The 57,671-nt window shown below is 36.4% G+C and carries 50 protein-coding genes and 2 other annotated features (1 of these 52 running past the window's edge); of the genes, 7 read left to right on the plus strand and 43 right to left on the minus strand.

From position 1 onward, the window contains the following. The 4 genes from pheT to AMD00_RS08495 form a co-directional block, all read right to left on the minus strand. Positions 1-739, minus strand: partial view of a phenylalanine--tRNA ligase subunit beta gene (pheT, locus tag AMD00_RS08480; protein WP_053416580.1) — the beginning only. It extends 1,667 nt beyond the left edge of the window; 739 of the gene's 2,406 nt are visible here — the first part of the coding sequence; it begins with the start codon at positions 737-739; its stop codon lies beyond the left edge, outside the window. A gap of 12 nt (positions 740-751) precedes the next feature. Continuing rightward, on the minus strand, positions 752-1,789 hold the full coding sequence (gene pheS / locus AMD00_RS08485; protein ID WP_038188362.1) for a phenylalanine--tRNA ligase subunit alpha: 1,038 nt from the start codon (positions 1,787-1,789) through the stop codon (positions 752-754). Between the two features lie 118 nt (positions 1,790-1,907). Continuing rightward, positions 1,908-2,138 (minus strand) — a binding site (T-box leader). Positions 2,139-2,201: 63 nt separating this feature from the next. Beyond that, the gene (locus AMD00_RS08490) at positions 2,202-2,972 is read right to left on the minus strand and encodes a TrmH family RNA methyltransferase (RefSeq protein ID WP_053416581.1); all 771 of its coding nucleotides are present in this window, start codon (positions 2,970-2,972) and stop codon (positions 2,202-2,204) included. Positions 2,973-2,995: 23 nt separating this feature from the next. Continuing rightward, positions 2,996-3,973, minus strand: a complete 978-nt coding sequence (locus tag AMD00_RS08495; protein WP_053416582.1) for a zinc-binding dehydrogenase — start codon at positions 3,971-3,973, stop codon at positions 2,996-2,998. Positions 3,974-4,109: 136 nt separating this feature from the next. On the opposite strand from AMD00_RS08495, the gene sspI reads away from it, so the two are divergent. Then, positions 4,110-4,316 (plus strand): small acid-soluble spore protein SspI, encoded by a 207-nt coding sequence (gene sspI / locus AMD00_RS08500; RefSeq protein ID WP_053416583.1) that lies wholly within the window; start codon positions 4,110-4,112, stop codon positions 4,314-4,316. A gap of 237 nt (positions 4,317-4,553) precedes the next feature. Here the strand turns inward: sspI and AMD00_RS08505 are convergent, their stop codons facing one another. Further along, positions 4,554-5,696, minus strand: coding sequence for a C40 family peptidase (locus tag AMD00_RS08505; RefSeq protein WP_169786335.1), 1,143 nt, complete (start codon positions 5,694-5,696; stop codon positions 4,554-4,556). 305 nt (positions 5,697-6,001) lie between these two features. Here AMD00_RS08505 and AMD00_RS08510 point away from each other — a divergent pair, with 305 nt between their 5' ends. Continuing rightward, the gene (locus AMD00_RS08510; RefSeq protein WP_053416585.1) at positions 6,002-7,387 is read left to right on the plus strand and encodes an FAD-binding oxidoreductase; all 1,386 of its coding nucleotides are present in this window, start codon (positions 6,002-6,004) and stop codon (positions 7,385-7,387) included. Between the two features lie 229 nt (positions 7,388-7,616). Continuing rightward, entirely contained in the window at positions 7,617-8,591 is a 975-nt protein-coding gene (locus AMD00_RS08515) for a bile acid:sodium symporter family protein (RefSeq protein ID WP_053416586.1), read from the plus strand. Between the two features lie 131 nt (positions 8,592-8,722). Here AMD00_RS08515 and AMD00_RS08520 read toward each other — a convergent pair whose 3' ends face one another. The 7 genes from AMD00_RS08520 to AMD00_RS08550 all read right to left on the minus strand — a co-directional run bounded on the left by AMD00_RS08520 (position 8,723) and on the right by AMD00_RS08550 (position 17,064). Continuing rightward, positions 8,723-11,029 carry a glycoside hydrolase gene (locus AMD00_RS08520; protein WP_053416587.1) on the minus strand — a complete coding sequence of 769 codons (2,307 nt, stop codon included), beginning with the start codon at positions 11,027-11,029 and terminating at the stop codon, positions 8,723-8,725. 37 nt (positions 11,030-11,066) lie between these two features. Next, positions 11,067-12,350, minus strand: a complete 1,284-nt coding sequence (locus tag AMD00_RS08525; protein ID WP_211258623.1) for a sensor histidine kinase — start codon at positions 12,348-12,350, stop codon at positions 11,067-11,069. Positions 12,351-12,429: 79 nt separating this feature from the next. Beyond that, complete coding sequence (locus AMD00_RS08530) at positions 12,430-13,077, minus strand: response regulator transcription factor (RefSeq protein WP_053416589.1); 648 nt, start codon at positions 13,075-13,077, stop codon at positions 12,430-12,432. A gap of 102 nt (positions 13,078-13,179) precedes the next feature. Beyond that, entirely contained in the window at positions 13,180-14,016 is an 837-nt protein-coding gene (locus tag AMD00_RS08535) for a metallophosphoesterase (RefSeq protein WP_053416590.1), read from the minus strand. Positions 14,017-14,314: 298 nt separating this feature from the next. Next, positions 14,315-15,280 carry an ornithine carbamoyltransferase gene (argF, locus tag AMD00_RS08540; RefSeq protein WP_053416591.1) on the minus strand — a complete coding sequence of 322 codons (966 nt, stop codon included), beginning with the start codon at positions 15,278-15,280 and terminating at the stop codon, positions 14,315-14,317. 138 nt (positions 15,281-15,418) lie between these two features. Further along, positions 15,419-16,507: a M42 family metallopeptidase gene (locus AMD00_RS08545; protein ID WP_038187710.1), complete on the minus strand. Its 1,089-nt coding sequence runs from the start codon at positions 16,505-16,507 to the stop codon at positions 15,419-15,421. Positions 16,508-16,578: 71 nt separating this feature from the next. Next, positions 16,579-17,064 (minus strand): dUTP diphosphatase, encoded by a 486-nt coding sequence (locus AMD00_RS08550; protein ID WP_053416592.1) that lies wholly within the window; start codon positions 17,062-17,064, stop codon positions 16,579-16,581. An 84-nt stretch (positions 17,065-17,148) separates the two neighbouring features. Between AMD00_RS08550 and AMD00_RS08555 the strand changes: the two genes are divergently transcribed. Continuing rightward, positions 17,149-17,526: a hypothetical protein gene (locus AMD00_RS08555; RefSeq protein WP_053416593.1), complete on the plus strand. Its 378-nt coding sequence runs from the start codon at positions 17,149-17,151 to the stop codon at positions 17,524-17,526. Between the two features lie 473 nt (positions 17,527-17,999). Here AMD00_RS08555 and AMD00_RS08560 read toward each other — a convergent pair whose 3' ends face one another. The 4 genes from AMD00_RS08560 to hmpA all read right to left on the minus strand — a co-directional run bounded on the left by AMD00_RS08560 (position 18,000) and on the right by hmpA (position 23,007). Continuing rightward, positions 18,000-18,260, minus strand: coding sequence for a DUF1294 domain-containing protein (locus tag AMD00_RS08560; protein WP_157059201.1), 261 nt, complete (start codon positions 18,258-18,260; stop codon positions 18,000-18,002). Between the two features lie 109 nt (positions 18,261-18,369). After that, the gene (locus AMD00_RS08565; protein WP_053416594.1) at positions 18,370-19,830 is read right to left on the minus strand and encodes a DUF5776 domain-containing protein; all 1,461 of its coding nucleotides are present in this window, start codon (positions 19,828-19,830) and stop codon (positions 18,370-18,372) included. 244 nt (positions 19,831-20,074) lie between these two features. Continuing rightward, on the minus strand, positions 20,075-21,526 hold the full coding sequence (locus AMD00_RS08570; RefSeq protein ID WP_245639486.1) for a DUF5776 domain-containing protein: 1,452 nt from the start codon (positions 21,524-21,526) through the stop codon (positions 20,075-20,077). A 296-nt stretch (positions 21,527-21,822) separates the two neighbouring features. After that, a complete protein-coding gene (gene hmpA / locus AMD00_RS08575; RefSeq protein ID WP_053416596.1) occupies positions 21,823-23,007 on the minus strand; it encodes an NO-inducible flavohemoprotein in 1,185 nt (394 codons plus the stop codon). Between the two features lie 168 nt (positions 23,008-23,175). Here hmpA and AMD00_RS08580 point away from each other — a divergent pair, with 168 nt between their 5' ends. Beyond that, the gene (locus AMD00_RS08580) at positions 23,176-23,619 is read left to right on the plus strand and encodes an RrF2 family transcriptional regulator (protein ID WP_053416597.1); all 444 of its coding nucleotides are present in this window, start codon (positions 23,176-23,178) and stop codon (positions 23,617-23,619) included. 163 nt (positions 23,620-23,782) lie between these two features. Here AMD00_RS08580 and rplT read toward each other — a convergent pair whose 3' ends face one another. The 18 genes from rplT to citZ form a co-directional block, all read right to left on the minus strand. After that, positions 23,783-24,142 carry a 50S ribosomal protein L20 gene (gene rplT / locus AMD00_RS08585; RefSeq protein ID WP_038187728.1) on the minus strand — a complete coding sequence of 120 codons (360 nt, stop codon included), beginning with the start codon at positions 24,140-24,142 and terminating at the stop codon, positions 23,783-23,785. 54 nt (positions 24,143-24,196) lie between these two features. After that, complete coding sequence (gene rpmI / locus AMD00_RS08590) at positions 24,197-24,397, minus strand: 50S ribosomal protein L35 (protein WP_038187730.1); 201 nt, start codon at positions 24,395-24,397, stop codon at positions 24,197-24,199. A gap of 37 nt (positions 24,398-24,434) precedes the next feature. Then, complete coding sequence (gene infC / locus AMD00_RS08595; protein ID WP_053416598.1) at positions 24,435-24,941, minus strand: translation initiation factor IF-3; 507 nt, start codon at positions 24,939-24,941, stop codon at positions 24,435-24,437. Between the two features lie 367 nt (positions 24,942-25,308). Then, a complete protein-coding gene (locus AMD00_RS08600; protein ID WP_053416599.1) occupies positions 25,309-26,499 on the minus strand; it encodes an iron-containing alcohol dehydrogenase in 1,191 nt (396 codons plus the stop codon). 240 nt (positions 26,500-26,739) lie between these two features. Continuing rightward, positions 26,740-28,674, minus strand: coding sequence for a threonine--tRNA ligase (gene thrS / locus AMD00_RS08605; protein WP_053416600.1), 1,935 nt, complete (start codon positions 28,672-28,674; stop codon positions 26,740-26,742). 350 nt (positions 28,675-29,024) lie between these two features. Beyond that, positions 29,025-29,267, minus strand: a binding site (T-box leader). A gap of 75 nt (positions 29,268-29,342) precedes the next feature. After that, positions 29,343-30,287, minus strand: a complete 945-nt coding sequence (dnaI, locus tag AMD00_RS08610; RefSeq protein WP_053416601.1) for a primosomal protein DnaI — start codon at positions 30,285-30,287, stop codon at positions 29,343-29,345. Further along, positions 30,274-31,701, minus strand: a complete 1,428-nt coding sequence (locus AMD00_RS08615; RefSeq protein ID WP_157059202.1) for a replication initiation and membrane attachment family protein — start codon at positions 31,699-31,701, stop codon at positions 30,274-30,276. The genes dnaI and AMD00_RS08615 overlap by 14 nt, the downstream gene beginning before the upstream one ends. Before the next feature lie 23 nt (positions 31,702-31,724). Beyond that, positions 31,725-32,192: a transcriptional regulator NrdR gene (gene nrdR / locus AMD00_RS08620; protein WP_053416602.1), complete on the minus strand. Its 468-nt coding sequence runs from the start codon at positions 32,190-32,192 to the stop codon at positions 31,725-31,727. 243 nt (positions 32,193-32,435) lie between these two features. Continuing rightward, positions 32,436-33,458, minus strand: a complete 1,023-nt coding sequence (locus AMD00_RS08625; protein ID WP_053416603.1) for a glyceraldehyde-3-phosphate dehydrogenase — start codon at positions 33,456-33,458, stop codon at positions 32,436-32,438. Positions 33,459-33,591: 133 nt separating this feature from the next. Then, positions 33,592-34,188 (minus strand): dephospho-CoA kinase, encoded by a 597-nt coding sequence (gene coaE / locus AMD00_RS08630; protein WP_053416604.1) that lies wholly within the window; start codon positions 34,186-34,188, stop codon positions 33,592-33,594. A 13-nt stretch (positions 34,189-34,201) separates the two neighbouring features. After that, a complete protein-coding gene (mutM, locus tag AMD00_RS08635; RefSeq protein ID WP_053416605.1) occupies positions 34,202-35,074 on the minus strand; it encodes a bifunctional DNA-formamidopyrimidine glycosylase/DNA-(apurinic or apyrimidinic site) lyase in 873 nt (290 codons plus the stop codon). A gap of 12 nt (positions 35,075-35,086) precedes the next feature. Further along, the gene (gene polA, locus AMD00_RS08640) at positions 35,087-37,714 is read right to left on the minus strand and encodes a DNA polymerase I (RefSeq protein ID WP_053416606.1); all 2,628 of its coding nucleotides are present in this window, start codon (positions 37,712-37,714) and stop codon (positions 35,087-35,089) included. Between the two features lie 324 nt (positions 37,715-38,038). After that, on the minus strand, positions 38,039-39,583 hold the full coding sequence (gene pnpS, locus AMD00_RS08645; protein WP_053416820.1) for a two-component system histidine kinase PnpS: 1,545 nt from the start codon (positions 39,581-39,583) through the stop codon (positions 38,039-38,041). Next, on the minus strand, positions 39,583-40,296 hold the full coding sequence (locus tag AMD00_RS08650) for a response regulator transcription factor (protein ID WP_053416607.1): 714 nt from the start codon (positions 40,294-40,296) through the stop codon (positions 39,583-39,585). The genes pnpS and AMD00_RS08650 overlap by 1 nt, the downstream gene beginning before the upstream one ends. Before the next feature lie 49 nt (positions 40,297-40,345). Continuing rightward, positions 40,346-40,822 (minus strand): MaoC/PaaZ C-terminal domain-containing protein, encoded by a 477-nt coding sequence (locus AMD00_RS08655; protein WP_053416608.1) that lies wholly within the window; start codon positions 40,820-40,822, stop codon positions 40,346-40,348. 150 nt (positions 40,823-40,972) lie between these two features. Further along, positions 40,973-41,911: a malate dehydrogenase gene (mdh, locus tag AMD00_RS08660; RefSeq protein WP_053416609.1), complete on the minus strand. Its 939-nt coding sequence runs from the start codon at positions 41,909-41,911 to the stop codon at positions 40,973-40,975. An 81-nt stretch (positions 41,912-41,992) separates the two neighbouring features. Then, positions 41,993-43,258, minus strand: coding sequence for an NADP-dependent isocitrate dehydrogenase (gene icd, locus AMD00_RS08665; RefSeq protein WP_053416610.1), 1,266 nt, complete (start codon positions 43,256-43,258; stop codon positions 41,993-41,995). Positions 43,259-43,339: 81 nt separating this feature from the next. Then, complete coding sequence (gene citZ / locus AMD00_RS08670) at positions 43,340-44,455, minus strand: citrate synthase (RefSeq protein ID WP_038187768.1); 1,116 nt, start codon at positions 44,453-44,455, stop codon at positions 43,340-43,342. A 279-nt stretch (positions 44,456-44,734) separates the two neighbouring features. Here citZ and AMD00_RS08675 point away from each other — a divergent pair, with 279 nt between their 5' ends. Further along, entirely contained in the window at positions 44,735-45,679 is a 945-nt protein-coding gene (locus AMD00_RS08675) for an AI-2E family transporter (protein WP_211258624.1), read from the plus strand. On the opposite strand, the gene AMD00_RS08680 is transcribed toward AMD00_RS08675, so the two are convergent. The 8 genes from AMD00_RS08680 to AMD00_RS08715 form a co-directional block, all read right to left on the minus strand. Further along, positions 45,660-46,049 carry an FxsA family protein gene (locus AMD00_RS08680; protein ID WP_053416612.1) on the minus strand — a complete coding sequence of 130 codons (390 nt, stop codon included), beginning with the start codon at positions 46,047-46,049 and terminating at the stop codon, positions 45,660-45,662. The genes AMD00_RS08675 and AMD00_RS08680 overlap by 20 nt on opposite strands. A 59-nt stretch (positions 46,050-46,108) precedes the next feature. Beyond that, positions 46,109-47,869 carry a pyruvate kinase gene (pyk, locus tag AMD00_RS08685; protein ID WP_053416613.1) on the minus strand — a complete coding sequence of 587 codons (1,761 nt, stop codon included), beginning with the start codon at positions 47,867-47,869 and terminating at the stop codon, positions 46,109-46,111. Positions 47,870-47,891: 22 nt separating this feature from the next. Continuing rightward, on the minus strand, positions 47,892-48,848 hold the full coding sequence (gene pfkA, locus AMD00_RS08690; protein ID WP_053416614.1) for a 6-phosphofructokinase: 957 nt from the start codon (positions 48,846-48,848) through the stop codon (positions 47,892-47,894). 204 nt (positions 48,849-49,052) lie between these two features. Continuing rightward, positions 49,053-50,006 (minus strand): acetyl-CoA carboxylase carboxyl transferase subunit alpha, encoded by a 954-nt coding sequence (gene accA / locus AMD00_RS08695; protein ID WP_053416615.1) that lies wholly within the window; start codon positions 50,004-50,006, stop codon positions 49,053-49,055. A gap of 2 nt (positions 50,007-50,008) precedes the next feature. Beyond that, complete coding sequence (gene accD / locus AMD00_RS08700) at positions 50,009-50,872, minus strand: acetyl-CoA carboxylase, carboxyltransferase subunit beta (protein WP_053416616.1); 864 nt, start codon at positions 50,870-50,872, stop codon at positions 50,009-50,011. After that, positions 50,869-51,522: a FadR/GntR family transcriptional regulator gene (locus AMD00_RS08705; RefSeq protein WP_053416617.1), complete on the minus strand. Its 654-nt coding sequence runs from the start codon at positions 51,520-51,522 to the stop codon at positions 50,869-50,871. Before AMD00_RS08705 ends, accD begins: the two co-directional genes overlap by 4 nt. 135 nt (positions 51,523-51,657) lie before the next feature. Next, positions 51,658-54,750 carry a DNA polymerase III subunit alpha gene (gene dnaE / locus AMD00_RS08710; RefSeq protein ID WP_157059203.1) on the minus strand — a complete coding sequence of 1,031 codons (3,093 nt, stop codon included), beginning with the start codon at positions 54,748-54,750 and terminating at the stop codon, positions 51,658-51,660. A 22-nt stretch (positions 54,751-54,772) separates the two neighbouring features. Beyond that, on the minus strand, positions 54,773-55,714 hold the full coding sequence (locus AMD00_RS08715) for a DHH family phosphoesterase (RefSeq protein ID WP_053416618.1): 942 nt from the start codon (positions 55,712-55,714) through the stop codon (positions 54,773-54,775). A gap of 203 nt (positions 55,715-55,917) precedes the next feature. Between AMD00_RS08715 and AMD00_RS08720 the strand changes: the two genes are divergently transcribed. Continuing rightward, positions 55,918-56,235, plus strand: coding sequence for a YtpI family protein (locus AMD00_RS08720; RefSeq protein ID WP_053416619.1), 318 nt, complete (start codon positions 55,918-55,920; stop codon positions 56,233-56,235). 43 nt (positions 56,236-56,278) lie between these two features. Here the strand turns inward: AMD00_RS08720 and AMD00_RS08725 are convergent, their stop codons facing one another. Beyond that, positions 56,279-57,589, minus strand: a complete 1,311-nt coding sequence (locus AMD00_RS08725; RefSeq protein WP_053416620.1) for a DRTGG domain-containing protein — start codon at positions 57,587-57,589, stop codon at positions 56,279-56,281. Between the last annotated feature and the right edge of the window lie 82 nt (positions 57,590-57,671).

Raw genomic sequence — 57,671 nt, forward strand, 5'->3', positions numbered from 1 at the left:
CCATTAAACGCTGTTGCAACCATAATGGAGATTCAGCGACTTTAACGTTTTTCACAACTTTTGCTACGTACATAGGGTTTTCAACTGGTGCATCTACACGAAGTTTTAAATAATCAGAAGCTTTTTCAGTTGATTCTGTATAATCTAGTTCCGGTAACTTAACATCCTCAGAAAGGATTGCTCCTACTTCATATGCAACACCTAACATACTCATAGCATCTGAACGATTTGGCGTTAAACCAAGTTCAAGCACTGTGTCATACAGGCCAAGCACTTCAAGTGGATCTGCCCCTACTGGTGTTTCTGCAGGTAATACGAAAATACCCTCACTATAAGCTTTTGGTACTAATTTACCTTCGATACCAAGCTCTTGTAATGAACAAATCATACCGTTCGATACTTCACCACGAAGTTTGGCTTTTTTGATTTTTCCACCTGGTAAATGTGCGCCTGGTCGAGCAACGATCACTTTTTGGCCAACTGCTACGTTCGGAGCACCACATACGATTTGTGATAATTCTTCTTCACCAAAATCTACTTGGCAAATATTTAATTTATCCGCTTCTGGGTGTTTTACTTTTTCTTTCACTTCGCCAACCATTAGCTTTTTCATACCTTCAGCTAGGTTTGCAACGCCGTCCACTTCAATCCCAGAACGTGTAATTTTTTCTGCTAAAACTGCTGGCTCTAGGCCTTGTAAATCAACATATTGTTCTAACCATTTTAACGATACTAGCATGTTTACCCCTCCTTACTCTTCTGTGCGGTGGAATTGTGATAAGAATCGGATGTCATTTGTATAGAAATGACGGATATCGTCCACCCCATATTTCAACATTGCAATACGTTCTTGCCCCATACCAAATGCGAAGCCTGAAACTTTTTTAGGATCGTATCCAGCCATCTCAAGAACGTTTGGATGTACCATACCGGCACCTAAAATTTCAATCCAACCTGTTTGTTTACATAAACTACAGCCAGATCCACCACATTTGAAACAAGAGATATCCATTTCTACTGAAGGCTCAGTGAATGGGAAGAAACTTGGGCGTAAACGAATTTCACGTTCTTGGCCAAACATTTTTTTCGCAAAAAGATCCAAAGTACCTTTTAAATCGCTCATTGTAATGTTCTCGCTAATTACAAGTCCTTCAATTTGATTGAACTGATGCGAATGTGTAGCATCATCATTGTCACGACGGAATACTTTACCCGGACAGATAATTTTCACAGAAGCACCTTGTTTTTCTTCCATAGTACGAGCTTGTACTGGAGAAGTCTGTGTACGAAGTAAAATCTCTTCAGAAATATAGAATGTATCTTGCATGTCACGAGCAGGGTGACCTTTTGGTAGGTTTAATGCTTCGAAGTTATAATAGTCTTTTTCAACTTCTGGTCCTTCCGCAATTTCATATCCCATGCTGATGAATAAGTCTTCGATTTCTTCAACAACCTTTGTTAGCGGATGTTTACTACCAACTTTTATAGGACGTCCTGGTAAAGTCACGTCAATTGACTCTTTTTCAAGTTGTTCCTGAACTGCTTTTTCCTCTAGTAATTGAGCACGTGCTTCAAGCACCTCAGTCACTTCTTGACGTACAACGTTTACTAAAGCACCCATTTTAGGACGTTCCTCTGCAGGAAGTTTACCCATCCCTTTTAATAAATCCGTGATCGGACCTTTTTTACCTAAATAAGCAACACGCACATCATTCAACTCTTTAGAGTTCGATGCCGCTGCAATTTTCGCTAATGCTTCTTCCTTTAGCTGATTTAATTGTTCTTCCATTGCCATTTAAATTCCTCCTTCCAATATCGAATAGTAAAAACAGATTGTTTTTACTAAACACGCAAACCTTCTTTTCATGTAGTCTGTAAAAAATCTGCACAAAAAAACTCGCCCCCTAAAAAGGGACGAGGACATAGTTCGCGGTACCACCCTAGTTATTGTACTTAAGTACAATCACTTCATTGACATAACGGCTCTAAACCGGCCTACCTTTACAGCAATTGCTGGTCCCGGTGGCTGCTAACGGAGTGAACTTCCATGTAACACAACTTTATGCACGCTTGCAGTCTTTGGCGAGCACTCCCTAAAAAGTGTAGAAACATATACTTTTTCCGATCGAAGCATTTAAATTATTTTTAATTATTGTATGCAATAATAAACATTATACGCAACTAAATTGTTTTCTTCAAGGTTACTTTGCTGAAACTGCGAAGTTATATAACAAAATACCAGAAGCTACTGCTACATTTAAAGATTCAGCTTGCCCTAAAATCGGAATGATAACATTGGCATCTGTTTTTGCAAGTAAGTCTGGGTGAATACCATTGCCTTCATTGCCCATAATAAGTGCAAATTTATCGCCTTTTTTTACTTCCGAATAGACTACTGCATTATCAAGAGCTGTCCCGATAACTGGAATTAATCTGTCTTGTAACTTATCAATCCAGTCTCCAAGTTCCCCTTTTACAACAGGAATATGGAAATGCGAGCCTTGGGCAGAGCGTACTGTTTTTGGATTGAAAGCATCAGCTGAGCCTTTACCAAGAATAACCGCATCAATACCAGCTGCATCTGCCGTGCGAATCATTGTACCCACATTGCCCGGATCTTGAACTGCATCAATTAATAATAATTTTGTCCAGCCAGCTTGTTCTTCCTCTGTTACCTCACGTTGTTTACATTGTGCGAAGATCCCTTGAGGGTGCTCCGTTTCAGACAATTCTTTTGCAATTGCTTGTGTTACTTCTACAACAAAAATGTCATCCATATTCCATGTATGTGGAATGTCCACACCTTCACGGACGATAACTGTTAGTACCTCACCATTGTTTTTAATTGCTTCTTCAACTAAATGGAAACCTTCAACGATAAATTCGCCAGAGCGTTCACGTTCTTTTCTAGTTGTCACTAGCTTTTTCCAATACTTCACTAGTGAATTTTGTGGTGATTCTATTCTTTTCATAAAATGTATACCGCCTTTAGTTTTTAAATCGTTATAGTTATTTTGCCAAACTGATGATTTTCTTTTAAATATTCAAGCGCTTGTTCCGCTTCATCTAATGAGAAAGTTCGGTCCATCACTGGATGCGTGTTAAATTCCGCTAAATGCTCAAGGCATGCACGGAATTCCTCGCGACTTCCCATTGTAGTCCCATACAATGTATATTGTCCATAGAAAAATTTTCGTAAGTCAAAATCGACAACTTCTTCTGTTGTTGCACCGAACAATACTATTTTACCACCCTTTTTTAAAACATCCAAAGAGCGATTAAAAGTAGCACGTCCAACACTTTCAATAACAACATCGATTTGTTCCTCTTTTAATAATTCTACCCAGTCAGCATGCGTATCAATCGCAACATCAGCACCGATTTCAAGCGCTGCATTTCGTTTCTCTTCACTACGAGATGAGACTATGACTCTAGCTCCAACATTTTTAGCCATTTGGATTAAAAATGTTGCAACACCGCTACCTGCTCCTGGGATAAATATTGTTTGGCCCGCTTCTATTTGCCCTTTTGTAAATAAGGCACGATAACCTGTTAAAGGCGAAATACCAATTACAGAAGCCTCTTCAAATGAAAGATGTGCTGGCTTCCGCTCAAGTTGTTCGACTGAAATAGCAATTTTCTCCGCGAATGTTCCGTTGTCAGGGAAGCTTAAAATATCAAAATCAGCAGGAGGGACATCAGAATTTTCATACCAACGCAATGAAGGGTTAATAATGACTTCATCTCCTACTTGCCAATCTGTCACACCCTCACCTATTGCCTCTATAACACCGGCTGCATCAGAACCTAATATAAGCGACTCACTATCATTTCCTAGACGTCCAGGCGTATACAAATCTCGACGATTTAACCCTGCAGCTTTAATCGCAACGACTGCTTCTAAAGTGCCAGCTTCTGGTTTAGGTAATTCAGTTACTTTAAAAGATCCTTTTTCAAAAACAAATGCTCTCATGATAAAACAACCCCTTAGTATGTAATATTTTTTCTCAAAATTCCCAATAGTAAATAATATCAACCATTCTAATTTTAACAAATGAATGTATAACTATCGAGCCTAACGGCAAAAATGAAAATAGGAGGGATGAAGTATGAATTTTCAAATACGACAAGCCGTTAAAGCTAATGTTCAAGGTCAAAGCGCCGACGAACTGGAGAATGTTGTTGAAGATGCAATTAAACGCGGTGAGGAGCATTTACTCCCTGGACTTGGCGTCTTTCTAGAGGCATGGTGGAACCATGCAGATCAACAAAAACGACAAAACTTTATGCAAGATTTAGCCAAAGCTATGGCCTAATAAAAAAACTGTCCAAACGATTTTAACTTCGCTTGGGCAGTTTTTCATTTTAATGACAATGCTATTCCTACTTAGTTAATACTAATCTTTACCCTTAACTTTTCCTAGTAAATGAAATCCCAACAATCCTAACCTTATCTATAAATAAAAAAGCTGAACTAATAAAATCACTTAGTTCAGCTTGTTACACATTATTTGTATGTTTAAGAATAGAATAATTGTCTATTTCATTTTTAATTATCTTACGCGTGCTGCACTCGAAAAACTAGATGGATTGTAAGATGCGATTTTCACTACATCACCAGTTTGTGGCGCATGTAACCATTGGCCATTTCCGATATACATACCAACGTGGTACGCAGGGCTACCGAAGAACACTAAGTCACCAGGTTGGACATCATTTGGTGAAATACGAGTACCTGCATTTTGTTGTTGACTAGACGTTCTCGGAAGACTAATGCCTTCAGAACGGTAAACATATTGCATTAAACCTGAACAATCAAATCCTGATGGTGAAGTACCACCCCATACATACGGTACGCCAAGGAAATTCTTCGCATAACCAATTAGACCAGATGCATCTCCGCCTGAAGGTTTTTGATTTGTTAAATTTAGAACATCATTTTTGTTTGATGTTTTTGTGATATTTACTACTGGTGATAAACTCACTGATTTTTCATCGTCATTCGATGCTGTTTTTACTGCTTCTCTTACTGCTTTCTCTGCACGTTTTTGAGCAGCCTTTGCAGCTTTTTTAGCAGCTTTTTCTTCTTTTATTGTTTTTTTAGTTGCTTTTAGTTTAGATACAATTTTCTTTTTATCTTTTTTGATTTGCTTCATTTCTTTAGCTATATCTTTTTTATCTTTTTTCAATTCTTTATTAATTTTATCAAGAGATGTTTTTGAAGTGATTAGCTTATCTTCTTTTTCATTTAGCTCTGTCATTAATGATTGATCACTATTTAAAATTTGAGTTACTGCTGTTGTACGGTCGATGAAATCCGACATACCATCAGATGATAGTAAGACATCTGCATATAACATAAATGCACTCTTGCTTTCACCTTGGATATCTCTTAATCGTTCTTCATATAATGTTTTACGGAATTCATATTCTGTTTGCGTTTGTTTAATGTCTTTTTTTGTTTGAGTAATCTTCTCGTTTGAGTTTTTAATTTTCTTGTTTAGTCGATCAACCTTGTCCATCGCTTCAATAATGCTGTTATCAATCTTTTGAATTTTTTGTTCAAGCTTTAAGGCTTTTTGTTCGGCTTTTGTTGGAGCCGAGTCATTTGAAGGACTAGCATAAGAAGGTGATACTTGTAATAGAGCAGCCACTAAAACGGTTATTGCTAACATATTTTTGAATATCTTCTTCATTAATTATCATCTACTTTTCTATGTAATATTATGGTTTTTTTGCTATGTTTTTTAACTTGACTATTTTCCAGTCTATACTTCTGTAATATAAAAAACAATATTTCGACATGTACTGTAACATAATTGTAATCTTCAGTTTATGAAATTCAGCTATTTCAAACTACTATTCAATTAGAATAGCCCTATCCATTTTTTGTCTTGCGTAATATCGTGACCATATTATAATAAATTCTATTACATTATTAATTATCCGAAAATAATCACATTTCGGATTGTTCAAAAATTATAAAGTGAGGCGAATTGAAATGACAGTAGCAGTTGATAGCATTGTAGAAGCTTTAAAACAATTCCTAGATGGAGATCAAGTTTCTGTTAACGAGACAGTGAGAGAGCTTCACGGTCAAGACGAATCATATCATGTGGCTTCCCTTCCAGACATCGTTGTTTTCCCTAAAACGAAAGAACAAGTAAGTGAAATTATGAAACTCGCAAACGAGCTAGTAGTTCCTGTAGTACCTTTTGGAAGAGGTTCTAGCTTAGAAGGCCATGTTATTCCTTATGAAAACGGCATTACAATTGACTTTTCTTTAATGGATAAAATTTTAGAAGTTCGACAAGACGATTTACTCGTAAAAGTACAACCTGGTGTGACAAGAATGCAGTTAAATAAAGAACTAAAAAAACACGGCCTCTTTTTCTCTGTTGATCCTGGTGCCGACGCTACTTTAGGTGGTATGGCTGCTACAAATGCTAGTGGTACAACTGCTGTACGATATGGCGTAATGCGCGACCAAGTACGTGACTTAGAAGTTGTTTTAGCAGATGGTAAAATCATCCACACTGGTAATTTAGCTGCAAAATCATCTTCTGGTTATCATTTAAATGGTTTATTTGTCGGTTCTGAGGGTACTCTTGGTTGCTTCACGGAACTTACATTAAAGGTTTACGGGATTCCTGAATTTGAAACTGCTGCTCGCGCTGTCTTCCCTACAGTTGAAGATGCCATTGCTGCTGTTACTTCTGTTTTACAAGTCGGTATTCCGATTGCTCGAGTTGAATTAGTCGACGAAGAATCTATCCGCCAAGTAAATCATTACAGCGACACGGATTATCCTGAAAAACCAACTCTATTTATCGAATTCCATGGTAATGAAGCAGGTTTAGCTCAAGATGTAATATTTACACGTGAAATTATGGAGGATCATGGTTGTGTAGAAGTACAGTTCGAAACTGATAATACTGCTCGTACAAAACTATGGGATGCTCGTCACAACTTAGCTTATGCTTATACACATGGTCACCCTGGTAAAAAACAGATGGTAACAGATGTTTGTGTAGCCATTTCAGACTTAGCAGATGCTGTTCATTTTGCACGTGAGCAACTTAATGCAGCTAATCTTCCTGGTGGAGTATTAGGCCATGTCGGCGATGGTAATTTCCACGCTATAGTTATGATTGATATGAAAGATGCAGAGGAAGTTAAAAGAGCTGATGCTTTTAATGAGGCTATCGTACAATTTGCATTAGATCGTAACGGTACTTGTACTGGAGAACACGGGGTTGGAATCGGGAAACAAAAATACCAAGCTAAAGAGCATGGCGAATCATATAATGTCATGAAAGCTATTAAAATCTCACTTGATCCAAAGAACATTTTGAATCCAGGAAAGATTATTCGAATAGAAGAATAAGTATTAAAATGCGATACCCCGCTTCTATTAATATTAGGAGCGGGGTTTTTACTAGTTTTTCAAAATTCTCTTGTAATATACTTAATCACCTTTATAATAAAAATATTATTATAAATTTTCAGAATAATATTTATATTTAAATTATTACAGTGAGACTCTTAATTTTAATAATTATATTTATCCTATTTTGGAAATTTATCATCGAGATAAGGAAAGGGATGTTGTACAAATGAAAGCTCTTGAAACATTTAGCGCATTTATCGGAAAATACTTTGCTGTGTGGGTAATGCTTATTGCTGTAATAGCTTATTTAGCACCTACACCTTTTTTAGGATTAGGTCAATATATTACGATATTACTTGGAGTCGTTATGTTTGGGATGGGACTTACACTGAAAGCTAGTGATTTTAAATTGGTTCTTACAAAGCCATTGCCTGTGTTGATCGGCATAATCGCTCAGTTTACGATTATGCCTTTAACAGCACTTGCAATCGCGTATATTTTGCAATTACCTTCAGAATTAGCTGCGGGTCTTGTATTACTAGGTTCTGTTCCCGGTGGTACTGCTTCTAATGTTATGGTGTATTTAGCAAAAGGAAACGTGCCCCTATCTATTACAATGACTTCTGTATCTACATTACTTGCACCTATTTTGACACCATTATTATTATTGTTATTAGCTGGTCAATGGATGCCTGTAGATGCGAAATCTATGTTTATGTCTATTATCCAAGTTATTATCGTTCCAATCGCCCTTGGTATACTTGTTCGTAAGTTCTTGCCAACTGTCGTTGATAAAAGCATATCAATTGTGCCATTAATTTCCGTTTTCGCTATCATTATTATAGTATCTGCCGTAGTTTCAGGAAACCAAGATAAAATTGCTTCTGCTGGTTTGTTAGTATTCTTTGCTGTATTTTTACACAATGGAGCAGGCTTATTATTAGGTTACTATGCAGGAAAATTATGTGGCCTTTCTTTACAAGATCAACGCGCTATTTCTATTGAAGTAGGTATGCAAAACTCTGGATTAGGTGTAGCACTTGCCGCAGCACACTTTGGTCCACTTGCTGCTTTACCAAGTACATTTGGAGCTGTATGGCATAATATCTCCGGACCTATCCTTGCAACGTATTGGTCAAAACGTCCTGTAGATAATGTTGAGGTTGAGAAGGCTACTTCAACTATTACACAAAAAGCATAAAATGAGATAAGTCTTCTTGTCTGAAATCAAAATAATCCCCACCTGTTTATTTTCCAGGTGGGGATTAACTATTTTTTAGCAAGAATAGTCTTTATCTTAAAACGATTAGTTACAATAGATCTATTTTACGATTACTTCTTTGGTGTATAAATGGTTTTACTATTCCCATCAACGATTAACACTGATTTCCCAGGTATTTTCTCGCCTTGAACAGTAAATTCATCTTCAGAGAAATTTGCTACTACACTTAAATCTTTACCATATTCAGTCATTTGAACTAATCTGTCATCTGAAAGAATTTTATAATCTGTCATTTCTTCCTTTATTGCTTTTTTGCTGAAATTTGACCACACTTTTGAATGATTTATTATTGTTGTTTTGTACTTTTCCCACTCGTATTTATCAATGTGATAAAGAGGTGGTACGTTGTAAAGTATTTCATACAGCATTCTATTTTCAATTTCATCTGCAATTTTTAGAGTTCCCCATCCCCACCAATAAGTCGTGATTACAGAATCATTGTAAACTAATTTATATAACGGAATAGTGTAATTTGAATCCAAAAATAGGTTCTTATACTTATCCTTTACAGGTATTTGTTTAGAAAATAGCTCCGGAACTCCGCCTGTACTTGAATAGTATCTTCCTACATAATAATTACTTTCTTTATTTTTGCTCATATCCTCATCCATCCATGAAAATGAGGGAGTTTCTATTCCATGTGCAAAAGCAATCGTTTTGTTGGCAAAATCATTACCGCCCTCAGTTCCGACTACCATTCCCCATTCTTTTTGTAGATACTCCATTCTCTTAATTCGAGCTTGAACATCTTCTGCTTCAGTAGTAGTATGTTCTGGTGAGTAGTCATCAAAGATTTCTCCTGTACCGTCTGTATCTAAAAACCATGAGTTAAATGGTAAACCTGTATTTAAGATTGACGATACTCTTTCTTTCACACTCGGCATCGCTAATGTCGGATTCAACTTTCTACCTACACCTTGGAATCCTTCAATTTTACTTCCATCTTTTTTAGTGACGGTTGCATTTTCAAAAAGTGAAGTGTCCTTAAACTTAGCCGTATCCCACTGTTCTTTACCCGGTTCATGGATTGAATGATACGAATCGTAAGTACCGATTAAATACCCCTGATTTTCTACTTCTTTTACTAACTCTGGTTTAATAAAACCTTCTTGCCAGTCGTCTAAACCTATCCACAAATTTGCTAACCCTGAATGCTTCATATCCTTTATGACATCTACAGTATTTGCATCTGCCCACTTTTCTATTGGGTCCAATACGTTTCCAAGCTCGCTTTTTAATAATCTTTTATTAAGTTCAATCAATTCTACTGGATTTAATTTGTCTATTTTCTTATTTATTAGCTTTTGAATTTCTTTATCCTCTTTAGTAAATACTTCCGGATTATAAAATTCTTTTAGTTGCATAACAGCACTTAAGCTTTTTACTATTCTATTTTTAGTATATTTGTCTACGTAATCGTAAGCATTTAAATCATCATACGCAGCTGCAAGCTCTGTCCCATCTTCAACTTTAGTAGTTAATAATTCCTGAATCCATAATTTTAGCTTTTCAGGGAAACTACTTCTCAATCCTGGCCATTGTATATTTTCTTCAGAAATTACAGTTCTGTCCCAATAATAAACATGAGGAGCACCATATAGTTTTTCAATATTCTTATTTTCTTCAGCCTTTTCCTTTAATGATTTAAAGTTACCTTGCTCAATCAAATAATTTTTATAAGTTTTGGCAACATGTACTGGATCTTTTTTCGTTAAATATATTCTAAAACCATATTCTTTCTGTTTATTGATAGACGGAAACTCATGATTAAAAGTAAACTCTATATTTTTCTTTGTATCAAAAGCAATTTCATTATTGTAGGGATTTTTAATAATATATACTAACGAATATTCATCTTTATCAACCGCAAAAAACTGCATGGAGAAAGACTCAATCACTTTCATTTTTTCTTCATTTAGATAGTCTTTCCAAACTGAATCATCACTTGGAATGTACTTCCCTTGATATAATGGGAGTAGGTATCCATTACCTTTCACTTTCGGCCAAGAAAACGTATTTTCTTCATTTTTACTAGATTTGATGGTTACATCTACATACTTATCTTTCTTTTCGATATCAATATCAAGCCCCTGTTCTGCATAGGTCCAGCTAATGTTATCTTTATCATCTATTAAATTTGAAACTTTCATTTTCTCCAATGGTTCTGATGCCTTTTCCTTAGTTCCATTGGATTCCACCTCAAGCTTAAAGGTTTCCGGATCTACATTAAAGTTAAAATCTAAATTATCCTTTTGCGTATAGACCTCTTTGTTAGGCCTTTTTTCTTTGCCAACACATCCTGTAAGAACACTAGTAGCAAAGACTACAATTAACATGATAGATATTATTTTTTTCATGTCTCGCACCTCCTAGTCTTAGACTAACTTGGGCTTGTTACACGAATGTGACAAAAAACTCTAACTTATTATTTTTTAATTCAAATCCATAATCCACATTGTGATTATCCAAAATGGTCTTGATAATAGGTAAACCCAATCCTGTTCCTGAAAGCTCCTTACTTCTTGATTTTTCTAGTACATAGAAGGGTCTCCAAATATTTTCTAAGTCATTTTCATTCATTTCACCTATCCCGTTAGCAATCATAAGCTTCACGGCATTACTTTCTTTCATTAAAGTAATTTCAATATTCTTGTCATAGGAATATTTAATAGCATTCGTAATTAAATTATCGAGTACAATATCCATTCCTTCTTTTTCAGCTTGAATCAAATATTCTTTGCTCGTATCAATACTTAAAGATAAATTAATATCGTATTCCAGCAAGATTAGCTTATACTTTTTTGTCATTTCAATAATTCGTTTACCTATATCAAAAGTAGATTTGTTTAATGTGCCATTCTCTAGTGCTGTCCAAAACAATAGCTTCTCTATTAGAGCATTCATTTTTTCAATCTGTTCTTCAATGGTATCCCTGTAAGTACCGTCATCCAGACCATCCGATATTCCTTGTTCATACACTTTCACTAATGATAGTGGTGTTTTCAACTCATGCGATATATCTGCCATTAGTTCTTTCAAACGCTTATTTTGACTATTAATTTCTTCGTGCGCTTTTTCTAATTTCCCACTCATTATGTTTATACTTTTTGCTAGTTCTCCTACTTCATCATTTGTCACTATCTCTTCTTTCCTAAAATTTAAATTGGCTATATCTTGAGATAAATTTTTCAAAGATTCTAATGGTCTTGTGATTTTGTTTGATATCATCACTACTAAAAAGACAATTAAAATTACAGAAATGGACATCAAAACAATATTAAATCTATTTACTATGGAAATTGTATCTTCCATATGCGGCAACGGTAATCCAATAGCGATTATATAATTATCTATTTTCATAAATTTAGTCAAAACTTTATATTTACTTACTCCTTGGTCGTATATCTTATTTACGCTTTTTTCCTGTAACTTATCCAACGTCTGTTCAGTAAGCCAAAATTTGTTTAGCTTTATTTTTTTCTTATCAAACTCCATAATTATTCTTTCATTAATTTGATCCAAACTTCCACTTACTTCTGAATAAACAATAGTAATAGCGTATTTCTCTTCTATCTTTTTCAAATCATTTAAAAGGTTTTCCTTAGGCTCGTTGAGTATATCGCTGGCCGCCTTATCCAAAACCTTTCTTTGTTCAAGAATGTAATATCTGTCTACCAAAAATATATTTGCTAATATCGTGAATATATAGATGCAAATTACCACTGATGATATACCAATGGAAAATTTATTTTTAATTTTAATTTTCCTGCACCTCCAGGCAATATCCGATGCCTCTATAGGTTTTAATCAGGTCATCTCCAATTTTAGTTCTTAATCTTCTGATATGAGTATCTACAGTTCTATGATCCCCCTCATAATCCAAGCCCCAAACTAAATCAATCAACTTGTCCCTCGATAAAATCACGCCTCTATTTTTTATGAAAATAAGTAATAATTCATATTCTATCTTTGTTAATTGGATAGGTTCTTTTTGTTTATATGCTTTCTTTTCACTCTCTTTGATCAGAATATCTTTCACTTTTATTTCTTCACTCATATTCAATAGCTTTTTTACTCTTAATATTAATATTCGTGGATCAAATGGTTTCTTTATGTATTCATCTGCTCCACCATGTAAAGCGTGTAATTCGTCATCATTTTGACTTTTCGCTGTTAGTATTAGAACTTTTGTTTGACTGTTTTCTTTAATATATTTGCATGCCTCTATTCCATCAATTTTAGGCATCATCCAATCTAAAATTGCCAATTCAATCTTAGTTGTTTCAAAAATCTCCAATGCTTCCTGGCCATCTCTTGCCTCTAGAATATTGAAGCCTTCATCTTTTAAATAAGCTGAAAGTATTTTAACCATCTGCTGTTCATCATCAGCAATTAGAATATTCATCTTCTGCTCTCCTTTCCTATTTCATATATAAAGGGAAGCGCCAAATAATGCCTAATCCAGAGAACAAGGACACTATTTGACGCTTTAACTTTTAAAATTATTTCATATAATAATATTAAACACCGATATTTCTGCAGGGTTCCAAAATCGAACTGGAATCCTCGTAGTCCCAATCCCACTATTCACATATAGATACTTATTATTTTCTAGCTGATATAACCCTTTAGTGTATTTCTCTGCAAGCGGGGGCGTATATATCGGGCCAATCAATGGCACATCAACTTGTCCACCATGACTATGCCCCGCGAGTGCTACATCAATATTGCCATACCCAACTTCTTCTATAAGATCAGGCTGGTGTAGTATAAGGAGATTCTTACCTTGACTATTAATACTCGAATACGCTTTTAGAACATCAGGATTTCCAAGCATTGCTTCATCCAACCCTATAATATTTATTATTTGTCCATTTTCAAGCTCTATTGTACTACTTTCATTTGTTAGTAGCTTAAATCCAGATGCATTCATTATATCTCCATAAAACCTAACTCCACCGCCTCCACGGTCGTGGTTTCCCCATACTGCATAATTTCCATATTTACTACGTAGTTTACCCAATATTGCACTTATTTTTGACCTATCTTCAAATTGAGAAGGTACATCCATTAAATCTCCTGTAAAAGCTATAACATCAGGTTGAAGACCGTTAATTCTTTCTACAAGTTTGTCAAGCTGCTCTAGCGAATAATTCGGACCTAAATGCACATCTGAAAATTGTACTACCTTTAGCGCACTCTCTCCTCTCGACGTAAGTTCAAGTTCATATTCCTTTGTAACAAGACGTTTTGGTTCTATTTTAAATGAATATGTAACGATTCCCGCTACAATTATACTTAAAATAATTACGCATTTTATTATGATAAAAATTAACCTTTTCATTTTTACACTACCATTCTACCTTGGAATAAACAGCTTCTAGTCAAGGTCCATACAGAGTTAATATTTAAATACTTTCCAAACTTAAAAATGTTTTTCATCCCCTGCAAAGCCATTTTGGATTAGACTAAGCCAAGTCTGTTACGCGAATGTTACAAAATACTATAAATTATTAATGCAATCCCTTTACCATCCTAAAACACAAAAAAGATAGGTAGGGCAAATACTCTTTGCCTTACCTATCCTTAATTTTGATAACAAAATTGCGTTCTTAAACTATTGTATATTTCAAATTGAATAATTATCCTAAAACCGAAGCCAATACAGCTTTTTGAGCATGAAGACGATTTTCTGCTTGTTCAAAGATAAATGAATTTGGTCCATCTATAACAGATGTCGCTACTTCCTCTTCGCGGTGTGCTGGCAAGCAGTGTAAGAACATATAATCAGATTTCGCATTCGCTACTAATGCATCGTTAATTTGGTAGTCTTTAAAATCTGCTAAACGTTTTGCAGTTTCTTCTTCTTGACCCATTGAAGTCCATACATCTGTATAAATGACATCAGCATCCTGCGCTGCTTCAGCTGGATCATAAGTGAATGAGACCGTACTACCATTTGAAGCCGCAATTTCAGTTGCTTCTTTCATGACCGCTTCACTTGGTTCATATTCTTTAGGTGTTGCTACAACAACATCCATTCCTACATGTGCAGCCGCTACTACTAAAGAATGCGCTACGTTGTTTCCATCACCAATATACGCAAGCTTTAAGCCCTTCACATAACCTTTTTCTTCTGCAATTGTTTCAAGGTCTGCAAGTGCTTGGCATGGATGCGCAAGGTCTGTTAAACCGTTAATAACTGGAATAGATGCGTGTTCAGCCAGTTCTTTTACCATTTCATGTGAATTTGCGCGAATCATAATACCATTTAAATAACCGGATAATACATGCCCTGTATCATAAATAGATTCTCCGCGTCCGATTTGTAAATCGCGAGCATGCATGAACATACCTTTACCACCCAATTGATTCATACCTACTTCAAATGAAATACGCGTACGTGTAGAATGCTTTTCGAAAATCATTCCCAACGTTTTTCCTTCTAATAACGGTGGACATTTGCCCTCTTTAGTTATTGTTTTCAACTGCATGGATAAGTCCAGTAAGCCTTGTACTTCCTCACTTGTATAATCTACAAGTGAGATTAAATCTTTGCCTTTTAAGCTTTCTACTAATTTTAATTGCACTAATTCTAAAAGTTTCATATACGATCCGCTCCCTTTGGTTTTTATTGTTAATGACCATTATACATATGCATAAATATTAAATCAAATGTATTTTTATGTTTTTTCAAAAAAATTAAACTCCTTTACTCATGTGAGCAAAGGAGTTTAATTTAAATATTATTCAAAGATAATTTTATTCACTGTATCACGGTCTAGTTTCTTAATTACTTCAATGATTAATTTAACTGTGTTTTCAAAGTCATCACGATGTAAAATACCTGCATGTGAATGAATATAGCGCGTTGCAATACCGATTGATAAAGATGGTACACCATTAGCAGTAATGTGAATTGCACCTGCGTCTGTACCGCCTCCTGGAATGGCTTCATATTGGAACGGGATACCATTTTCATTTGCAGTATCCACTACAAGATCACGTATACCTTTATGTGCAATCATCGAAGCATCATAAATAATAATTTGTGGACCAGCACCAATCTTACTTGTCGATTCTTTTGATGTAATTCCTGGTGTGTCACCAGCAATACCTACATCAACTGCAAAACCGATATCAGGTTGAATTTTATGCGTCGCTACTTTAGCTCCACGTAAACCAACCTCTTCTTGGACAACACCACATCCGTAAACGATGTTTGGATGTTTTTCATCTTTTAGCCCTTTTAATACTTCAATTGCTATCGCACAGCCGATACGGTTATCCCATGCTTTAGCAAGTAAATGTTTTTCGTTTTTCATTACTGTAAATTCAAAATAAGGTACGACCATATCTCCAGGTAAGATACCCCATCCTTCCGCCTCATCTTTAGAAGTAGCACCGACGTCGATGAACATATCTGTAATTTGGAAAGGTTTGTTGCGTACTTCTGCTGGTAAAATATGCGGTGGTTTAGAACCAATTACACCAATGATCGTTTCACCTTTACGCGTAATGACTTGCACGCGTTGTGCTAGCATTACTTGTGACCACCAGCCACCTATTGTTTGGAATTTTAAGAAGCCTTTATCGTCAATTTGAGTGACCATGAAGCCAACCTCATCTAAATGGCCAGCTATCATAACTTTAGGTCCGTTTGCATCGCCCACTTTTTCAGCGATTACTCCACCTAAATTATCACTATCCATTCTGTCTGCGAAAGGTGCAATGTACTTTTTCATTACCTCGCGCGCTTCACGTTCGTTACCTGAAGCTGCACGTGCGTCAGTTAGTTCTTTCAACATTGTTAAAGTCTCATCCAATTGCTGCATTATTTCGACCTCCTAAATATTCGAATCTTTAACTATTATAATGTAATAATAGACAATTTTCAAAAAATATTTTAGTATCCGTTACGTTGACGTTCATAATTTTTTTCGTTTTTCGATACATACGCTCGCACGATATCTTCGGCTGTAAAATCTAGTGCATTTGCCAGCGCACCGTAACACATCCATGCTTCTTCATATTGCGCTCTCTCTGACTTAAGGATGAAGTTTAAAACCGCCCCTTCTGTCTGGATGAAGAGATCAGTCAAATCTCCTTCGCGATTAGCTATTGGCCACTCTTCTAAATCATCAAAACCTTTCATAATACCTAATGACAATAAAAAGTGAATAGAATCCACGAACTCTTCTAAAATTACCGAACGCTCTGATGGTCCTTTTGTGCTCCAAAATTTAAAGCATCGCGTTTCATTTGCAAGTTCACCTAATTCAACAAGTAATGCTAACCCTTTTTCACGGAATACATCTTTTATAATTTGTTGTGTTTCTTCAATAAATGCATCCAGTTGTTGCTGCATCGTAAAAAGTTTTTGTAAATTCATTATAATTCTCCTAACATTTTTGAAACTTTTCAATCTCTTTCATCGTATAGGAAAGGATAATGTTTGTACAAGGGGGAACTGTAGATGTTTGTTCTCATTCGTGTTTTATTAGTCGTGCTCATTTTATATGTCATGTATAAAGTTATTCGCTACTTTTTTAATCCAAAGCGTAAATTTGATGATGCGGTACAACGTAGAGGTTATTACTTCTATGACGATTCCAAAAATGCACGAAAGAACTTTTTTATATCTTATAAAGGCGCTATGTTTGAAGGGGAAAAATATCTAGGAACAGCTAACGACACATTAGAAGTCGTATCCATTTTCATTGATACGAAAAACGAAATGGAACTTCAAGGTTTAAAGAAGGATGATATTCTATTTTTAGAAAGTGAAATCGTTCTCCACTACCCTAACGCAACAATTAGCTGGAAAAACCCAATTGAACAATTGATGAAGTAAAAAAGTACCGTCTTTTAAGACGGTACTTTTCAGTATGTCGACAAAAGGTATCCAGAATGCTCGTATCCTGGATGTCTTTTGTTTTTTTATATATTTTGGTTATTGTAGATCCTCTTTTATGCCATTTTAGGAATTTACCAAGTCCAATTGGCGAGTTTCTATAAATTTACGGCAGCAAAAGTAAACATCGCTTGCATGAACACTTTTTTAAGACCTTTTAAGGTATTTCACAGCATCCTCAATTATTTTCCTAATTTAAAAAGATTTGTTTATATTACATGTGTAGTTGATTGAAGCGGAGGTGGCGACTCCTGCGGGAAAAGCGGGACCGTCCAAGACCCTGCAGGAGAGTAGCGACGAAGCGGCTTGGCGCCCGCCCGCGGAAAGCGTCCACTGTAGTGGAAATCAACGGTCTTATCTACAGTCGAAAAGGTTCTTTCTTTTTATGAGGGTACTTTTTCATTAATAAACAGCTATCGAAATGACAGCATAATGACAGCATAAACTATCGCGATTGCCGGTAATCCAAAGACAAAGGAAGTATGTTGCGTTTTATGACGGAAAATGCGCATCCCTATATACGAACCTATTCCTCCTCCAAAAAGCGCAACAAGCCATAACGTCCTTTCTCTAATACGCCATTCATGGTTAATAGCCTTCCGCTTATCATAACCCATTAAAATAAAGCCAATCGCAGACATTAATAGTATCCAATAAAGTATAATTGCACTCATCTTATTCTCCTTCCAGAGAGATATTTTATTATAAAAAACACACAGTCTAATTGCTGTGTGTTTTTACTGATTATTACAATTATATATACTTATACGAATACTATACTAATTATTTTGCTTTTACATAAGTTTTCTTCGCTGTAATATAATAACCATTCGTTAATTTTAATCGTGGTGTTCCATTTGTTCCATATGCAATACTACTTACTTTGACAGTAGATCCTACTGCAATTGCTTTCTCTCTATTAGCAGCAGTAAAAGAAGTACCTTTATATTGGTAAACTTTCTTAGCAATTTTCACTTGCCCAGGATTACTTGTCCAATAATCATAATAGTTAGTTGGTAATTTTAATACATAATCTTTATTTGCAGTGATATATGAGCCTGATGTTGTTTTCAATCGCGGTGTTCCGTTCTTCGTATATTCGATGTCTTTAATAGTTAAGATAGTATTTTTTTTGACACCTGAAATTTTATTACTAGTTGTAAGATTTACACTCTTATATGCATTTAACCCTTTTTTCACAACAATATTTTTCGGTACCGTTGTATAGTATTGATCAATTTTACTTGTTACTTTTAATACAAATTTTTTATTTGCCGAGATATATTGACCATTTGTTAATTTTAATCGCGGTGTTCCATTTGCAGAATTCACGATTCCTGAAACTGACACTATTGAATTCTTTTTTAATGCCGCACCTTTACTTCCAGTAGAAAAACTTGGCGAACTGTATTGGTAAACTGTTTTCTTAATAACTACTTTTTTAGGGTTAGTAGTATAATACTCATCTTCCCCCGCTGTTTCAGCATCAGCTTCTTCAGTAAAGAAATGCAGTGGTGTATTTGGGTTTAAACGATTTAAATCTACATAAGTTGAAATACCAGGTACGATTCCCTTATCTGTATATTGCCATAAGTTATAATTATAAGCTGGAGGAGTATTCGTATTGTTGTAACGGGGAATCCACACAAAATCAAATTTCGATGTATCAATATTTAAATCTTCATATAAATGGTGCGCAATGTATACACCTATCTTTTTATCTGTTTTAGTACGTAATTGCTTCACGTATGCATTGATAATTGTTCGCATACTTTCGCCAGATGTACTCGTATTTTCTTCAACATCTAATACATAAAATTTCGCATCTTTACTTGCGCGGTTGTAAAAAGAATTCGCCTCTGCTTTTGCATCTGCAGAAGATTCTGCTAGGCTATATGAGTATACGCCAAAAGGTACACCGTATTTGAGAGCACCAGCTTCATATTCCTTATGCTTAATATCTTCTAAGATTGAACCGTATTGTGTGCGAATAATAACAAGATCTAAATTCTTACTTGCCGTTGCCCAATCAATAGTCCCTTGCCATTTAGAAATGTCTGCAATAACCGGCTCTGCAGAACGTAATCTCATATTGGAATTGACCTTCACTTCAGTTTCGGTTTCCCATTTTGTTTTGCTATCTGGATTAGCAGGTCCTAGTTCATCTGCCGAAGTAATTTGCACGGCAAAAAAACTCACAGCAACTAAACATAATAGCGCTGTCATAAAACGTAGTTTTTTCATATTCATGTAGCTCCCTATGTATTTTTTTGCTATTTTAATAGTTGAAACAATCTAGTAATAGCCTACTTAAGCATAACAAAGTCTGTATAACAAATTGAACACAACTCCAAATCATTTCCTTTACAAACTTTAAGTTCCTCTTACAGTTATATATCATTACAGTTGCAAACTGTTATATTTCACAAACAAAAACAATGAAAGGAAATAGACTTTCCCTCCATTGTTTTGTTTTTCCTATCTACTGTTACTGCACATAACTTTTATTTGCAGTTATATAATAGCCATTTGATAATTTTAATCTTGGCGTACCGCCTTTTGTATAGACAATAGCGGATACATTTAATGTTTTCCCTTTTGCAATTGCTATATCTCTATTTGCAGAAGTTAAAGAAGTACTTTTATATTGATAAACTTTCTTTACTGTTTTTACTTTACTAGGTTTAACAGTAATATAATTTGAAATGTTCGCTGTCGTTTTTAATACATAATTTTTATTTGCAGTTATATATGTTCCAGACGTAGTCTTCAAACGTGGTGTTCCACCCGTTGTATATTCAATATCCGCAATACTAACAATCTTATCTTTATTTAACGTAGAAACTTGTTTAGAAGCGGTAAAGCTTGTACTACTATAACTTCTCACTGCATTCTTTATAACGACATTCTTTGGTACAGCTGTATAATAATCGTCAATATTCGAAATCAATTTTGCGACATAGCTTTTACTAGCTGTAATATACATTCCATTAGCTAATACCAATCTCGGTATTCCATTACTCGAGTAATCCATGCCTTTTACTTCAACAATTGTGTTTTTACTTAGTGAACCTGTTTTTCGTGTAGAAGTGAAATTTTTATTGTTGTATTGGTTCACTTTTTTTCTTATAGCAACTTTTTTAGGATTCTTAGTGTAGTAGTTTGACAGATCAATAGGCTTATTATTTTCACTACTATCTTTTGTAAAGAAATCTAATGGCACATTTGGATTCAATCTATTTAAATCTACATTTGTATTAATTCCAGGCACTTTTCCTTGGTCTGTATATTGCCATAAGTGATACTCATAATCCGGCGGTGTATTAGTAGTGTTGTATCTAGGAATCCATACAAAATCAAATTTTGATGTATCAATATTTAATTGATTGTATAAGTGATGAGCAATGTAAACGCCAATTTTCTTATTTGTTTTTTTACGTAATTCTGCTACATAAGCATTGATAATATCACTTACACTTTCTCCATCAGTTGTTGTTTCTTCAATATCAATTACATAAAACTTAGCATTTTTATTGGCACGGTCATAAAAAGTATTTGCTTCAACTCTCGCTGCAGCAGTAGATTTTGCTAAACTATATGAATATACACCGAATGGCACACCATATTGCAATGCACCTGCTTCATATATTTTATGATATGTATCTTCCACACCACTACCATATTGAGTACGAATAATTGCTAAATCTAGTACTTTACTAGCTGTTGCCCAATCAATTGAATTTTGCCATTTCGAAATATCCGCAATGACCGGCTCATTAGATTGCACTCTAGCATTCATCTTATAAGGTGCTTTTTCTTCTTTGTCCCATTCAGTTGTACTATCTGGATTAGCTGGCGCTAAATTGCCCTCTGCAAATGTTGTTATACTAAAAGAACAAATCACTGTCATGCAAACAAGTACAAGTAAAAATTTTTTCATTTTCAATGTTTAAATCCCCTTACCCTTTCTTCTAAAGTCATTCTACTATGTTTTCCGACTTTGAACTCTATGAGTTTAACAAATTCAAACGTTTTCTAACATCCACTATTAAGACGAATTTTATTTCTTTTACTAGTTCAATACAATTGGAATTATTATTCTAAAAAACTTTAGACCTATAAATTGCAATTATTTTTTCACTAAAGTTTAATTCATATGACTTTTTTAATACTTTATTGTTTTTTCACAATAAAACGCCATTAGAAGTTTTTACACTACTAATGGCGTTTGATGTTCTATGCTTTTAATTCTAATTGCATTGCTGGTCCGAAAAATTCAAAATGTACTTGTGATTCTGTGAAGCCTAATGCATATAAATCATTGATGACTGCTTCCATAAAGTTAACTGGACCACATACATAAACATTACTACCTTCAGCTACATTTTGTTGTATAAATTCACGATTTATAATACCATTTGGTTCATCAGAATTCAGTTTAAAATATTTAGCATTTGGCATTTTTGCTAATACAGCATCAATTTCTTGTCCAAATGCATGGTAATTTTCTGAGCGCGCACAATGGATAAATGCAGTTTTACGATTAGCATCTGTAGTTGCAAGCGTTTCAAACATACTCATTAATGGTGTAATACCAACACCACCACTTATGAATGCAACTGGTGCTGTTGAAGTCATTTCTAATTGGAAATCACCAGCTGGAGCACTTACTTGTAATGTATCTCCCTCTTTTAGCTGTTCATGTAAATAAACTGATACGACTCCATTTGGATGTCCTTCATCTTCACGTTTAACTGAAATTCGGTATGCATCTTCACCCGGTGCTTGTGATAAGCTATATTGGCGGTTGTGCAAGTATTTTTCTCCTGGGATTTCAATTTGCACAGTAATATATTGACCTGGTTTATATACGGGTAGCTTTTTACCATCAGCTGGTTTTAAGTAAAATGAAACGATTTTTTCGTTTTCCAGTACTTTTTTCGCTACCTCAAATTCTTTAAAATAGCGCCAGCCACCTTCTTGAGCTTCTGCTTCTTTATACATCGCTTCTTCTGTTTGGATAAATGCATCAGCAATTACTCCGTATGCTTCGCCCCATGCTTGGATAATTTCATCTGTTGCCGCATCACCAAGAACTTCTTTAATAGCTTTTAATAAAAACTCTCCGACAGTTGGATAATGTTCGGCTTTTATGCCTAAACTACGGTGTTTATGAGCAATTTGTTTTACAACAGGTAAAATGGCTTCTAAATTTTCAATATGCACTGCTGCTGCATAAACAGTGTTTGCTAAAGCAGTTTGTTGACGCCCTTTAGCTTGATTTGCGTGATTAAATATATTCAATAGTTCAGGATGTGCTTCAAATAGATTACGGTAAAACACCGTTGTAATGGCCTTACCATGGACTTCCAATATTGATGCTGTTGATTTTACAATTTCCATAGTCGATTTAGATAACATATAAAACACTCCTTTTCTTAACTGTCTATAATTTACGCCTATTTTCTTTTTAAAGCAATATCTAAAATACATCTTTAACATAAAAGACACATTTCAAATACATCTTTTAATTTTTTAGACACATTTCAATGCCATGTTATAATGTAAACAGAAATGGTGGTGAATCAAATGCGTTTAACTTTGTATACAGATTATTCTCTACGGGTCTTATTGTATCTTGGCGCGAGAAATATTGAAGATCTCTCTACAATTAAAGAAATTTCAGACGCTTATGGTATTTCTAAAAACCATTTGATGAAGGTTACGCATGAACTCGGAAAATTAGGTTACATTGAAACTGTTCGAGGTAGAGGTGGCGGTATTAGGTTAGCTTTAAAACCAAAAGATATTGGCATAGGAAAATTAGTCCTACAAACCGAGGAGGACTTCTACCTTGTAGACTGCTTTAATCCAGAATCGGTGGGCTGTATCATTTCACCTGTCTGCAGTTTAAAGGGTGCTCTCAACAAAGCATTACATGCATATATAGCAGTTCTTGATGAATATACATTAGCTGATTTTCTACATTCAAAAGATGAATTGGCTGCGCTATTATTTCCCGATAAAAGATAAAAAGAGATAATCTCTTAATCAAAAATGATTAAAGATTATCTCTTTTTTATTTGCATTAAACACCATCAATTGCACATGCTATACTCATGTTTAATTTCTCTAACAAAAAAACTCATGAATCATAGATTCATGAGTTTTGATAAATCACGCTAGAAAGCATGAATTATTTTGCGATTGCTTGTTTAGCAGCATCTGCTAATTGAGCGAATGCTTGTGCATCAGTTACTGCTAAATCAGCTAACATTTTACGGTTAACTTCGATTTCAGCAAGTTTTAAACCGTGCATTAAACGGCTGTATGAAAGACCGTTTACACGAGCTGCTGCATTGATACGTGTAATCCATAATTTACGGAAATCACGTTTCTTTTGACGACGGTCACGATATGCATATTGACCTGACTTCATTACTGCTTGGTTAGCTACTTTATATAGAGTATGTTTAGAACCGTAGTACCCTTTAGCTAATTTTAAAACTTTTTTACGACGCTTGCGCGTTACTGTACCGCCTTTTACGCGTGGCATAGTGATTACCTCCTGCTATTCATATATTATGAATTTGTATGTTTTCGAATCGAATTATTTCATGTAAGCAAGTAGAGACTTGATACGTTTGTAGTCTCCTGAAGAAACTAATTGACCTTTACGTAGGTGACGTTTCGCTTTAGTTGATTTGTTCGCGAATAAGTGGCTACCAAATGCGCGGTCACGTTTTAATTTACCAGTACCCGTTCTTTTAAAACGTTTCGCAGCACCACGGTGAGTTTTCATTTTTGGCATGTCGAATTCCTCCTAAACTGTTCGTGTAACTATAAAATTACTCTTTTTCGTTCTTTGGTTGTAAAACTAAGAACATGCTACGGCCTTCCATCTTCGGTTTTGATTCAATCGTAGATACTTCAGCACAAGCCACAGCAAAGCGATCTAATACACGTTGGCCAATTTCTTTGTGCGTAATTGCACGACCTTTGAATCGAATAGATGCTTTAACTTTGTCTCCTTTTTCAAGGAACTTGATCGCGTTACGTAGTTTCGTTTGGAAATCGTGTTCATCAATAGTTGGGCTCAAACGAACCTCTTTCATCACGATAACTTTTTGATTCTTACGTACTTCACGATCTTTCTTTTGTTGCTCGAATTTAAATTTACCATGGTCCATAATACGAGCGACTGGCGGTTTGGCCTGAGGAGCCACAAGGACAAGATCCAGATTGGCGCGTTCGGCAATCTCCAAAGCTTCGTTACGTGTCTTAACTCCTAGCTGATCACCGTTATGATCGATAACACGAAGTTCACGTGCGCGAATACCTTCGTTTACATACATGTCTTTGCTAATAACAATCCACCTCCAAATAGTGTCGCGAATACATGGTTTGGGCTAGTTGCCCGATGACCGGTACGAATATTTCGATGTCCACAAAAAAACGAGCGGACATAGTCGAAATGTCCGCCCGCCGATATATGTACACGCCTAAATGCGTGATCCGTTCTATCATGTAACCTGTAAACATCATCTGATGAGTCAAACAGGTGAGAAGCGGGCAGCCTCTTCTTCAACCACAAACTTTGTATTCATTAACCTTTCTAAATTTATCATGTCTATTCGCTAATGTCAATGATTTTACTCAACGTTTTTCAAAAGAAAAAGTATTTACGCTTAAATTAGCGTAAATACTTTAAATTAACTCATATTAACTATTCACTAAAACCTGTTCTTTAACTGGGAATTTGCATGCATTACGAATAATTTCTTGGACTTGGTCTAATGTTGGTTTACGTGGATTCGATGCGGCGCAAACATCTAACATTGCATTTTTTGCTAATGTTTCGATGTCTTCATCCTTCGCACCAAGTTCCGCAAAACCAGCTGGAATACCTAAGTCTTTTGATAAACGCTCAATCGCAGCAATAGCAAGATCTGCTGCATCACGTTGGCTTAAGCCTTCTACGTTTTCGCCTAAGTGTTTAGCAATTTCCGCAAAACGGTCTACTTTTGCCACTAGGTTGAAACGGCATACATGTGGCAGTAAAATCGCATTACAAACACCGTGCGGTAGATCATAGAAACCTCCGAATTGGTGTGCAATCGCGTGAACATAGCCAAGTAAGCCATTGTTAAATGCCATGCCTGCTAAAAATTGTGCATAAACCATTTGTTCACGAGCTTCCATGTCTTCACCGTTTGCTACAGCACGTGGTAAATATTCTACTACTAACTGCATCGTCTTCACTGCACATGCATCTGTAATTGGTGTAGCTGCAGTTGATACAAAGGATTCAATCGCATGTGTTAGTGCATCAAGACCAGTAGCCGCAGTTAATTGTGGAGGCATTCCAACCATTAACTCGGGATCATTAATCGATGCAAGTGCAGTAACATGCTTATCGACAATCGCCATTTTCACTTTTCTTGTAGTGTCAGTAATAATGGTGAACTTCGTCATTTCGCTTGCCGTTCCAGCAGTTGTATTAACAGCAATAAATGTTGGTAAAGGGTTACTTGATAAATTAACACCTTCATAATCCGAAATTTTACCACCATTAGTTGCTACAATACCAATGCCTTTAGCCGCATCATGTGCACTTCCGCCACCTAATGACACAATCGCATCACAGCGTTCATTTTGGTATACTTCCAATCCTTCTGCTACATTAATATCCGTTGGGTTTGGTACGACTTTAGGGAAAATTGCTACATCCACACCAGCATCACGAATAATTGTTGCTAATGTTTCGGATAAACCTAATTTGTGTAATCCTTCATCAGTTACAAGAAGTGCTTTTTTTACGTTGTAGCCCTTTAAACGACTACCTACTTCTTGAATTGTCCCAGCTCCAAATAAATTAATAGACGGCATATTAAATTCGCTTTGTACACCCATGGATAAATTCCTCCTCAGACTCAAATGGTTTGTAATTACATGCAATAACTACTTTTCTAGTATCATCTATACATCAAGTATTCTCAACTTCTAATTTTGACATATTTTGTATTTAAAAGAGGAAACAACGTAACCCAAAGCAAAGGTTTTATCAGAAAATAGCAGATGATATTTCGTAGGATTAAGAGCATACAAAAAGGTGACTGGACATTAATGTCCAGTCACCTTTTTAGATATTACTTATTCAAAAGAAACGTCAGCTTTTAAATTCGCTAAGAAATCTTCAATCGCAATGCTTTCTGAATCTTGAGAGCCATAGCGACGTACGTTTACACTACCTGCTTCTAATTCTTTATCACCTAATACAAGCATGTAAGGAATTTTCTTCATTTGTGCTTCACGGATTTTGTAGCCAAGTTTTTCTTCACGATCATCCATTTCAACACGGAATCCTGCTGCTTGAAGTTTTTCTTCTACTTGTTTTGCATAGTCAAAGTGAACTTCGTTTGATACAGGGATGATTTCTACTTGTACTGGCGCTAACCAAGTTGGGAATGCACCTTTATATTCTTCAATTAAGAAAGCAACAAAACGTTCCATTGTTGATACAACACCACGGTGGATAACAACAGGACGATGTGGTTTACCATCTTCACCAACATAGCTTAGGTCGAAGCGTTCTGGTAATAAGAAGTCAAGTTGAACAGTTGATAAAGTCTCTTCTTTACCAATTGCAGTTTTTACTTGTACATCAAGTTTTGGACCGTAAAATGCTGCTTCGCCTTCTGCTTCGAAGTAGTCTAAGCCTAGCTCATCCATTGCTTCTTTTAGCATGCCTTGTGCTTTTTCCCACATTGCATCGTCATCGAAGTATTTTTCAGTATCAGCTGGGTCACGGTAAGACAGACGGAATGAGTAATCATTTAAGTCAAAGTCTTTATAAACACCAAGTACTAATTCTACTACGCGTTTAAATTCTTCTTTAATTTGATCTGGTCGAACGAAAATATGCGCATCATTCAGAGTCATACCACGGACACGTTGAAGTCCTGATACAGCACCTGACATTTCGTAACGGTGCATTGTACCAAGTTCAGCGATACGTAATGGTAGGTTGCGGTATGAGTGCATTGACGATTTGTAAACCATCATATGGTGTGGACAGTTCATTGGGCGTAAAACAAATGTTTCGTTATCCACTTCCATTGGTGGGAACATATCATCTTGATAGTGTGCCCAGTGACCTGAAGTTTCATAAAGTTCTTTAGAACCTAAAACCGGAGTGTATACATGTTTGTAACCAAGTGATATTTCTTTGTCTACGATATAACGTTCAATTGTACGACGGATTGTTGCACCGTTTGGCAACCATAATGGTAAGCCTTGACCGACTTTTTGAGATGAAGTGAATAATTCAAGTTCTTTACCAATTTTACGGTGATCACGTTCTTTTGCTTCTTCTAACATCTGAAGATGCGCTTTTAAATCATCTTTTGTAAAGAAAGCTGTTCCGTAAATACGTTGTAGCATTTTGTTATCTGAGTTACCTCTCCAGTATGCACCAGCGATTGATAACAATTTAAATTCTTTAATTTTACCTGTAGATGGTACGTGTACACCTCGGCAAAGGTCAAAGAAATCGCCTTGTTCATAGATTGACACTTGCTCATCTGCAGGAATAGCTTCGATAAGTTCTAATTTATATTCATCATCAATTGCAGTGAAGCGTTCGATTGCTTCAGCACGTGAAATGTCTTGGCGAGTGATGACGATGTTTTCAGAAACAATTTTCTTCATTTCTTTTTCGATTTTCGGAAGATCATCTGCAGTGATTGGTTCTGGTGAGTCGATATCGTAGTAGAAACCACCTTCAATTACTGGGCCTACCCCAAGTTTTACACCTGGGAACAAACGCTTAACAGCTTGCGCTAAAAGGTGGGCTGTAGAGTGACGCATTACTTCTAATGCCTCAGCATCAGAAGGTGTTACGATTGCAATGTCACCGTCTTCTTCTAAAGGTGTTGTTAAATCTACTAATTGTCCGTTGAATTTACCAACGATTGCTTTTTTACGAAGTCCCGGGCTAATTGATTGTGCAATTTCTTCAGTTGTTGTACCTTTTGCAAATTCCTTTACTGCGCCATCTGGGAATTTTAAATTAATCATGTCTGCCATTTTGTAATCTCCTTTTAATTTTATTTATTTTAGCCTTACGAGAGGTTTAGGCCCGCACGATGCGGGTCACGCAGTCGTTGCCACAGGACGTGGCGTTTTTAGACTGTGTTCCTTGTAACGGGCCACTTCGGCATTGAGATAAATATCTAGCTTCAGCGGCCAGACTCTCGAGGTCACTTAGGCCAACAGGATGTTGGTCATGCAACCGTTGCGACATGATGTCGTGAATTTAGGTTGCCTTCCTTAACAACAAAAGCTAAAAAACGCTTTTGTTTCGAAAGTTCCAGTGCTTGTCGAGTCTGAACAGGCCACTTCAGCATTTAGATAAAAACGCAAAAAAGCCCCATCCCAAAAGGGACGAGGCTGTATTCTCGTGGTTCCACCCTTCTTCCTTCTACTGCCCGCACTTAAAAGAATGCAAGTATAGACGAAGCTCTCGATCGGCTAACGGGCCGTTACCGTCGACAATTACTAGTACATTCACTGTCGCTGCTCCAAGGGGGTAAATGATTTGCCGTACTAAGAAGCTTCCAGCCTTGGCTTCTCTCTCTAAAAGTCGTACAAAAAATTGTTGTCCTTTTCAAAGCATTTTTTATATTATGACTGAAAGTATACGCTCGATTAAGTTTAAAATCAAGTAGGAAAAAAAGTCCTTCAAAAAGATGTAACTATTTCTGATCTCTTCGGTTTTGCCCACTCATACGAATTGGCGTCGTCACAGCTTTAATGCGCTCCATAATTCGTGAAGCTTTTAACATATCACGATCACCTTTTTGGTTATAGGCTAAATGATCTTCTAATTCATCATAACCAAGATTCGATGTGATAAATGTCGGCAATTGCTCCGCCATTCGATAATGAAAGATCGTTCCTAAAATTTCGTCACGTGTCCAACTCGACAACGTTTCTGCTCCTAAATCATCTAGCATTAACACAGGTGCCTTTTTCACAAAATCGATTTTCTCTTGTAATGATTGATCTTGGATTGAACCTTTCATTTCACGTAAAAATTCAGGAACAAATACTACAACCGATTTGATTTGTAAAGTCGCCAATTCATTGGCAATAGCCCCTAATACAAAAGATTTACCGACACCAAATTCACCGTATAAATAAAAGCCTTTTTGAGGAAGTTCACCCGTTTCTTTAAATTCACGAACGAAATCTGCTGCTCTATTGGCGATATTTACACGTGAATGGTCATCAATCATTAAATCTTTGATAGTTGCTCTTAACACGTCTTTTGGCATATGCATACTCGAAATCATAGAGGCCGCTTTACGACGCTCATCATCCATGCGTTTTTGTTGGCACGGTGTATACTCGACTTCTATTGATTCGCGGATAATAGACAATTTTGGGATAAATCCCTTTAATGCATTTTGACATTTCACAACGGATGGGCATGCATCACAATCATGTTGTTGACCTGTATATTCATATAGTTTAACGAGACCACGGTCTACCATATCTTTATTTACTTCTTGATCATTGTCAGCTAGAAATTGCTGGACACCTTTATTTTCAAGAATTTCTCGCTTCATTTGCTCGTATCGTTCTTGAAAAGTTTGTGAATCCATCACTTTTCTAAGTTGATTATTAATCGGTTCCATGTGAATCCACCTGCCCTTCTTCTATTCCTAGTTTTTCTAGAATTTTACGTCTTTCTTCTTCAAAATCAGTCTCACTCTTAACTACTTCTTTTGAAGTTTCTGTTACAGTATCTTCATTCTGAGGTTTCTTTTCTTTATTTTTCTTAAACCAGTCAGGTACTTTTTCTTCTCGCCCACCGCTGTAGCGTTTTTTCGTTGCAGGTTTTTGCTCAGCCGTTTTCCATTCCATATACTGCTTATGCTCTTTACGCGCTAAGTCCATTGCTTCTTTCGTCGTTTTCACACCTTTTCGAATCCAATGTGAGGCAATCTTTTCGACATAGTTTTTAGTTAGCTTCATGTCTGTACGTAAAAGAACATACTGAAGTAAGGCATTTACAACACCAATTGGCATTTGATATTGCAGGACAAGATTTTGAGCAAGCTGAATGTCAGCAGGAATTGGTTCTTTCCCATCTGCAATATCACGCAAGACATCAATTGGAGCAGTTGTTTCTAGGTAATGAATCAATAACTCTTCCTTCGTCTGCAAAGCTTGTTCTTTTGTATTCTTTTTCTCTGCTTCATTAACTGCTGATTGGAACGCTTGTTGCATTGCAGGTGGTTCTGTTGAAACAGTCAATTTGTAATAATCAGCTGCCGATTTCTTTAATCTTGACTCCGTTAAAGTCATATGATCATCTAGAGCAAGCATAACAACTTTTTGCATATCTAACGGTGTTAAATGATATAAAAAAGCTAACTTTGCAATTGTTGCATTCGCTTCAGCAGTAAGAGCTGAAGATGGTACAAGTTGTTCTGACAATCCAGCTCTAAGTAAAGAAAAATCGAAATCCTCGTAGTTAAATGGTAGTTCTTTAGGTTTCTCTTTTTCCTTTACTGTCTGCTCATTCTCAAAGGATGGTAAATGATGCTGCACAGGACGATAAACATCTGTAAATGTTCTTGACACTTCCTGATAGCCATCATTTGATGGACCTTTCTGAACGAATCGTTGGCGCAATTGTCTATAGGCTTGTTCACCAATTTTGCTAAATAAAAACATGGATAATAAGGGATCATTAAAAAAAGCTGATGCTTCTAAAGGAGGCATCACGTCATACATAAATGAGCGTACATCCTCAGAATCTTTACGCCAAGTACGCATTAAACCAATGGCTTCTAATGCGATGCGCGACTCGAAAATCTTTGCGATCGGCATATCAAGTGAGTTCATCAAATGGTAATGTGATAATTCAGCTTCAGTCGTACTTTCCCCTTCAGCCCAAAGCATAAAGTACAAGCTAATGGGTTCAGCACCTATTAACGGCTGGTATAGCAACGTAATAAGCTGGCGATCGTAACTAGATACGGGAAATAGCATTCGAATGGACAATCGATCAACGGGCTGTAGTTCTTTATATAAATGCACCACGATCACCGTCCTCCATATCGCATTTATTTGTCATCGGATTGTCTTTCTATTAATTCTTTTAATTCATCAATAAAGACATTGATATCTTTAAATTGACGATATACAGAAGCAAACCTTACATAAGATACTTCGTCAATTTTCGCAAGTCGATCCATAATCATTTCCCCGACATCTTCTGTTTTCACTTCTGAGTTACCGATTCTACGTAGATCTTGTTCTATAGCAAATACTAATTCCTCTAATTGATTAAGGGCTACTGGACGCTTTTCACACGCTCGGATAAGACCTCGCAAAACTTTTTCACGGCTAAATTCCTCACGTGAGCCGTCTTTTTTCACGACGATCAACGGCATTTCTTCTACTTTTTCAAACGTAGTAAAACGATATGCACACGATTCACATTCTCGGCGTCTACGGATTGCTTTATTGTCATCTACTGGTCTTGAATCAATTACCTTTGTTCCATTAAACTGACATGCTGGACATTTCATATTTTTTCTCTCCTGATTGCAAAACATTTTAGTTTATCTATTATATCAAATAATGCTTTAAAAAATCGAAAAAATGCAGTGGAAATTCTCAGATGTATGATAAAAATACTGTTTTCATCCAATATAAGGTCGATACTAACAGAAAAAACAGACATATGTTCACAGTTACTTGATGTTTTTTCTCTTCTTAAACTAAAAAACCCTTTCTAGTACACTACTAGAAAGGGCCATATTATATTAAAATTAAGCGTTTACAGAAGCCATAAGAGCAGCTGCAACTTTTTTCGTTAAATCTACAACGCGTGTTGAATAACCCCACTCGTTATCGTACCAAGCAAGCACCTTCACTTTACGACTACCGATTACCATTGTAGTTAGGCCATCGATTGTAGCTGATGCTGGGTTCGTATTAAAATCTACTGATACCAATGGTTCCATTGTAAAGTCTAAGATTCCTTTTAGTGAACCAACTGATGCAGCTTTGAACGCTTCATTCACTTCTTCAACCGTAACATCTTTGTTTAAATCTACCACTAAATCTACTAATGAAACATTTGGTGTTGGAACACGAAGAGCCATACCATGTAACTTGCCTTCTAGTTCTGGTAATACTAGAGTTAGAGCTTTGGCAGCTCCTGTAGAAGTAGGGATAATTGAAGCCGCACAAGCACGAGCACGACGTAAGTCTTTATGTGGGTTATCAATATTTTTTTGATCATTTGTATATGAATGCACAGTTGTCATTAAACCGTTGTCGATGCCAAAAGTATCATTTAATACTTTTGCAACTGGCGCAAGACAGTTTGTAGTACAACTTGCGTTTGATATTACATCATGTTTTGTAAGGTCTAATTTTTCGTCATTAACACCCATTACAATTGTTACATCTTCATTTTTCCCAGGTGCTGTTAAAATAACTTTTTTAGCTCCTGCTTCTAGATGCAATGCTGCTTTTTCACGAGCATTGAATTTACCTGTTGCTTCGATAACGATATCAACATTCATTTCTTTCCAAGGTAAGTTCAAAGGATCACGTTCACTAATAAGTTCGACACGTTTACCATTTATGATTAGGGCTTTTTCTTCAAATTGAACATCCCCATCAAATCTTCCGTGATTTGTGTCATACTTAATCAAATGTGCTAACGTTTCAGCCGGGTAACTAGCATTAATTGCAACAATATTTAAATCATCTTGAAGTATCGCTTGACGGAACACCATGCGGCCAATACGGCCAAATCCGTTAATAGCAATAGAAACTGTCATGAATAATATCCTCCTGTAATTGCGTTATACTTATTTTATTAATTCGAAAATTAGTATAACACATTTTAGAGAAAGTAAAACCTATTATGATGAACATTTAAAAGTTAGTGAATTCTGATTTTTCTAAAATACATTATTTAAGTACATTCCACTTAATTAATATTTTATGCAATTGCTCTCTCGTTGATTCGAGCGATTTATTATTATATATTACTGCATCAGCACCTTTTTCCTTTTCGGATAACGGAAGTTGAGAACTAATTCTGGCCTTAGCATCTTTTTCAGATAAATTATTTCGTTCCATTAAACGCTTTAATTGTGTTTCTTCTGTGACAGATACAACTAAAATCTTCTCAACGAAATGTTGAAGGCGACTTTCAAATAATAATGGGATATCCATTACAATATCTTTTGCACCATTTTCTAGTAACTCATCACGTTGACGAAGCATTTCTTGGCGAATAGCCGGATGAATAATATCATTTAACGTTTTACGTGCTGCAGGTTCATGGAAGATAATGTCCCCTAGTTTAGGACGATTAAGTGTACCCTCATCCAGCAGCACTTCTTCGCCAAATGCCTCCACTATTTGTTTTAGCGTTTCTGTTCCAGGTTCAACTACAACACGCGCTACTAAATCAGCATCAATAATAGGTAAATTTAACTCTTTTAGCATTTCTGCTACTGTACTTTTACCACTCGCAATACTTCCAGTTAATCCAATAATCATCTATATCACACCTTTAATGTTGGCAATTTGGGCAATAAACTGAGTTTCTGCCACCAATTATCTTTTGTTTAGTATCTCCATTACAAGACGGACAAGTCTTTTTCCCATACATTTTTAATCGATGTTGCATACTACCCGCTTCACCATTAATATTTCGGTAATCCGAAATGGTCGAACCACCAACATCAATACTTTCTTGCAAAATATGAACAATTGTCTCAAAAAGTTCAATTTTACGTTCCTTACTGATTCGTGACAATTTACGTGCAGGATGAATATTCATTTTAAACAGCGCTTCTGTTGCATATATATTCCCGCAACCTGCAATCACATGTCCATCCATAATGACTTCTTTAACCGCCTTATTTGCATACTTCGTTAGATTTGCTTTATCAAGAAAATGAGATAGCGCTTCATCTGAAAAAGGTTCAGGAGCCATTTCAAGAAGTGGTGGATGCTCTGCTAGCTCATGTAAAAAGCGCATTTCACCAAAACGACGAATATCCGAATAGACAAGCCAGTTGTCATCATCGAATTGGATTAATACATGCGCATGCTTTAGAAATTTCTCTTCTGTAATATCACTAAGTTGCGATACATGGAACCATGCGCCCGTCATCCCTAAATGGTTGACGAGCAAATATGGGTTTCCTTCTTTCTCCAAGTGGAAAAAAATATATTTTGAGCGACGTTCAATACTTTTAATAGTCATTCCCTCAATCGCTTGTTGAAAAGAATCAGGATCAACTGCTTTTATAATACATTCTTTACCTTGCTCTTTCGCTTGTTTAATAACCTCTGAAATCGTCACACGATGAATCGTTTTACCTGTAACGACCGGTTGTAATGAACGCACCACACCTTCTACTTCTGGTAATTCCGGCATGCGATCACTCCTTTATTTTGTATCATACCAAGTTGGACCAAATGAAAAATCGGCTCTAAGTGGTACATTGAGTTCGAATGCTTTCCCCATTACTTCTGGAACTAATTTTTCAAGAATAGGAATTTCCTCTTTTGGTGCTTCAAAAATTAATTCATCGTGCACTTGGAGAAGCATTTTCGTTTGTAAGTTTTGTTCTTTTAATGCTGCGTCCATATCTATCATTGCTTTTTTTATAATATCTGCTGCACTACCTTGAATTGGCGTATTCATAGCAGTACGCTCAGCAAAACTACGTAAATTGAAGTTTGAACTTTTCAGGTCTGGCAAATAGCGACGACGATTTAAAATAGTTGTCACATATCCTTTTTCCTTCGCTTCTTCCACGATATTTTTCATATAGTCTTGTACACCTGGGAAGCTAGCAAAATAACGTTCAATGAAATCGGCTGCTTCTTTACGTGTAATATCTAAGTTTTGAGATAGACCGTAATCACTAATTCCATATACGATACCAAAGTTAACTGCTTTTGCTGCTCGACGCATATCCGATGTTACTTCCTCTTCAGCTACGTGGAATACATTCATCGCTGTATTTGTATGAATATCTGAACCATTTTGGAAAGCATTGATTAAGTTTTCATCACCACACATATGAGCTAATACACGTAACTCAATTTGTGAATAATCGGCTGCGAAAAGAAGCCATTCTGGGTTTGAAGGAACAAATGCTTGGCGAATTTTACGGCCCTCTTCAAGTCTTACAGGAATGTTTTGCAAATTCGGATCTGTAGAACTTAAGCGCCCTGTTGATGTTAATGCTTGCTGGAATCTTGTATGAATTTTTTGATCTTCTTCGTGAATTTCTTTTAATAATCCTTCTATATAGGTTGATTGCAACTTCCCAAGCTGACGGTACTGTAAAATATGACGAATAATTTCGTGTTCTGGCTCTAGTTTTTCTAATACATCCGCTGCTGTTGAATAACCTGTCTTTGTTTTCTTAATAACAGGTAAGCCCAATTTTTCGAACAGAATAACCCCTAGTTGTTTCGGTGAATTTATGTTGAAGGCTTGACCAGCAATCGAATAAATATCTTCTTCAATTGTTTTTAGTTTCGTTGTAAGATCGTGCCCCATTTCAATAAGTCTTTCACGATCAACTGTGATACCTTCACTTTCCATTTCACCTAAAATTGCAGCAAGTGGTAACTCTAATTGCTTATACAGCTCAAATTGTTCGTTTTCTCGAAGAAGTTGTTCTAACTTTGGCTGTAAAATGAATACCGCATTGGCTTTACGACAAGCATGCTCTGCGACAACTTCTATTGCCGGAGTCGCTTTCTTTGCACCTTTTCCGTATACATTGTCATTGGATAATACATCAGTATAACCAAATTCTCTTGAAATCGTCGCAACATCATCGGAAGGTATAGCGGGATTAACAATATATGCTGCTAAAAGCATATCGAATTCCACTCCTGCTAATTTAATTCCATCACGTAATAATGCGGCTTGTGCTGCTTTTGAATCAACCATATACTTCTGCTTTGAAGCATCTTCTAACCATTCTTTTAAAGATTCTGAAGCCAATGCTTTGTCATAAGGAAGATAATAAGCTTGCAAGTCATTTACTAATGCAATACCAAATCGTTCACAAGTATGATAGTGCTCATCAGCAAGTTCAATATGTACAGCCATCACATCTTGTAACTGCTCTGCTGATACATCTTCTAATATAGAAAAAGTTAGTTCTTTTGTTGTTGTTGCTTCTGATTGAAACTCGCTTTTTTCGATTAATGATTTAAATGATAAATCTTGCCATAAAGAAAACAACTCATCTACATTTGGACCATCGTACACTAAGTCATCAAGTGCAATAGTAATAGGTGATTGACGATCAATCGTCGCTAACTGTTTGCTCATTTTTGCTTGCTCTTCATTAGTGGTAAGTTTTTCTTTTAACTTTGCACCACTCACTTGCTCTACATTTTCATATAGTTCTTCGATTGTTGGATATTGTTTTAATAATTTGATGGCTGTTTTTTCACCGACACCAGGTACTCCAGGTATATTATCTGATGCATCACCCATTAGACCTTTCATATCGATAATTTGCTCTGGCGTTAAGCCATATTTTTCTTGAATATGATCCGGTGTATATTTTTCAATATCCGTCATACCTTTACGCGTAATATAGACAGTTGTATTTTCTGATGCAAGCTGCGTTAAGTCTTTATCCCCGCTAACAATGATTACTTGTAGCTTTTGTTCTTCAGCTTTTCTACTTAAAGTACCGATAATATCATCTGCTTCGTACATTTCTAGTTCATATTGTTTAATACGATATGCATCTAATAATTTACGTAAATACGGGAATTGTTCTGATAATTCAGGTGGTGTTTTCTGACGCCCACCTTTATATTCTCCGTATGTAGAATGACGGAACGTCGTTTTACCAGCATCAAATGCAACAAGCATTTTCGTTGGTTTCTCCTCTTCTAATATTTTCTGTAACATCGTAGTAAAGCCATAAACGGCATTTGTGTGAATACCGCTATCATTTGTTAGTAATGGTAATGCAAAAAATGCTCGATACGCTAAGCTATTGCCATCTAAAAGTAGTAGCTTTTCCTTTGTCATATATACACTCTCCTCTTACATTTTCTCTATTTTGAGCTGATTCTTTATATGTTATTATGCACGGAATTTCTTTTTTCCTAAACGTCAAAAAGCCGTCTCCTCCTTCTATCTTACCACGCGTGGAAGTAGAAAGGAAAATGACGACTGATGAAAATACGAAAAAATGTTCGTATTATATAATTACTGTATTCTGCTCTTTAAATACTAAAAAAGAATCTAGGATAACCTAGATTCTCACTTCCAAAAACACTGGTTGAAGGGGGCTTCGAATATTATATTAACAAAGGATTATGAAGAGTATATATATAAATTGTAAACATTGTGTTAATTTGGTTGTTTTTCCGGCAAAATAACACGCATTGTCGTTCCTTTACCAACTTCACTCTCCACTTGAATTTTACCGTGGTGCGCCTCTATTAAATGCTTAACAATTGCAAGACCAAGACCTGTTCCACCTGAATTACGACTACGTGCTCGGTCGACACGGTAGAAACGTTCAAAAATTCTTGGGATTTCAGGTTTTTCAATTCCAATTCCCTCATCGATTATTTCAATGACACCACTTTTATTTTGTTCATATAATTTTACTTTAATTTTCGTATTCTCTGGTGAGTAAGTAGTCGCATTTGTCATTAAATTCATCACTACCTGAATTAATCGGTTTGCATCACCTTCAACTACAACATCCTGCTCAATTTCCGCTTCGAAAGATATGTTTTTTTCCTCAAGACGTGGCACTGTCATTTCAGTCGCCCTTACAATTACATCCTTTAGACTTGTACGCTCAATATTGACAGTAAAACCATGCTTTTCAATTTTCGATAACTCAAGCAAATCTAAAATTAGCATCTGAAGGCGATTACTCTCTTTATTAATAATTTCTAAGAAGGATAATAATGTACCTTGGTCTTTGTAAGCACCGTCTAATAATGTTTCAGAAAATCCTTTTATCGATGTAATTGGGGTACGTAATTCATGTGATACATTTGCTACAAAATCCTTGCGTATTTGCTCTAGCTTTTTCAATTCCGAAATATCGTGCATGATAATTACAATCCCTAGCCAGTGACCGTGTTCTCCTATTACTGGCGCTCCATATACTTCCATATGGTGGAATTCTTGTTGGATTTCTATTTGCATTTGTTTACGGTATGTTATTTCTGTCATAAAGACGTGGTCAACAAATTGCTCTAATTCATTCGGTAATCCTAATTCTCGGAACACCTGTTTATAGACTGTATCATGAGGCACATCGAATAATTCTAAAAACACTTTATTAACAATAGATACATGCCCTTCCTTACCAATCATTATTAGTGCACTACCCATATTTTCTATCAGCGTTTTTAGACGTTCTTGCTCCATCTCACGAATCATCATAATATCTTGCAAGTTACGAGCAAGGACATTAACCGCATTACTTAGTTGTATAGTTGGTGATTCTACATTTTCATATGCCCTTGCACGATAATTTCCTTTTGCCAACTCTAACGCTGTATTTGTTACATTATCTATAGGCTGAGCCAAATTCTTTATCAAGCGCGAAGTAATAACCATAAGTAGTATAAAGGTTATTATCAAAGTGACAATAAGCATAATCCATAGACGAATTCTTATATCCGATAATTCATTTCCACCAAAATCAAGCGGCAGGGCATTTATAATAGCCTGTTCTTGATCTACAGTTAAATCAATACTTTGCTTTTCTAATGCACTTAAAATATTTTCATGTGATCGAATGGAATTAGAGCGTATAGAATCCTCGACATATACAGGAAAAAGCTGGCCTAGTATAAAACCAAGACCAGCTAACGCTGTACCATACAGAAATCCAAAAGCAATGAGCAACCTAATTTTAAGAGTTTTCATCATAGCTTCGGCTCCTCAAATTTATAGCCTAAACCTCTTATTGTTTTAATGAATTTTGGTTTCCGACTATTTTCTTCAATTTGTTCACGTAAGTGACTAATGTGTACATCAACAATCCGCGTATCTCCTGCAAAATCATAATTCCATACAGCACTTAATAGCTGATCGCGAGTTAACACACGATTTTTATTTTCTAATAAATAGACAAGAAGTTCAAATTCTTTTGGCGTGAATTCTAACACTTCCTCTCCTAAGAAAGCTTCAAATCGATCAGGTAATACTTGCAGTTGTCCAAATGAATAGGTTTGTTCAACATGCTCTTCTTCTTCCTTCACTACTTCTGTCACTTTAGAACGGCGTAATACCGCTTTAACCCTAGCCATTACTTCACGTGGACTGAATGGCTTTGTCATGTAATCATCTGCTCCAAGCTCAAGACCAAGTACTTTATCGAACTCATCGTCTTTTGCTGTTAACATAATAATTGGTGTATTGATTTTCTTGATGCGTAGCTCTTTACAAACTTCCATGCCGTCCATTTTAGGTAACATTAAGTCTAATAAAATTAAATCTGGCTTTTCCAAAATCGCTTTGTGTAAGCCATCTTTCCCATCGTTTGCAACTACTACTTCATATCCTGCTTGTTGGAGATTGTATTGTAATAATGTTGCAATTGAAATTTCATCTTCTACTACAAGTATTTTATATGTCATGTTTTTTCCCCCGCAATTGATTTGAAACCCCCATTTCAAACCTTTGCTACTAGATTTCTTCTTTCTTGTTTACAGAATCATCTTGTTCACGATTCGGCGGATTTACTGTTACTTTACCTTGCATCACTAGCAGGTCTTCATCATTACGTCCTTCAATATTCACAGTCACTTCATTAAGCTCTATATTCACTGCGATTACTTCAAGTAAAATATGAATCGTATCATAATGATATACTGGTTGCGGATATTCAAATTGTTGCGAAGTAATATAAGAACCAGGACCCGGAATATATTTTGAAATAGCTGATGTTACCACACCATTCAACATGATTGTAGGTACTACAGGTTTTTGAAAACTAGTCTGTGAGGTAAAGTCATGTTGTATGTATAGAGGATTACTGTCATTGGTTAAGCCGAGATATAATAGTAAGTCTTTATCTTCGATTTTCTCCGTTAGCTGTAATGACTCGCCAACAGACAACTCTTGAATTTTTCTACCTAACTTTCTCTTCTTGCCAAGTAACACAATATTCCCCCTTAAATAATTTGGTATTTCAATAGTATCAATAATCAGTAAAAAAAGACAGTATGATTGCATACATATATCATATAATCTGAATTTTTTTATACCAGAAAAAAAACGAGTAGGTAACAACCTGCTCGTTAATAAAGTATATTAAGCAAGAACTTTCATAACGTTTTTAACTGCTTCTGCAGAGTTATCTAAAGCCTCTTTTTCTTCAGTTGTTAAATCTAATTCAATAATTCTTTCGATGCCGTTAGCACCAAGAATAGTTGGTACACCAAGGTAAATATCATTGTAACCATATTCGCCTTCTAAGTAAGCGATTGATGGTAATACACGACGTTGGTCTTTAATTATTGCTTCAGTCATTTCAACTAACGCTGCAGCTGGAGCATAGTAAGCAGAACCGTTACCAAGAAGGTTTACGATTTCAGCACCACCGTTACGTGTACGAGTAACGATTTCTTCTAAACGCTCAGGAGCGATTAGTTTTTCTAGTGGAATACCACCAGCGAATGAGTAGCGAGTAAGCGGAACCATAGTGTCACCATGACCACCAAGAACAACACCAGTAATATCTTTAACTGAGATGTTTAACTCTTCTGCGATGAATGCACGGAAACGAGCTGAATCAAGAACACCCGATTGACCGATTACGCGGTTTTTAGGGAAACCAGATTCTTTGTAAACTGTGTAAGTCATTGCATCAACTGGGTTTGTTAATACGATGATTGTTGCTTCTGGAGAGTATTTTACAATTTCTTTTGTTACTGCTTTCATAACGCTTTGATTGATCAGAACTAAATCATCGCGACTCATTCCTGGTTTACGAGCAACTCCAGCAGTAATGATTACTACGTCAGAATCAGCAGTATCAGCATAATCAGAAGTACCCTTTACACGTGCGTCAAAACCTTGTACTGGAGAAGCTTCGAACATGTCAAGAGCTTTACCTTTTGTTGGATTTTCAGCTTGTGGAATATCTACTAATACAACGTCACCAAGTTCCTTTTGTGCAACTAAAAAAGCAGATGTAGCGCCAGTGAAGCCCCCACCAATTACAGAAATTTTACTACGTTTCAAAGTCATTCGAATACACTCCTTTGATAATAAATATAAAGAGGGAAAAGGGGAAAAAATCCCCAATCCCCTCATTCATCTAGTCTAATATTACAGGTTTTTAATTAATTCGTCAGCAAATGCAGAACATTTAACTTCTGTAGCGCCGTCCATTAGACGAGCAAAGTCGTAAGTTACAACTTTAGAAGCAATTGTTTTTTCTACTGATGCAGTTACTAAATCTGCAGCTTCTTTCCAGCCTAGGTGTTCAAGCATAAGAACGCCAGAAAGTAATACTGAAGATGGGTTTACTTTATCTTGTCCAGCATATTTTGGTGCTGTTCCGTGAGTAGCTTCGAAGATCGCATGTCCACTAACGTAGTTGATGTTAGCTCCTGGAGCGATACCGATACCACCAACTTGAGCAGCTAAAGCGTCAGAGATGTAGTCACCGTTTAAGTTCATAGTTGCTACAACATCAAACTCTTTTGGACGAGTTAAGATTTGTTGTAAGAAGATATCAGCAATCGAATCTTTTACTAAGATTTTACCAGCAGCAAGTGCTTCTGCTTGTGCTTTATCAGCAGCTTCAGCGCCTTCAGCTTCTTTGATTGCATCATATTGGTTCCAAGTGAATGTTTGGTCAGCAAATTCAGTTTCAGCTAATTCGTAGCCCCAAGTTTTGAATCCACCTTCAGTGAACTTCATGATGTTACCTTTGTGTACTAAAGTTAAAGATTCGCGTTTTTCAGTAATAGCATAGTTGATAGCTGCGCGAACTAAACGTTGTGTACCTTCTTTAGATATTGGTTTAATACCGATACCTGAAGTTTCTGGGAAACGGATTTTGTTAACACCCATTTCAGTTTGAAGGAAGTTGATAAGTTTTTTAACTTCATCTGAACCTTCAGCATATTCAATACCAGCATAGATATCTTCTGTGTTTTCACGGAAAATAACCATATCAGTGTCTTCAGGACGTTTAACTGGAGAAGGCACACCTTCGAAGTAACGTACAGGACGTAAACAAACATAAAGGTCAAGTTGTTGACGTAATGCTACGTTTAGAGAACGGATACCGCCACCGATTGGTGTAGTAAGAGGTCCTTTAATTGCGATTAAGTATTCATTGATAGCGTCAAGAGTTGCTTGTGGTAACCATTCGCCAGTTTGGTCGAATGCTTTTTGTCCAGCAAGTACTTCTTTCCACTCGATAGATTTTTCGCCATTGTAAGCTTGTTTTACTGCTGCATCGATTACGCGTGATGCTGCTGCCCAAATATCTGGACCGATTCCGTCACCTTCGATGAATGGAATGATTGGATTGTTTGGTACTTTAAGTACGCCTTTTTCAACTACGATTTTACCGTTAGACATGAACTTGTTGCCTCCTAATATTCATAATCAAAGGGCAGGTGCCAAAACCTAGCACCGCCCTTGACTTTTTTATTATACCAATTATCTTTCGTTTACAGGTACATATTTTTGCATTCCTGGTCCAACATACTCTGCACGTGGACGAATTAAACGATTGTTAGCATATTGTTCGAAAATGTGAGCTACCCATCCAGATACGCGTGAAACCGCGAAGATTGGAGTGAATAAATCGTGATCGATACCTAAAGAGTGGTATACAGATGCTGAATAGAAATCTACGTTTGGTGGTAGATTTTTTTGTCCAGTCACCATTTCATGGATTTTCACTGACATTTCGTAATATTCAGGTTGACCAGTTAATTTAGTTAACTTTTCAGACATAACTTTTAAATGTGGAGCACGTGGATCACCTTTGCGGTAAACGCGGTGTCCGAAGCCCATGATTTTAACTTTATTAGCTAATTTATCGTTGATATAATCTTCAACTTTATCAACTGAACCAATTTCAGATAGCATTTTCATTACTTGTTCGTTAGCGCCACCATGTAAAGGACCTTTAAGTGCGCCAATTGCAGCTGTAACACCTGAATATACATCAGATAATGTAGCTACACATACACGAGCAGTAAATGTAGATGCATTTAATTCGTGGTCAGCATGTAATACTAATGCTTTGTTGAATGCTTCAACAGCGATTGCTTCTGGTTCTTTACCAGATAACATATAAAGGAAGTTTGCAGCGTAACTTAACTCTTTTTTAGGCGCTACAGGCTCTAAACCTGCACGAATACGAGAGAACGCAGTTACAACAGTAGAAATTCTAGCTTGCAACTTGATTGCTTTACGATAGTTCGCTTCGTCAGACATATCCTCAGCATCTTCATCATATAAAGCTAGTAAAGAAACTGCTGTGCGTAATGCAGCCATTGGGTGAACAGATTTGATGTCATAAGTTTTAAAGTGATCTAATACCGCTTGTGGCACTTCCATATTGTCAGCTAATTGTTGTTTCAATTCAGCTAATTCGTCTGCTTTAGGAAGACGTGTGTGCCATAGTAAGTAAACTACCTCTTCAAAAGATGCATTGTCTGCTAAGTCATCAATATTGTAGCCAACATATGTAAGAGTATCATCAATTATAGAACTGATTTTAGTCTCTGCTGCTACGACACCTTCTAATCCGCGTGTTGCTGTCATAATATATCGCTCCTTCTCCAAATGTATTAGATAACATTCATAAAACCAAATAAATGCAACCTATATTTTTTCGATATGAACCTATAAGTAAATCGCTTACATTGCTATTATAATAAATTTTGACGGCTTTGTGAATGAAAAGGCCATATTTCGTTCAAAAAACTAAATTTAGACAGAAACATTGTATTTTGTAGAAAAAAATTAACATTAACTAGGATGGAAAAATCATATTTTTTAAAGGATGATGTTTTGTTACAAGAAAAAATCAAAAAAACTACCATGTATCGAATCCAATTATTCATACTAATCGCTCTACTATTAGTGTTAGCTTGGTTAGTTTTACCTGTATCTCTTGCTATTTTAACGGCATATTTCGCATATCCATTACTAAAGTATTTAAATTCAACATTAAGACTGCCTAGATGGCTAGCAGCATTAGCTACTGAAGTTATTATATTATCCAGTTTCATCGCAACTATACTATTTTTAACTTCTGTTTTAATCGAAACTTTACCTGAGATTAAACGTATAATTACCCAAGTTGAGTTCTTCTCTGATATGCAATCCATGCTACTCATTAATCTGCAAGAGAAATTTGTTTCCCTAGTAGATATGGCTATGGAATCGCTCGTAAATATTGTACAATCCACCTTCCAGAATCTAATTAATTTTACTTTTTATCTAGTAGCCTTGTATTTTGCTTTATATGAAACAAGCAGGAATAGATTATGGTTCTTTATCTATTTACCTGCTCGCTTTAGAAAACCTATTCAACGTGTTTATGAAGAAGCTTCCCAACTATTCGGTTATTTTCTGTCAGTAGAATTACGTTTATTACTCCTGACATTCGCTCTTTTATCCGTAGGCTTAATGGTACTTGGTTTTTCATTTCCCGTTGGAAAAGCATTACTCATCTCTGTAGCAGATAGCCTTCCCTTTTTAGGAATTGGTATCTTCCTAATTCCAATGAGTATATATTTTTTTATAACAGGTAATCAATTGCTTTGCGTATATTTATTGATTCTCTATGCGATAATTCAGCTTTCAAGACAATTCGCTGAATCGTATATGTGGGCGTCAACATTACATATCCGTTCCGTTCACGCGTTTATGATAAGTGCCATTAGTTTATTGCTCTTTGGCATCGCAGGTATTTTAATTAGTCCATTCTTATTATTACTTGCTGTAAAATTAAGAAACCATCCTATTTTTGAATCAAAATAACTTGACCGTTTTTCATCTTTTTACGTAACCAATAATAAAGAATTGGTTTAAAGAGATTTCTTGTAGGGCCGAAGACCAGAAGAAGACCAATAATATCGGATACAAAACCTGGCAAGACTAAAAACAATCCACCAATAAATATTAGTAAACCATTAATCATGGCATTACCTGGTGGTTGTCCATTTTGGATCGCTTGTTGAATATCCTTAAAAGCTTTAACTCCTTGCGTTTTAGCTAAATAGATCCCTAATATACCTGTGACAATAATTAAGACTAGCGTATACATGGCACCAATTAGTTTTCCGGAAATTAATACAACCGCAATTTCAATTATAGGAATCAACAAAAGAAATAGTAGAATTTTACGCAATTTATTCACCTCTTTTTAAAAAACAACCTCAGCTCAAATGCGCTGAGGTTGTTTGTTTATTATAAAATACTTGAACGTCCGTAGTAGATAACTCCAGATACTGCATCGATTGATAACTCTTGTCCATCGCTAATCATTGTTGTCGCGTCTTTCACACCTACAATAACAGGAATACCTAGACTTAAGCCAACAACTGCAGCATGACTTGTTAGTCCACCTTCTTCAGTAATTAACCCTGCGCATTTAGAGATAGCTGGCATCATATCACGATCAGAACCAATCGTTACAATAATTTTGCCTTCAGTATCTTGTGCCAGTGCTTGCTCAGCATTTCTGACAACTAAAGCTTTACCTATAGCAGCAGATTTACCAATCCCTTGACCTTTAGTAAGCATATCGCCAATTACATGAACTTTCATCAAGTTAGTCGTACCCGCTTCACCTACTGGCACACCAGCTGTAATAACAACTAAATCACCGTGATGAACATAGCCTTTGTTCAAACTTTCTTGAACAGTTAGCTCTAAAATTTCATCCGTTGAACTTACTTTTGGTCCAACGATAGGGAATACACCCCATACAAGAGCTAGTTTGCGACAAGTTTGTTCTGATGATGTAACTGAAATAATTGGTACACCTGGACGGTATTTAGCGATCATACGTGCAGTATGGCCACTTTCAGTTGGTGCTAATATAGCTGAAACTTGTAAGTTAAGTGAAGTGTAAGCAACCGCTTGGCTAATCGCCTCAGTCATACTAGCACCTTTCTCACGGCTACGTTTACTAACGATCGCACGGTGATCCAATGAATCCTCTATACGATTAGCAATTTTATACATTGTTTTTACAGATTCTACCGGATAAAGTCCAGCAGCTGTTTCACCAGAAAGCATGATTGCATCTGTACCATCTAAGATTGCATTCGCTACGTCACTTGCTTCAGCTCGAGTAGGACGAGGGTTACGCTGCATTGAATCCAGCATTTGTGTTGCTGTAATAACTGGTTTTCCTACTGTGTTACATTTTTGGATAAGATTTTTTTGAACAATAGGTACTTCTTCTGCTGGAATTTCAACTCCAAGGTCACCACGAGCAACCATTAAACCGTCGGAAACTTGAATGATTTCATCGATATTATCGACACCTTCTTGATTCTCGATTTTCGGAATAATTTGGATATGTCCACCATTGTTATTTTCTAACAACTCACGGATTTCCAATACATCTGATGAACGACGTACAAATGAAGCAGCGATAAAGTCTACACCTTGTTCGATACCAAATAGAATATCTTGTGCATCCTTTTCCGTAATACCTGGTAATTGTACTGAAACGCCTGGTACATTCACGCCTTTTTTATTTTTTAGTACGCCTGCATTTTCAACTACAGTATGAATTAGTCCAGCCTCGGTATCTTTACCAGTTACACGTAATTCAATTAGACCATCATCTAATAAAATGGTTGAACCTTCTTCAACATCATCGATAAGTTTTTCGTACGTAATAGAGAAAATTTCTTTATTGCCAAGTACTTCCGTCATGGAAATATCAATTGTTTGACCTGTTACTAATTCTACAGCGCCATCTTCCATTGAATGCGTACGAATTTCAGGACCTTTTGTATCAAGTAAAATAGCCACAACTTGTCCAGTCTTTTTCGCTGCTTCACGAATGCTCTCGATTCTTGCTGCGTGTTCTTCATGATTACCATGCGAAAAATTCAAACGAGCTACGTTCATACCTGCTTCGATTAATTGCACTAAAATTTCTTGCGATTCACTAGCGGGACCAATAGTACATACAATTTTTGTTTTTCTCATCTGTTCGACCACTCCAATTTAATTAAATCGATAATTCTTTTGATAAAGTGTACATTGACAAGTCTGTATTACGTTCTTTCTTAAATGCCTCTTCTAAGTCATAGTCTACCACCACATGGTTTCTCATGCCAACTGCAAGACCACCGCGATTCTCAATTAATAATTCTACTGCTCTCGCAGCGAAAGTACTTGCTAGTACACGGTCACGTGCTGTCGGCGATCCACCACGTTGGATATGACCCAAAACTGAAACTCTTGTTTCAATATCTTTTTCTGAAAGTTTTTTTGCCAGATCACTCGCTGACATAACCCCTTCAGCAACTATAATAATACTGTGCTTTTTCCCTCTGTCATAACCTTGTTCTAAACGTGTGACAAGTTCGTCTAAATCATGTTGTACTTCAGGAATCAAAATCGTTTCAGCACCACCAGCTAGACCAGCCCATAAAGCCAAGTCACCTGCATCGCGACCCATTACTTCAATGATAAATGTGCGTTCATGAGATGTTGCTGTATCACGAATTTTATCAATACAATCTATTACAGTATTCAAAGCTGTATCAAAGCCTATCGTATAATCTGTTCCCGGAATATCATTATCAATTGTTCCCGGCACACCTACACAAGGGAAACCACGCTTTGTTAACGCCAAAGCCCCTTGATAAGAACCGTCTCCACCGATAACAACTAACCCTTCGATACCATGCTTTTTCAACTGTTCAATCGCTTTGAGTTGTCCTTCTTCTGTTTTGAATTCTAGACAACGTGCAGAATGTAATTTCGTACCCCCACGTTGAATAATATCCCCTACAGAACCGCGATCTAAACTTTCAATTTGTCCATCTATCAGTCCTTGATAGCCATAGTAAATACCTGCAACTTCTAAATCATGATATAAAGCTTTCCTGACAACTGCGCGGACAGCTGCATTCATGCCTGGTGCATCTCCACCACTTGTTAAAACACCAATTTTTTTCATATGATTCATTCCTCCTACAAGCGTCACTATTAAGACATTAACACGAAATAGTATTCTGTGTCAGTATTGCGTCGAAAGAAATAGGCTGTTTCATGTATCTAATTAATTTAAATTGATACAGATTCAGCCCACCCTTATATTTAATTGTTACTATTCAATGTAGTTATACCCCAATAGCTCAAAATTTATTATAACGATTTGTTACTATTCAGTGTATACTCCAATAGCTCTAAATTTATTATAACGATTTTCAATTAGTTCATCGGCTGGTATATTTTTCAGTTTTTCTAATGAATCACTAAGAACCATCTTCATATTAAGCGCTTGTTGCACTACATCATTATGCGCTCCACCTAACACTTCAGGAATAATTTCATCTATAATTTCCATTTCCTTTAAGTTCGGTGCAGTAATACGCATAGCTTCTGCAGCTTTTTGTGCTAAAGTCGCATCCTTCCATAAAATCGAAGCAGCTCCTTCTGGTGAAATAACAGACAAAGTTGCATTTTCTAACATGTGAATTTGGTTAGCTACACAAAGAGCAAGTGCACCACCACTACCACCTTCACCTATAACTATACTGATGACTGGAACTTTTAACCCCGCCATTTCGAATAAATTACGCGCTATAGCTTCACTTTGTCCACGTTGTTCTGCCGCTTTACCAGGATACGCACCTTTTGTATCGATCATGCATATGATTGGTCTTGAAAATTTCTCAGCTTGCTTCATTAGGCGTAGAGCCTTTCTATAGCCTTCCGGATGTGGCATACCGAAATTACGTCGAATATTCTCTTTTGTATCCTTCCCTCTTTGATGGCCAATAATTGTAATTGGTCGGCCTTCAAAAGAGGCTATACCTCCGATAATCGCCTCATCATCACCAAAGTTTCGATCACCATGAAACTCGATGAAATCATCAAAAATAGCATTAATATAATCTTTTGTCGTTGGACGCTCAGGATGTCTAGCAATTTGCACTCGGTCCCAAGGTTGGATATTATCATAAATTTCTTTAGCTAATTTACTAAAACGGTCCTCAAGTTGACTAATCTCTTTCGACATATCAACATCTGCATTAGCCGTGAATTCTTTTAACTCATTAATTTTTTCACGAAGCTGCATAAGTGGTGCTTCGAACGGTAAGTATTTCACCATTATTATTGCGCCTCCTTTACATGAAGCTTAACAATTGTTGAAACTGTTTTGCGCATATCTTTACGATTTACCACTGCATCTAACTGACCGTGAGCCAATAAAAATTCCGCAGTTTGGAAATCTTCCGGTAATTTTTCACGAACTGTCTGTTCAATAACACGACGCCCCGCAAAGCCGATTAACGCTTTTGGCTCAGCTAAATTAATATCCCCAAGAGAAGCAAAACTTGCAGAAACACCTCCAGTTGTCGGGTGTGTCATGATTGAAATAAATAAATGGCCTTCTGCACTATGGCGTTGTAAGGCAACACTCGTTTTCGCCATTTGCATAAGAGATAACACGCCTTCTTGCATACGAGCTCCACCACTCGCTGTGAAAATGATAAATGGTGCACTTAGTTCAGTCGCCTTTTCAATTGCACGGGTGATCTTCTCACCAACTACAGAACCCATTGACCCCATACGGAAATGTGAATCCATAATCGCTACAACGATTTGTTCGCCATCTAACTCACCGATACCTGTTAATACTGCTTCATTTAATCCTGTTTTCTTTATATCTGATTGAATCTTTTCTATATAGCTAGGAAACTCTAATGGATTAATAGAAACTAAATGATCATCCAATGATTTAAATGTACCTTCATCAAAGAAAATTTCAACACGCTCTTGTGCTGTCATTTTGTAATGATGGTCACACTTTGAACAAACTTTTAATCCTTTCATTAAATCCTTTGTTAACTCCACATGACGACAATCAGGACATTTTGTCATGATTCCTTCTGGTACATCATGTTCTTCACGCTTCATAGAAATACGCGCTTTATTTTTAATTTTATTGGTTTTAAATAAATCTTTTATACTCATAAAATATCTCTCCCCTTATGTAGCAACTCGGCCCATTTTTCAAACCAGCTTATTGCTTCAGCAGTATTTCCTATCATTAATTCACTTATAAAGGCTTGTAACATAGGCTGTTCATGCTCGGTAGAAAGTCCACTATACATCTCTTTTCCATATTGCTTTAACAGAATCCACATTTTCAGTACAAGGCGATTTTCTGATGTGATAACGATTTCCCTTATAACATCTTCGCGCGCAATTACACCCTCAGTTTCAAGATTACGCAACAAACTTTCCCATACTGGTAACTTTCGTAATGTTTCATTAGAAGACACGATACGAATTGCATCACGTTCAAGAATTTTTCGTGTTTCATTCACATTTTCTAAATCTGTTCCTTCTTGCAAAATGAAGGTAGACAATACTTCTACTAATTTATGATTTCGAAAATCGGTTAAGAATGTCCCTTCGCCTCTACGCGTTTCAATGAGTCCAAGTAGCTCTAAACTGCGTAGTGCTTCTCTTACAGATGACCTTCCAACATTCAAACGCTCAGCTAGTACACGCTCTGATGGAATTTTACCACCTGCCGGAATATTTTCATCACGTATTAAAGCTCGTAGTTCACTGACAATTTGTATAAACATTTTAGAAGTTGGTTTTTCTGCACTCATCGAATTTCTCCTTGGACAATATAAGTTGTAAAAAAGTGGTCTGACCACTTTTGATAATAGCATACATAAAATCTTTCGAAGAGTAAAGTAAAAATAAAAAACTGTGCAAAAATCACACAGTTTTAGTCGTTTAATCTATTTTTCAGTTAGTTCCGTTATTAATTTCTTTACAATCATCTGCGCCTTACCGTTACGTAGCTCTACAAAACCTTCTGCCAAAACAATCTGTTCCTCTTGTAACCATTCTTGAATCTGGCTATATTCACGAGGAAAGATAGTTATTGAAAGCATGCCAGATTCATCTTCAAGGTCAATAAACGCCATTTGTTCGCCTTTTTTCGTACGAATTTGCTTAATCCCTGAAACGATTCCGAGCATTTTCGCATATTTTCGACCTTGAATTTGTAAAATATCCGCAGCAGACATGGAATCTAGTTGCAATTCTTTCTTTAATTTCAAAATTGGGTGCTCTGACATATAAAATCCAAGCACCTCTTTTTCATATTGCAACATTAACTTTTCTGGCATCATGCTTGCGTTTGCATATTTGGGTTTTCCGAATAAAAAATCGCCATCGCTTAATAAACTCTCTTCATCATTTGGTCGATATAAATTAGCATGCTTGACTACTGCTTCAATAGAAGCTAAAAGTTGACCACGATCTCGCCCAAAGTCATCCAGCGCACCAGCCTTTATTAATGGTTCCAATGCTTTTCTAGTAAAATGAACACCAGTCATATCAAGCGCAAAATCAAATAAATCAGCCCAGTTGGAATGACCGTTTTTACGTAAGCTTAAAAGTTTTGTTAAAAATGAATGTGGTACACCTTTTATTGCAGAAAGCGCAAAACGAATAGCACCATTCTCTACTCGGAATGTACGACCGCTATGATGAATAGATGGTGGCAATACAGTTATTCCTTTTTGTTTAACCTCTTGCAATAAGCGCATAAGACGATCTTGATTTCCTATAGTACTTGTCAAAAGTGCAGCGTAAAAATACGTAGGAAAATTCGCTTTTAAATACGCCATATGATAAGTAATGACACTATATGCGACGGCATGACTTTTTGGAAAACCGTAATTTGCAAAACGAACAATTAAATCGTAAACTTCCACCGCTACTTGCTCAGTAAACCCTTTTGCTACAGAGTTTTTCACGAAATGTTGTTGTTCAGCATCTAATATTTCCTTCTTCTTTTTACTAACTGCTCGACGTAAAATATCTGCTTCTCCCATCGTAAATCCTGCCATCACTGAAGCAATTTGCATGATTTGTTCCTGATACACAATGACACCATACGTCTCTCTTAATATAGGTTCAAGTACTGGATGTGGCATGATTACAGCTTCGCCACCGTGCTTCCTTTTACTATAAACAGGAATAAAATCCATTGGACCTGGACGATACAGTGCAATGATTGCCACGATATCTTGAAAAACAGTTGGCGTTATGTCACGTAATGCTTGGCGCATACCATCAGACTCTAATTGGAAAACACCTGTTGTATCGCCTTGTTGCAACAACTTGAAGGTCGAGGGATCATGTAATGGAATTTTTTCAAAGTCAAGAAACTTCCTTGTATCGTAGTAAATCATTGAACGGATACGCTCTAAAATGGTCAAATTACGTAAACCTAGGAAATCCATTTTTAATAAGCCGATGGATTCTACTTCTTGCATCGGCCATTGCGTTATATAGAGCCCATCGTTACCTGGCTCAATAGGAACAATATTTACTAAAGGCTCTGGAGAAAGTACAACACCCGCGGCATGCGTCGACGCATTTCGTGGCAAACCTTCTAAATTTAAAGCAACTTCAATCCATTTTCGACGTATATCTGAAGCTGCAATCCAATCACGTAATGCCGCAGAATCCTCTAAGGCTTCTCTTAAAGTAATTCCAACCTTATTAGGAATAAGCGAAGAAATTGTCGACATCTCTTCACTCGTGAATCCGAATACACGTGCTACATCTCTAGCAACTGCTTTAGCAGATAGCGTACCGAATGTAATGATTTGTGATGTATATGTTTTTCCATATTTATCAGCAACATACTGAATCACTTCTTGCCGACGATGATCTGCAAAATCAACGTCAATATCTGGCATGGTAATTCGCTCTGGATTTAAGAACCGTTCGAATAATAAACCATATTGTAGTGGATCAACATCTGTAATTCGTAATGTATAGGCAACAAGTGAACTTGCTGACGAACCACGGCCTGGTCCTGTTAAAATTTGCTTACTTTTCGCGTATTGAATATAGTCCGAAACAATTAAAAAGTAATCTGCATAACCCATTTCTTGAATAATTCCTAATTCATAATGCAGTCTTTCGATATAATCAGTACTGGCATTTGGTACCCGTTCTTGTAGTCCTCTTAAGCTATTTGCTTCAAGTAAAGAAAAAGCTGTCTCATTATTTGGTGTTGGAAACTTAGGCATCAAAAATTTGTCGAATGCTAGATTAACCTGACAACTAAGTAACATTTCCTCGGCAGACAAAAGCCACTCAGGATAATCTGCAAACCAATCCTGCCATTGGCTGTTATGAGGTACAAACTGTTGGCGCTCACGTGCGGTCAATTGATCACTAACGTTCATCTTCATCCCTTGTTCAATAGCTTTAGCTACTTCAAAAGAAAAAGCATGTTCCTCACGCATAAATGTACATAGTTGAGTCGCACAAATAGGTAATTCTTGTTCGTGGCAATAGCTAATTATGTTCTGTTCTATATCAGATTTCAAACCACCAGGTCTGTCAATCCCAACATATAATCTACCTTTACCAAAAATAGCTTGTAGAGCTTGTACATCTTCAAACGAACCTTCAGTTGTCCAGTCCGGTGAAGTCATAGGTATCATCAGTATGCAGCCCTCTTGATAACCTTCAAGCCAGCGTAACGGTAATACTTCTCCCTCACGAATAGACATAGCTGAAGTTACTTTCAGTAAATGTTGATAACCTTGCTGTGTAGCCGCATATAAAACGACTGATCGTACTTGCTGTTCGCCAAATTGTACACGAACGGTTAAACCAACAACTGGATGAATCTCAGCTTTTTTTAATGCACGCCAAAAAGGCAACAAGCCGTACAATTTAGAATTGACGATTGCTGCTGCCTTCGCATGTTCTTGCTGTAAGAAAGAAATGAGCTCATCAATGCGAATCGTACTTTTTAACATATCCGCAGCCGTCACAATTTGTGGATATACATTTTGCAACTTCATCTCTTCCTTTCGATAGTTAGTATTTTGCACAAAGCTCTTTTAATTTCGAGATAACCTCTTCTGATTCTTCCCATTTATAAATAGTTGCGCCAGATGCCATTGGGTGGCCTCCACCATTATATTGTTTTGCAAGAGTATTAATAATTGGTCCTTTTGAACGTAAGCGAACACGAATTTGATCTGCCTCTTCAACAAAAATCACCCAGGCCTTAATTCCTTTAACATTACCTAATGACCCTACTAAAAGAGACGTATCGGAAGCAGACACGCTAAATTGCTCTAAAACTTCAATTGTTAATTTAATATAAGCTGCTCCATTATCATCCATCACAAAATTTTGGAATATATAACCTTGCATATGCAGCAATTCTCGGCTCAATTCATACATACCATCAAATAATTCTGTACGATCAAAATTATATTTAATTAGTTCTCCAACAGTGTTAAATGTCGTTTCTGTTGTACTCGGATAGATAAAGCGCCCAGTATCACCAACGATACCCGCAAATAAGAAACGAGCCGCTTTACTGTCCATTTTCCAATCCGCTACTTTTCTACCCTCTGTGAATAGATCATAGATCATCTCACTACAAGAACTTGCATTTGTGTTGACCCAAAGCATATCACCATATGCATCATCATTTGGATGATGGTCTATTTTAATTAAAAACTTCCCTTGGTTGTAGCGTTGATCGTCGACACGCTCTGTATTAGCTGTGTCAGTAACAATAACAAGAGCATTTTCAAACTCTTTATCAGCAACAACCTGAGGCTCTCCAAGAAATGAAAGTGATTCTTCATGCTCACCTGTTGTAAATACTTTTTTTTCCGGATAAGTCGCTTGTAAAATAGCTTGTAGACCCATTTGTGATCCGTAAGCATCTGGATCTGGTCTAACATGACGATGAATAATAATTGTGTCATATTGTTTAATTGTGTCAATAATTTGTCGCTTCATTATGATTCTCCTTTAAACGATTGTGAACCCCTAAATGCCGACTGTCCAAAGGCTAGCTGATTAGATTTTATCAAAGGATATCTACTGAAAGATTGAATCTCTTTTAGTATCTATATATTACGAGTTTCCTTTGTTTTTCTACTCGCTTTTTGCTGTATTTATCGTTAAACTAGAGTCAGCTTTGCTTTTATAGGAGGAACACCATGTCTAATATTTTGAATGTTGTTCTAGCAATTTTAATTGCTATTACAGTTGTTTTTTATTTTTACCTTAAAACAAAACAATTCCGTTCTGATTTACCGATTCGTAAAAAATGGTACTCGAGTCGTGCTGGTGTAGCTTTAGGTGGCTTATTAGTTATTTTTGGTATCAACCAAATAATTATGTACCACACCACTTTAACGTATATTGTATGTGCAGTTTTAATTCTTTTCGGCCTATTTACTGCATTTAATTATAATAAACGAGTTCGCCACTATGGACAATTTGTTGAAGAAGAATATCGTTTGAATAAAAAGTGATGCACAGTACTGTGCATCACTTTTTTTGTCGAATTTAATACATTTAGCGCTCTAATAACTGGAAAGTCATCATCGCTTTACCAACTAACATAGCTTCACTATAAACTTCGAAATCCATTTTCACAAATTTACGACTCATATCCAAAATGCGTGGTTTTACGACTAATGATGTCTCCATTTGAACCGGTTTCATATGATAAATTGTCATATTTTCTACGACACTTTCACCGCGCTTAAATTTTTTAAGTGCACTAGAACCCGCTTCTACCAGTAACGTAGTAAATGCACCGTATGAAATAGCACCAAATTGGTTTGTCATTTGAGGTGTTACGGTAAACTCTACTGTAGTTTCCTCATCGTCTCGCGCCATTTTAATCTCGTTTTTTACTAGGTCATCTATTGTTTCCCCATGTTGGGGCTGCCTTTGTGCCATTTGTAACGCCTTTAAGACATCCTGACGGCTAATCACGCCTTGTAATAATCCCTGATCATTGACTACTGGTAGTAAATCAATGCCTTCCCAGATCATTCGATGCCCTGCCGTTGCAACACTAGTTTTCATCGACACTGTAATAGGATTTCGTGTCATTAAACGATCAATAGGATCATCGTCTTGCTTACCAATCACATCACGTGAGGTCACTATGCCAACAATTTTATGATGCTTATCCACTACTGGGAATCCCCCATGAGTCGTTGAAGCATTTAATAAATGATACTCGCGAACCGTATCCGTAGACTTTAAGAAAGCAGTATCTTTCATTGAGACAAAAATATCTTCAATTAACAATATCTCTTTTTTAATCAATTGGTCATAAATAGCACGGTTAATCATCGTTGCTACAGTAAAAGTATCATAACTAGTCGAGATAATTGGTAATTCTAACTGGTCAGCAAGCTTTTTCGTTTCTTCCGCCGTATCAAAGCCGCCTGTTATTAAAACAGCCGCACCCTCTTTTAGGGCGTTTTCATGCGTACGACCTCGGTTTCCAACAATTAAAAGACAACCTGCATCGGTATAACGCATCATGTCCTCAAGCTTCATCGCACCGATGACAAATTTCGTCAGTGTTTTATGCAAACCGTCTTTACCACCTAGCACTTGTCCATCCACTATATTAACGATTTCAGCAAAAGTAAGTCTTTCAATATTCTCTTTTTTCTTCTTCTCAATTCGAATCGTTCCAACGCGCTCAATCGTGCTTACGAGTCTTCTTGTTTCAGCTTCTTTAATTGCACGATAAGCAGTCCCTTCACTCACGGAAATATCCTTTGCGATTTGTCGCACAGAAATTTTATCCCCTACAGGAAGTGATTCTATATATTGAAGAATTTTCTCATGTTTTGTAGCCATAAAATCACCTATTTTCCAACATCATTGTTGCTTAAGTGTACCACATTCTGGTCATATTCATTAGGTGAAAAACCAATAAAGA

The organism is Viridibacillus arvi, assembly GCF_001274945.1.
Taxonomy (GTDB): Bacteria; Bacillota; Bacilli; order Bacillales_A; family Planococcaceae; genus Viridibacillus; species Viridibacillus arvi.

Bases quoted from the DNA above. Each gene is read 5' to 3' on its own strand.
- pheS (WP_038188362.1), bottom strand. From the start codon at position 1,789: ATGGAAGAACAATTAAATCAGCTAAAGGAAGAAGCATTAGCGAAAATT.
- AMD00_RS08490 (WP_053416581.1), bottom strand. From the start codon at position 2,972: ATGAAAAGAATAGAATCACCACAAAATTCACTAGTGAAGTATTGGAAA.
- AMD00_RS08495 (WP_053416582.1), bottom strand. From the start codon at position 3,973: ATGAGAGCATTTGTTTTTGAAAAAGGATCTTTTAAAGTAACTGAATTA.
- sspI (WP_053416583.1), top strand. From the start codon at position 4,110: ATGAATTTTCAAATACGACAAGCCGTTAAAGCTAATGTTCAAGGTCAA.
- AMD00_RS08505 (WP_169786335.1), bottom strand. From the start codon at position 5,696: ATGAAGAAGATATTCAAAAATATGTTAGCAATAACCGTTTTAGTGGCT.
- AMD00_RS08510 (WP_053416585.1), top strand. From the start codon at position 6,002: ATGACAGTAGCAGTTGATAGCATTGTAGAAGCTTTAAAACAATTCCTA.
- AMD00_RS08515 (WP_053416586.1), top strand. From the start codon at position 7,617: ATGAAAGCTCTTGAAACATTTAGCGCATTTATCGGAAAATACTTTGCT.
- AMD00_RS08520 (WP_053416587.1), bottom strand. From the start codon at position 11,029: ATGAAAAAAATAATATCTATCATGTTAATTGTAGTCTTTGCTACTAGT.
- AMD00_RS08530 (WP_053416589.1), bottom strand. From the start codon at position 13,077: ATGAATATTCTAATTGCTGATGATGAACAGCAGATGGTTAAAATACTT.
- AMD00_RS08535 (WP_053416590.1), bottom strand. From the start codon at position 14,016: ATGAAAAGGTTAATTTTTATCATAATAAAATGCGTAATTATTTTAAGT.
- argF (WP_053416591.1), bottom strand. From the start codon at position 15,280: ATGAAACTTTTAGAATTAGTGCAATTAAAATTAGTAGAAAGCTTAAAA.
- AMD00_RS08545 (WP_038187710.1), bottom strand. From the start codon at position 16,507: ATGCAGCAATTGGATGAGACTTTAACAATGTTGAAAGAACTAACTGAC.
- AMD00_RS08550 (WP_053416592.1), bottom strand. From the start codon at position 17,064: ATGAATTTACAAAAACTTTTTACGATGCAGCAACAACTGGATGCATTT.
- AMD00_RS08555 (WP_053416593.1), top strand. From the start codon at position 17,149: ATGTTTGTTCTCATTCGTGTTTTATTAGTCGTGCTCATTTTATATGTC.
- AMD00_RS08560 (WP_157059201.1), bottom strand. From the start codon at position 18,260: ATGAGTGCAATTATACTTTATTGGATACTATTAATGTCTGCGATTGGC.
- AMD00_RS08565 (WP_053416594.1), bottom strand. From the start codon at position 19,830: ATGAAAAAACTACGTTTTATGACAGCGCTATTATGTTTAGTTGCTGTG.
- AMD00_RS08570 (WP_245639486.1), bottom strand. From the start codon at position 21,526: ATGAAAAAATTTTTACTTGTACTTGTTTGCATGACAGTGATTTGTTCT.
- hmpA (WP_053416596.1), bottom strand. From the start codon at position 23,007: ATGTTATCTAAATCGACTATGGAAATTGTAAAATCAACAGCATCAATA.
- AMD00_RS08580 (WP_053416597.1), top strand. From the start codon at position 23,176: ATGCGTTTAACTTTGTATACAGATTATTCTCTACGGGTCTTATTGTAT.
- rplT (WP_038187728.1), bottom strand. From the start codon at position 24,142: ATGCCACGCGTAAAAGGCGGTACAGTAACGCGCAAGCGTCGTAAAAAA.
- rpmI (WP_038187730.1), bottom strand. From the start codon at position 24,397: ATGCCAAAAATGAAAACTCACCGTGGTGCTGCGAAACGTTTTAAAAGA.
- infC (WP_053416598.1), bottom strand. From the start codon at position 24,941: ATGTATGTAAACGAAGGTATTCGCGCACGTGAACTTCGTGTTATCGAT.
- AMD00_RS08600 (WP_053416599.1), bottom strand. From the start codon at position 26,499: ATGGGTGTACAAAGCGAATTTAATATGCCGTCTATTAATTTATTTGGA.
- thrS (WP_053416600.1), bottom strand. From the start codon at position 28,674: ATGGCAGACATGATTAATTTAAAATTCCCAGATGGCGCAGTAAAGGAA.
- dnaI (WP_053416601.1), bottom strand. From the start codon at position 30,287: ATGGAACCGATTAATAATCAACTTAGAAAAGTGATGGATTCACAAACT.
- nrdR (WP_053416602.1), bottom strand. From the start codon at position 32,192: ATGAAATGTCCAGCATGTCAGTTTAATGGAACAAAGGTAATTGATTCA.
- AMD00_RS08625 (WP_053416603.1), bottom strand. From the start codon at position 33,458: ATGACAGTTTCTATTGCTATTAACGGATTTGGCCGTATTGGCCGCATG.
- coaE (WP_053416604.1), bottom strand. From the start codon at position 34,188: ATGATTATTGGATTAACTGGAAGTATTGCGAGTGGTAAAAGTACAGTA.
- mutM (WP_053416605.1), bottom strand. From the start codon at position 35,074: ATGCCGGAATTACCAGAAGTAGAAGGTGTGGTGCGTTCATTACAACCG.
- polA (WP_053416606.1), bottom strand. From the start codon at position 37,714: ATGACAAAGGAAAAGCTACTACTTTTAGATGGCAATAGCTTAGCGTAT.
- pnpS (WP_053416820.1), bottom strand. From the start codon at position 39,583: ATGAAAACTCTTAAAATTAGGTTGCTCATTGCTTTTGGATTTCTGTAT.
- AMD00_RS08650 (WP_053416607.1), bottom strand. From the start codon at position 40,296: ATGACATATAAAATACTTGTAGTAGAAGATGAAATTTCAATTGCAACA.
- mdh (WP_053416609.1), bottom strand. From the start codon at position 41,911: ATGACTTTGAAACGTAGTAAAATTTCTGTAATTGGTGGGGGCTTCACT.
- icd (WP_053416610.1), bottom strand. From the start codon at position 43,258: ATGTCTAACGGTAAAATCGTAGTTGAAAAAGGCGTACTTAAAGTACCA.
- citZ (WP_038187768.1), bottom strand. From the start codon at position 44,455: ATGACAGCAACACGCGGATTAGAAGGTGTCGTAGCAGCAGAGACTAAA.
- AMD00_RS08675 (WP_211258624.1), top strand. From the start codon at position 44,735: ATGTATCGAATCCAATTATTCATACTAATCGCTCTACTATTAGTGTTA.
- pyk (WP_053416613.1), bottom strand. From the start codon at position 47,869: ATGAGAAAAACAAAAATTGTATGTACTATTGGTCCCGCTAGTGAATCG.
- pfkA (WP_053416614.1), bottom strand. From the start codon at position 48,848: ATGAAAAAAATTGGTGTTTTAACAAGTGGTGGAGATGCACCAGGCATG.
- accA (WP_053416615.1), bottom strand. From the start codon at position 50,006: ATGGTGAAATACTTACCGTTCGAAGCACCACTTATGCAGCTTCGTGAA.
- accD (WP_053416616.1), bottom strand. From the start codon at position 50,872: ATGAGTATAAAAGATTTATTTAAAACCAATAAAATTAAAAATAAAGCG.
- AMD00_RS08705 (WP_053416617.1), bottom strand. From the start codon at position 51,522: ATGAGTGCAGAAAAACCAACTTCTAAAATGTTTATACAAATTGTCAGT.
- AMD00_RS08715 (WP_053416618.1), bottom strand. From the start codon at position 55,714: ATGAAGCGACAAATTATTGACACAATTAAACAATATGACACAATTATT.
- AMD00_RS08720 (WP_053416619.1), top strand. From the start codon at position 55,918: ATGTCTAATATTTTGAATGTTGTTCTAGCAATTTTAATTGCTATTACA.
- AMD00_RS08725 (WP_053416620.1), bottom strand. From the start codon at position 57,589: ATGGCTACAAAACATGAGAAAATTCTTCAATATATAGAATCACTTCCT.